Genomic DNA, 55,354 nt, shown 5'->3' with positions numbered 1-55,354 from the left:
CTCTGGAAGGTCGATCTTGCCCACGCGCGAGCCGATCACAATCGTGCGTCGCCGGCGCTGGGACACGCCGTAGTCGGCCGCATTCAACACGCCGTACGAGATCTCATAGTCCTTCAGAAGGCCTTGCTCGACCTCCCCGACAAGCATCTGGAACTCGGGCGACTTTGCGAAGCGATCGACATTCTCGATCACGAATACCTGGGGCCGGGCAGTTCGGATGAATCGCATGTACTCACGCCAGAGCTGATTTCTCGGGTCGTCGAGCGCCTTTAGACCCAGGTTTGAAAATCCTTGGCACGGAGGGCCACCGATCACCAGATCCGCGGGAGGGATCTGGCTCTCCTTCACCTCTGCGATGTCACCAGAGATGACGTGGTCCTCACCCCAGTTGGCCGCATAGGTTGCGGCAGCGAAGCGATCCCACTCGACGGCGAGCACCGGCTCGAAGCCCTCGCTGGCAAAGCCGACCGTCATGCCACCGCAGCCGGCGAAGAGATCGATCACGGTGGGCTTGGTCATGGCATCAGATGGTAGGTCTCGGCACCGACAATTCTCGCAACCTCGCCGCCGCGTTGCGCGTGTGGCGGGTGTGGCGTATGTGACTGACAGCCGACGGCGTCCCCGCGAGGTAGGTTCGTGGTCGACTGCGACGAAGGGATCCGCCCGTGCCCGCCACATTCGCCAGGGACCTGTGCGTCTTCCGTTCGTCGAACGGCAAGCCGAACACATCCGACGCGAGTGAGGCCTTCTCCGTCGAGCTTGGCGAGGCGCTCTTTCGAGCCCTGGGCGTCGCCCCAGACGCACGTGGGGGCGAACCCACTGGAGATCCGTTCTCCCGGGAGGTCGCTGCTGCGCTGAAGTCCGAGTTGCAGGCACGCGCCAGCGGCTTGACCGTCGCACCAGAGCGAGCGCTGAATGCGTTCGAGCAGTTTCGTCACGTCGGCGCGTTGAGCGACATGCGGGCGGAGCCATCGCGCGAGTACGAGAAGGCATGGCGCGCTGTCGGCCGATTCGTGCGCGGAAAGCTCAGCAATCCGAAGGACCTGGCACGCTTCGACCTGCTCGCCGAGGCTGTCGGGGTGGCGACGACCAATGAGACCGAGACGCGGCGCCTTCTCCTCGAAGAGGTGGGTCAGGAGTCGCTCCTGAATCTCGACGTGACGGCCTCTCAGCAGAGGCCTGGCCCCCGCTCCCCAAGTCTGGAGATCGGACTCTCTCTCAAGTGGTCGCTCCGGACGGACCGAGCGCAGGATTGTCGGTCGCAGGGAGCGAAGATGGCCGCGCTGAGACGTGGCCGTATGCCCCATTTCGCCGTCGTCACGATGGAGCCCCGGCCCTACATGCTGAATCTGCTCGGCGGGGGCTCCGGCGAGGTCGACTGCATCTACCACCTGGACCTCCCCGCTCTCAGTGCCGCAGTCGAGGAGACGTGCGTCGGGAATGCACGGCGACAGGTGACGCTCGAGACCTTCAACCGCCTCGTCGCCCAGCGGCGACTGCGCGACTGGGACGAGCTGGTGGAGTACGCCGCCACACTGTGAGTGTGAATGACTCATGGGCATCCTCTCCCGGAGTGAGGCGGGGAATGCAGGCGAACCGGGGACGCGACACTAAGCCCGAACTTGCTGTCAGGCGAGCAGCCCACGCTGCGGGCCTTCGCTATCGCGTTGACCATCGGCCGATTCCGACCCTCAATCGTCGCGCAGACCTCGTGTTCACCCGTGCAAAGCTCGCGGTCTTCGTCGACGGCTGCTTCTGGCACGGGTGCCCTGAGCACCACACTGTCGCGAAGTCGAGTGCTTTGTTCTGGTCCGAGAAGGTGACCCGTAACCGCGAACGCGACGCTGAGACGAACCGCCTCCTTTCCGACGACGGCTGGACCGTCATCCGCGCATGGGAGCACGAGCCGGTCACGGCAGTCCTTTCGCGCATCGTTGAGGCCCTTCAACGCAGCACCTGACGCCTGGACGAGAACGCGACCGCCATCCGCGAGAAGCCACAGCCAAAAAGCCTTAACACCTTCCGGACCGTCGTATGGACGGCGAGCAACGCGAACTTGATGGTGTCCCAGGCGAGAACCATGGCGACCAAACTGAGCCAGCCGGGAGCGCCAGCGGCCACAGCCTCGTCCAGCATGTGCATCGTGGTGAGTGTTGCGGCCGCGAGTGCAGTCAAGAGCGGCACGTAGCGCCAACGCGGGGGCGACGATCGAATCCACGTGATCAGCCTGTTGGAGGGTGCGTACAGCTGTAAGTAGCCGTGCGCAGCACTCACCAGGAAGAACACCGGAACCATCAGCAAGAGGAACATCGTGACCACCTCGATCTCGCGGTTGCTCCAGTCGTACGATCTGGCGCGGGCGATGGCGACCGATGCGATGAGGTCCTGTGGACAGAGTCCCTCGGCATGGCCTATGGACGCACAACGGCTCGCGATTCGACGTTGACCGAACGCGCACCGGTGTCCGCCATCGAAGCGATGCGAGCTGCCTCACGGGCGGCCCCGAGTGCCCGGACTCGGTCTGCCCGCTGCGCGTCAGTCAGCGGAGTCCCACCCACGATGAGGTCGGAAGTGATCTGGTAGCGATCGCGGTACGCCGCCACGGTCGACGCTGACGCCAACCAGCGTTCGCGCTCCACGAAGTCAGCGGGCGGCTGCCCAAGCCGACGTACCCATCCCTGACGAGACGCCAAGACCTCCTCGACGAGCGCCCGGGCGCGGGACTGGATCAAAGCCTTACGCTCGCCAATCGCCTGATGGTTCTCAGGTGACATCTTCCCCAACGGCTCCGGGATCAACCCAGCGATCAGTCTCGGCCGCTGACGGCAGCCCCGAGGTGGCGACGTGGCGACCCGGTCGACTCGGTACAGGAGGACCGCAGCGATGTCATCCGCGTCGTCGAGGCTGTGCTGACTCACGATCCGGGGCACCAGGCGCTCAAGATCACGGTGGAACGCCTCGGCGCGGCGAAGCGATGCCGTCAGCGGTCCGAAGGCGGTCGACTCAACCACGGTGGCATGTTGATCGACTGTTAGCCCCGAGCGAGCCAGCAGGTCGACGAAGCGCTCCCGCTGAGCGCCGGCCGCGATCGTCTCGAGTTCGGCAGCCAGTCGGTCGATCCCTCCGTGGAGTTCGTACTCGGCCTCGATGGTCGCGTGGGCCGACCAGCTGGCACCGCTGTGCTGAAGCACGCCGTACAGGACGGTTCGGGCGCTGACGTCCTCGGGCTCCGGAGTCGCGTGAGTGTCGTCAGGTTGGTCGAGGGCGACGTACGCGATGTTGGAGTCGCGGCCTCGGGTCATCGAGACGTACAGGTTCTCCCGCGTCGTCGACGGCGTGACCACCACGTGCGACGTTTCGACGGTGATGCCCTGCGCCCGGTGTGCGGTGACGGCGTAGCCCAGGTCGACGTGCTCGCGCACGTACTCGGCTGGGAGGACAGCGGTTCCAGACCGACGCGCGTCGAGGCGGCGCACGACAACGGACCCGTCCTTGCTGATGTCGGCGATGCGCCAGCGGTCACCGTTCTTGACCCAACCCCGACTCGTCCGCAGGGTCCGGTCGTTGCGGCGCGTGATCACCACGTCGCCCACCGAGGCACGCATGCCGTCGCCGAGATCGATCTCGCGGCCGTCGTCGGCACCCTCGATCAAGAGCCGCTCCGCTCGCGCTCGCTCGTTCAGCGCCCGAACCGCATGCGAGGACTCCGTGACGAGGACGCTCGCCTTCCCTGCCAGTACGTCCGCGCGCCAGGCCTCGTAGGCAGTGTCGAGCATTTCGTCCGTAGTGCCCTCGCGTATCCGCTCTTGCCGGGCGTACGTCGGGATCACCTCCACATCTCCGGCTCGGAGACCGAGTGACGCGGCCTTCTCCCACTCGTTGCGGAACCGGTGGATGTCCCGCAACTGAGGCGCATCGGGCCTCCGGTCGACCATCAGCGCGAAGACCCCACCCGCGTCGACCGACTGAAGCTGGAAGGGATCGCCCACCAGGAGCACCTTCGCCCCGGCCTGGGCTGCGAGGCCGGTGATCCGATCAAGCGTGGTGGTGCCTGCGAGCGTCGCCTCGTCGACGATCACGAGTTGGCCGGGGCGCAGGTCGGCGCGGCCCTGGTCGTACTCATGAAGCCACTTCGCGGTGTTGTCGCAGGCGACACCCAGGTCGTCCGCGAGCGCCTGGGCTGCCGCTGCCGAAGGGGCCAGCCCGATGACACTCCCTCGCCCGTGCTCGACGATCCATGCCGCACGAAGCGCCTGCATTGTCGTCGTCTTTCCAGTTCCTGCCGGCCCCACCAACAGATCGACCTGACGACCGGACATCGTGACGCTCTCGATTGCTGCCGCCTGCTGCTGGCTGAGGCGCTGTCTGGACCGGCGCAGGACCCGGGTCACCACATCGGAGCGAACCGTCGGAGCCGACATGGACTCCGCACGTTCGAGCATGCGGGCCTCCGCTTCGAGGACCCCGACCGAGGAGTACTTCACCGAATGCCTCGGCCGGAAGACACTGGTGCCGTCGTCGCGCCGGAAGGCCGCCGGGCTGACGGCCAGTTCGGGTGGAGTAAGCGAGACCGACTGCTGCTGCGCCTCGTCGATGATCATGCCGACGACGATCTCGCGATCCGCCGTACTCGCGAAGCGCAGGTCCATTGTCTGGCGCGAGGCTTCGGCGAGCAGGTTCCAGTGGGTCCAGGTCGCCCGCTTCACGCTGACCGCCCGTACGACGTCCGCGCCGAGCACCTCGACCGCGTCCGGGGGCACATCGTCGACCGAGAGTGGGGCCAAGGTGCTGCGGTCGACGAGCGCGGTCGCCCAGGCCGTGGGCTGACCGTGCACGCGCGAAGCAGCGCGGGAACGCCACTCGGCAGTGAGATCCGCGAGCGAATGAGTCTCCTTGGGCGGACGGGTGGCGAGCGTGGCCTGAGCCCGCAGTTCCACGATCGTCTTCTCCGACGGCATCCGCCCGTGCGCCGCGACGTACTCACCAATCAGCCGATTCTTCTCCAGTTCGATCTCGCGCGTGCGACTCGAGAACTCCTTGATCAGGTCCTCACCGACGCCCGCGATCTCCCACTGCGGGTTGCGGTCCGCTCCCCTCCCACGCTGCTCCCACTCGATGCCGAGCTCGCGGGTCAGGCGGTCGGCGAGAAGCGCGTTGTAGTGCGCGGACAGCCCAGTCACGGAGGCGAAGACCGGGCGGCCGTCGAGGCTGCGCCAGCGTCCGTCCAGCGGGGTGTTGACCTTGTTGGAGATGACCAAGTGCGTGTGCAACTGGGGATCACCGGCACGCGAGTCGTAGTGGTCGTACGCCACTGCCGCGACGCCCGCGACCTCGACCTGAGCCACCGCGCCGTCGCGATCCGCTACCCCGGCCCGTGTAGCAGCCACCTCGCGCTCGAAGAAGTCGAGAACGTCGGCGACGGCCGCGTGGTGCGCCTCGACGATCCGCTCCTGGGTTGGGGCATCCGCGACACCCCAGAGCACTGACACCGACTTGGGAACGCTGAAGGTGAGGTCGAAGCCGGCGACTGCGTGGCGCATCCCGGCCGCGGTCTCCTCGGCCTCGATGCGCGCGGTCTCTGCGGCGCAATCGTCTGCCGTCATCTCGGGATCGAGCGCGTCGACGCGGACGGAGATCCGATCGGCAAGTCGTTTGTACGTCGGGTACGCCCGGCCCAGTTGGTCGCCCGTCACCGGGTCACGGCCCATCCCGGTGAGCAGTGCGAGTTGTGCCTCGGTCACCTCCATCCCCGGTGCCAACTGCCCGCCGCCGAGACGTCGCACTCCCGAACCCATCCACCTCCCGGGCGGCGTGCCGACCTCGGAGTAGTAGCGCGTCAGCGGTGTCGACAGCGCGCGGTTGCCGTCGCCCGCGACGACGCTGCGCAGCAGGTACTTATAGCCCGCGCCCGCGCTCATACGCCGCATCGAGACCGTCATGACCAGATTCCTTCCACAGGCCACAGGTGTGCCGGGTTATCCACTTCCCCTCGATCTGCAATGCGTGTGAAGACGAGAAGAGAGGTATCGAGGAGGACGAGGTCGGTGGATGAGGTGGCGTACCTGACGAGCGGAATCGAGCTGCGAAGGAGAGGTGATCTGGATGCTGGGCATTGCGCGAATGCGGCAGAGGTGTCGTAATGGAGGGTGGACGGTGGCCGTCCTTGGTCGTCGTCCGGGTTGTTCACGTGACACTCGGATCAGGACGGAGCACGTCTCGGGCATGACAAACGCACGGGGGCTCTCGACGCTGGCGGCCGCGGCGCTCGTCGTCAGCGCCCTCGCTGGCTGCAGCGAGGACCCCGCGAGTACGACGACTCCAACCGAGTCGCCGTCGAGCTTGACGCCGTCCTCCGGTGCAACGACGGAGCCCCCAAGCGACTCGGAGCTCGCCGAGGAGGCGGCCAGCCAAGTCGTCACTGACTACATCGCGACCGTCGACCGTCTCCGAAAGGATCGAAAGGAGCCCCTCGGCGAGTTGAAGGCCGTCGCGATCGGCGGCGAACTGGCTGCCCAGGAGATCTTCACCCGCAACCAGCGCAAGGCCGGCAACCGCCAGACCGGCGACACCGACGTCGTCGATGTAGTCGTGCAGTCGGTCAACCTCGACAACTCTGACCCGCAGGCGGGCAAGCTCCCCACCGTCCAACTGGACGTCTGCTGGGACGTCAGCGGAGGTGACGTACTCGATCGTGACGGCAATTCGATCGTCAGCGCAGACCGGCCCGAAAGGGGTTGGACTCGCTACACGGTGGTGAACCACACCTGGAAGAAGCACCCGGACGACGGGTGGCGCGTGGCTACCAGCCAAGACCTCGAGAAGGCACCATGCTCAGCCGCGTGACCGCCCTACTCGCGGTCGTAGTCGCCCTCACGGTCCTCGCACCCTTGTCTTCGTACGCCGACACCGAGTGCGGCAAGACCGACGCGATGACCGGCATCTGCCTCGTCTGGGTGGAGATCCCCGGGGAGCCTGGAACCCCAGGCACGCCAGGTGAGGAGGGACCGAAAGGCACAGGTTCTGGCGAGGCCTGCTACTGGGATCCGTCCAAGCAGGGCCTCACGCAGCCACCGGCCGGACCTGTGCCCTGCGAATCGGACAGCGGCTACTGGTCCAACACTTTGAACTGCTACGTCCGGTTGATGGACCCGCAGCCGCCGGCCGGAGACCCCGCCTGGCAGGGCCACGAGCCTGCCGACGGGGCCGTCTATCTCTGCTACCAGCCGCAGACCGAAATCGTGCTCTACCTCTGGTCGGCGAACCCGCCAGATCGTGCCGGCACTGGACCGACGCCACGTGTGGTCGCCCAACAGGCAATCGCGACCATGGGGTTGAAGGCGGTTCGGATCGGGATCACCCCCGAGCCCGGCGACGACAGCATCGGCATCGTCGGGATGCCGGTGTGGATGTGGGCGAAGGAGCCGGACGCCGAGACGGTCGGGCCGACGACGGCCTCAGCGAGCACGGGCGGCATCACGGTCACCGCGACGGCCACGCTGCACAAGGTGACGTGGTCGATGGGCGACGGCACCAAGGTCGTCTGCACGACCGCGGGCACGCCGTACGAGCCCGAGTTCGGCATGCAGGCGTCCCCGGACTGCGGGCACACCTATGGGACATCGAGCGCCGGGCAGGACGACGACAAGTTCACGGTCACCGCGACCTCGGACTGGGTCGTGTCGTGGTCGGGAGCGGGACAGACCGGGACCATCCGGCTGAACGGATTGACCCGTTCGGCGCGGATCACGGTCGGAGAAGCGCAGGTGCTCGTGCAGTAGCGGGCGACGAGACGTGAGAGGCGAGAAGATGACGCACACCATCACGCGAGACGACAGGTTGACCGGACCCGAGCCGGCCCCCGCCGCCCCTCCCCTCGCGCCGCCACCAAAACTTCGACGCCGACCCGCCCTGATCGCCGTTGCCGTCGCCTCCATCTGCCTCGGCGCTCTACTCGCCGCCTGGGCATGGACCTCGACCACGAACACGCAAGAGGTGCTGGCCGCACGCGACACGATCTCCCGTGGCGCAGTCATCACCAGCGACGACATCACGCGGGTTCGGATCAATGCCGATCCAGCGCTGGCACCGTTGCCGGCTTCGTCGTACGACGACGTCATCGGGCAGCGGGCCGCCCTCGACATCGGGGCGGGGAGCCTGCTCACCGAGTCAGCCACGACGTCCGAACTCCTGCCTCCTGATGGCATGTCGGTGGTGGGCGTGGCTCTGTCTCCTGCACAGGCCCCAGGTCTGTCGCTCGAGTACGGCGACAAGGTTCGAGTCGTTGTGACCCCTGGAGAAGGAGCTGCCCCTCCGTCAGGATCGCCGCCCTTCAGCGACGCCGAAGTGGTGGGGACGCGGGTCGACGAAATGACCGGGGAACTGGTGGTTGATCTGTTGGTCCCGCATGGGGACGCGACGCTGCTGGCCTCGCGCGTCTCGACCGGCAACGTGGCGTTGATCCTGGACTCGGGAGAGAAGTGATGGCCGTCATCGCACTCACCTCCGCCTCCGGATCCCCCGGTGTCACGACCACGTGCGTCGGGTTCGCGTTGTCCTGGCCACGGCCGGTGCTTCTGGTGGAGGCCGATCCCACCGGAGCGTCTGGCGTGTTGGCCGGCTACTTCCGAGGCACCCGTGAGTACAACGTCGGGCTGATCGAGTTGGCGCTCTCCCCCGCGGCGCCGGCTGACGCGCTGCGCGACGTCGTACGACCGCTCAATGGCAGCGACGCGTGGTTCATCGCTGGGACTCGATCCCCCGCACAGTCGGGCGCGCTCACCCGACTCTGGGCGCCGCTCGCGGAGGCATTGGCCGACCTCGATGAATCTGGACAGGACGTGATCGTCGACGCCGGGCGGCTCGGTCTCGCTGGGTCACCGGAGCCACTGCTCGCCGCAGCGGACCTCACCCTGCTGGTCTCGCGCTCGACTCTCCCCGCCTTGGCTGCGGCACGGGCGTGGGCCAGCGTCGTTCGACGTGACAGTGCGTGGCGGCAGACCGGCGTCCTGCTGATCGGCGACGGCCAGCCCTATGGGCACGGTGAGGTGGGGAAGGTTCTCGATCTGCCGGTGATCGCGTCTGTCGCCGAAGCACCGGAGGCGGCTGCGGTGTTCCACCGCGGCGCGCCTGCGCCGCGGAACTTCGAGTCGGGCCCGTTGGTGCGCTCCCTGCGAGCCGCGACCGCGTCGGTGCAGGCGTACGTGGCACGCAGTCACTTCGAACTGGTCGGTCAGCCATGACCAACGGAGCCCGCGTCGAGTACGCCGACCTGACGGCACTGCCGTTGTTCGCCCAGCCTCCGGATCCCGTTCCTGACGTGTCTGCGCGTCTGGGCGATCCAACGACGACGGCCTTCGACACGGCCACGGAGTCGGTCGACTGGACATTGGTCTCGGCCCTGCGCTCGCAAGCCTCGGAACGTCTGAGCCAGGCGCTCGGCGCCGAGCGCGATCGGCTGGACAAGACCTCTCAGGAGGAGCTGGGCAGGGCGATCGTCCTCGACCTCATCGAGTCCGCGATGGCGGAGGCCGTGAACGAGGGGACCGCAGCCTGGTCCTTGGCCGAACAGTCTTCGTTGGCCAGAGCGGTCTTCGACTCGCTCTTCCGACTCGGACGCCTCCAGCCGCTGGTGGACGACGACCGGGTCGAGAACATCATCATCGCCGGCCACGACAAGGTGCGGCTCGAGCTCGTCGACGGCACCATCCTCCACGGCCTCCCCGTCGCGGACTCCGACGAGGAGCTGATCGACTTCCTCGTCTTCCTCGCGTCTCGCAGCGAGGTCAACGCTCGTTCGTTCTCAGAAGCGCAACCGCGCCTCCATCTGCGACTGGACGGCGGTGCCAGACTTGCGGCAGCAGCCTGGGTCACGCCGCGGCCTTCGGTGGTGATCCGCCGTCACCGACTGATGCAGGTCACCCTCGACGACCTGGTCGCTCGCGACATGCTCACCCCCGTCGCCGCTTCGTTCCTCCGGGCCGCGGTCAGAGCACGCAAGTCGATCGTGGTCTCCGGCTGTCAGGGCGCCGGGAAGACCACCCTGGTCCGAGCGCTGTGCGCGGAGATCGACCCTCTTGAGGCACTGGGCACGTTCGAGACCGAGTATGAGTTGCACCTCCACCAACTGCCTCACCACGACATGGTCCACGCGTGGGAGGCCCGCCCTGGCTCCGGCGAACGCGGCGTCGACGGCAAGTTGGCTGGCGAGTTCACCCTCGACGAGGCGCTTACCGACTCCTTCCGGTTCAACCTCTCCCGACAGATCGTGGGTGAGGTCCGCGGCCGAGAGATCTGGGCGATGATCAAGGCGATGGAGTCCGGCACCGGGTCCATCTCCACCACCCACGCCTCGGACGCGGTTGCTGCGGTCCGCAAGCTCGTCACCTGCGCCATGGAGGCTGGCTCCCACATCACGCAGACCCTGGCCACCGGCAAGCTCGCAGCCACGCTCGATCTGATCGTCCACCTCGACCTGCGTACGACGCGCCACGTCGGCACTTCGAACAGGATGCGACGGGTCGCCGAGATCGTCGCGATCGACCCCGGCGAACGAGAGACCGGCTACGCCACCACGCATGTCTTCGCGGCCGGACTGGATGGCGTCGCCATACCGGGCGTCCTGCCGGACACCTACCAAGCGCTGGTCGAGCACGGCTTCGACCTATCCGGCTATCTGGCAGCACAAGGAGTGCGGTCATGATCATCGTCGTCCCCGCTCTCGCCGGCGCCTTGATCGTCGCCGGGCTGCTGGCGCTCGCGGTCGGCGGAAGACGCGTGCCGATCGCGCCGCGGGTACCTCGACCGGGACGTCTAACTCGGGCCCGCGGGATCTCCCGACGAGCCAGGATCCTGGTTGCCGCCGGCCTCGCCGCGGGAGTGCTCGGATGGTTGGTCACCGGGTGGGTCCTGGCTCTTGTCCTCGGGCCTATCGCTGCTGTGGGCCTGCCGTTGCTACTCACTGCACCCGACGCGGCGGACCGCATTCAGCGGCTCGAAGCGATGGAGGAGTGGACGCGCTCGCTGGCCGGTGTCCTCACCGTGGGTGTCGGACTCGAGCAGGCCCTGGTGGCAACGCTGCGCTCCACGCCCGCACCGATCGCCGGCGAGGTGCACCGTCTGGTCGCTCGGCTACGGGCACGCTGGGTCACCGAGGACGCGTTGCGGGCGTTCGCCGACGAACTCGACGACTCCACCGGCGACCTGATCGCGGCGAATCTGGTCTTGGGCGCCCGCCGTCGCGGGGGAGGCTTGGCTAGCGTTCTGGAGGGTCTGGCCGAGTCCGTGTCGGCAGATGTCCGTGCCCGACGACAGGTCGAGGCGGACCGGGCCAAGCCCCGTGCCACGGCTCGCTGGGTGACGCTGATCAGTGCGTCGGCGCTGGTGATCCTCGCCGTGTCCGGCGACTACGTCGAGCCCTATTCATCCCCGCTGGGGCAGGTGATCCTGATGCTGCTGCTGACGGCGTATATCGCCACGCTGGTCTGGATGAAGCGGATGGCCATCGGGCCACCACTCCCCCGGTTCCTCGATTCTCGGACGGCCACACCATGACGACTGGACTGCAAGTCGTTCTTCTGGCTGGCGCGTTGATGGGCCTGGGCGTCGGCCTCGTCGTCGTACGGCTGGTTCCCGCTCAGCCGGACCTGGCTGACGCGCTTGGGCGGCTTGCACCAGCGCGCTTCTCCGCCACCCGCGCCACTCCCGTGCCCACGACGCGGAAGGAGCGCATGGGCGTGTGGGCGATGCGTGCGCTGCCTCCCGGGCTGTGGATCCGAACCCCGCACCGCGAGTTGGCTCTCTTGCGGATCCCCCTCGCACGCTTCTACGGAGAGAAGCTCACGTTCGCCGCGCTGGGGCTCGTGTTGGTGCCACTCCTCGCGTTCTTCCTCGAATTCCTGGGCCTCGGGCTGCCGCTCGCTGTGCCGACCATGGCCTCGGTGGGCTTGGCAGCGGTGATGTTCTTCGTGCCCAACTACAACGCCGTCGATGACGCCAAGAAGGCGAGGCTGGAGTTCCAGCGAGCGCTCGGCGCCTACATCGACCTCGTTGCCCTGGAACGCAGCAGCGGTTCAGGTGCCCGGCAGGCGATGGAGGCATCGGCCGAGATCGGCGACTCCTGGGTTTTCATGCGGCTCAGTGAGGAGCTCACCCGGTCGCGCTGGTCCGGCCTTCCTCCGTGGGATGCCCTCCACGCGCTGGCCGAGGAGCTCGGCCTCCCAGAACTCAACGACTTCGCCGACATCATGCGGCTCTCCGGCGAAGAAGGTGCATCGGTGTACGCCACCCTGCGCGCCCGATCTGGTGCCATGCGCGCCGCAATGCTCAACGACGAGCTCGCCGAGGCCAACGCCGTCGGCGAGCGCATGTCCATTCCCGGCTCCCTGCTGGGCGTGGTCTTCATGGCGCTTCTCGTGGCGCCATCGCTGCTTCGGATGTTCGGCAACACCTGAAGGACAACAACAAGGAGAGGAGGCACCGATGAATCGGATTCTGACGCTGCTGATAGCTGCGCGTCTGACGCTCAACGTAAGACGTGAGCGGCCGGAGCGCGGTTCGGTCACCATCGAGCACGTGATCTGGGCGGTCGCCGTGATCGCGATCGTCGCGATCGTCGTGGCCGCGGTACGGGCCTATGTCACCACGCAGGCCGGCAACATCCAGTAGGCGCAGCGATCGAGGCTCGGTGACCATCGAGCTGGTGATCCTGCTCCCTGCACTGTTCGCGGTCCTCTTCCTGGGAATGCAGGCCGCGCTCTATCACCATGCCCGCACCGTGGCGATCGCCGCCGCTCAGGAGGGCGCGCGCGTCGCTGGTGCCGAGCACGGACGCGAATCCGCCGGGATCGCGGCCGCGACCGGCTTCGTTGAGGTCGCTGGTGGAGACGACGTACTGGCCTCTGCTTCGGCAACCGCGCAACGTACGTCGGCCCGGGCGACCGTTGTCGTGACCGGGTACGCGCTCAGTGTGATCCCCGGCTGGCGACCCGAGATCCGACAGAGCGCGAGCATGCCAGTCGAACGGCTGTCATGAATCGCCGCAACGAGCGCGGCTCTGCCTCGCTGGAGGCAGCGGTGGGCGTGCCCGCCTTTGCCCTGTTCGTCGCCCTGATCATCTTCGGCGGTCGCACGGCGACTGCGCACCAAGCACTCGAATCCGCCGCTGCCGACGCGGCCCGCTCCGCCTCCCTGGCCCGCACCGCTGGCGCCGCGACCGAAGCCGCCCGGCAAGCAGCCCAAACGAGCATCGCGAACCAGGACCTGTCCTGCACGAAGGTCGAGGTGAGCGTTGATACCGATGCCTTCACCCACGCGGTCGGTAGCGACTCGGCCGTCGGTGTGACGGTCTCGTGCCTCCTGGACCTGTCAGACCTCAGCATTCCGGGCATCCCAGGCAGCCACGTCGTGCGAGCGACCATGTCCAGCCCCCTTGATACGTGGCGAGGACGATCCTCATGACCCGCCTCGAGGAGCGCGGCTCCATCACCATCTGGATGGCCACGACCAGCGTTGCGATGACGCTCATGGTCGGCCTCGCCGTCGACTTGGGTGGTCAGGTTCATGCTCAGCAGCGCGCACACGACCTCGCCGCTCAGGCCGCTCGCGCCGGCGGAGAACGGGTGCAGGCCGCGCCGGCCATCGAGGGCGACTACGTGCGCATCGACGCCCTCGAGGCCCGAAACGCAGCGACTGAATACCTGAGCGCCGCGCACGTCTCCGGCACGGTCACAGTCACCGACGGCACCACCCTGACCGTGCACGTCACGGACAGCTACAACCCGCGGTTCCTCGGCGTCCTCGGAATCAACCACCTGCCAGTCAGCGGCAACGCATCAGCCCGACTCGTCCGCAGTCTCGGAGGAAACGAACGATGAACTCACTGAAGACCCGCCTCGTCGGCCTCGCCGGATGCGTCGGGATCCTGCTGATCGTCGCCGGCATGCCGATCGTGCTGCTCGCCATTGACGCGGTACCGACTCTCGATGATGTGAGCTGGGCCCGTCTCTCAGCACCGGATGACGGAACCCTCGCCCTCGTCTTCATCAGCGCCGTCGCCTGGGTCGCGTGGGCGGTCTTGGCGCTGTCTCTCGTCGCGGAGGTGCTGGCACGCCTGCGCGGTGTCCGTTCGTTTCGGATCCCCGGACTTGGGATGCCGCAATTGGCCGCGGGACGCCTCGTGGCCGTCGCTGCCCTGCTGTTCGTCACCGCGCCGATCGCCTCATCCGCTCTCAGCCCTGCTCCCGCCGCGGCAGTGCCGCCTCCTGCTGCGACCTTCGTTGCTGCCCCGCCCGAATACGTTGCTCCTACTCCCGTCGCGGCGCCTCATGTGGCACCAACGGATCGTGGTTCGACGATGCCGTACACGGTCAAACGAGGCGACAGCCTCTGGAGGATCGCCCAGGAGCACCTCGGCGACGGCACTCGGTTCCGCGAGATCGTCGCCCTCAACAAGGCCGCGCTCAACGGGCAGCCCGACTTCATCACCCCCGGCCTCGTGCTCCATCTCCCCGACGAACGGCCCGTTGAGCAGTCAGATGCGTACGTCGTCCAGCCGGGCGACACGCTCTCCGAGATCGCCGAGCGGGAGCTCGGAGACGCCGATGCGTACCCGTCGATCTTCCAGGCATCTCGAGACGCGGTGCAGGCCAACGGCGCCCACCTCACAGACCCCGACCTGATCCGACCGGGCTGGAACCTGACGATCCCGGGGCGCGGCTCCCCCACGACGCAGAGGCAGCGCCCCAACCCGCCCGACGCAACGTCCAAGACCGATCCACCCGTCGACGTCGCACCTCAAACTTCCACCGAGGATCTGACTGAGCACCCAAAGGAAGGGGTGGTCGACCCCGCTGACGGGGCCGTCCCTGGCTGGCTACTGCCCGGTTTCGCTGGGGCAGGTGCCGTACTCGCCGGCTGCCTCTGGCTGGCGCTGCGGCAGCGACGTCGTACACAACTGCGGTATCGACGACCCGGAACAATCATTGCTCCGCCTCCGGAAGAGCTCCTGTCTCTGGAGAAGACCGCTCAAGTCGTCGGGTCGGTGATCGCGCCACGGATCAAGGACCTGGATGCTGCGCTGAGGTCCCTCTCGCCTGCGCTGCGAGTTGTTTCGGCGTCGCTGTCCTCCGAACTGATCACTGTGGTCTTGGCGGAGGACTGCAGCCTGCCGTTCCCCTGGTCGGGCTTTGCGAAGTCCTGGGAGATCGAGCTCGACGATGTGCCTGAGCCTTCAGAGAACTCACTCGCGCCTTGCCCGCTGCTTGTCAGCATCGGTCAGGCGACAGATGGCGCACTGGTTCTGGTGAATCTCGAAGAACTGCGGACGGTCGCTGTCAGGGGCGACGCCGAACGCGGACTGGCGTTCGCACGACACCTGATCGCAGAACTCGCCCTCAACCCGTGGGCGACCCTCGTCCACGTCGACGCCCTCGGAGTGGGTGCGGAACTCATCACGGTCGACCCCGGCTTCGTCCGGATCCACGACCCGGAGGACGTGGGGTTCATCGCCAATCTGACCCGCGACCTGACCGATGCGAGCGCGGCCGTCGAGCCTGACGAGTTCTACGCCGCGATCATCGCTGGCTCGGAACGTCCTGCCGCAGACCTCGAGGCCCTTGCGAACGCGATCGTCGGCTTCCCAGGGCGGTCCGCAACCGCGTTGATCGATCTTCACGCCGAGCCCTCGGCCGCATGTTTCGAGATTGCGCTCTCAGCCGATGGCCGGATGCGCGTGCCGTCTCTTGGACTCGAACTCGCAGCCGCCGGCATCACCCCGGACGAGGCTGCGGCCTGCGCCACCCTCGTGGATCTGACTCGCACGGCCTCTGTAGTTCGCATTCCCCAGCCGCGAGATGACGCCTCTGTCTCCGACGCTGCCGGCGCGCTGGTCGACCGCCTGACCGCACCACGCCCTGACGGCCCCGCCGGACCAGGGTCGCTGCTGCCCCTTGAGGCACGGGAGTACGCCGACTCGGCAGCGACGACGGTTGAGGACATCGAGGTCTTGGCTCCCTCCGCTGCCACAGAGGCCGGCCCGGCGGTTCGTGCCACCGACCCCGGGTTGGATGAGGATCTGGCGCGATGGGAGTCGCCTGTTCCAGTCGCCCCCAAACTCACCTTGCTCGGGCCTATCACGGTCAGAACCTTGGGCGACGCCACAGCGACCGCGCATAGGCGGCCCTACTACATCGAGTTCCTCGCCTACCTCACGCTTAGCCCGAACGGAGTCACCGCCGAGAAGTTGGCCGAGGACCTCTGCATCCGCCCCCAGAAAGCGCGATCAGACCTGAGCATCACTCGAAAGTGGCTCGGAGAAAGTCGTGCAGGCATGCCCTACCTTCCGCGCGCGCAGCAAACCCACAAGGACGGCGTACCCGCGAGGTACGCCCTCGACGGCGTCCTTTGCGACCTCGACCTCTTCAGACGCCTCCGCGCTCGCGGCCAGAGCCGGGGCGCGGCGGGCATGTCCGACCTCATATCCGCGCTTCACCTCGTCAGCGGCGAGCCCTTCACCGACCTTCGCAAGGACGGCTGGGGCTGGCTCCTCGAGGGTGACCGACTCGATCACATCATGACCGCCGCGATCGTCGACGTTGGGCACATCGTCACCACCCACGCCCTCACAATCGGCGACCTCGACCTCGCCGACTTCACGTCGAACGTCGCTCTCGCCGCGTCGCCGTACGACGAGATCGCCACCCTCGACCGCGCGGCGGTCGAGCGAGCAACCGGCGACCAAGGAGCCGACGCTCGGCTGCGTAATGGCGTCTTCAACCGCAGCGACAACGGCTACGGCCCGATCGAACTCCCGCCCCGAACCACGGAAGTCGCCGCGAGTACGCGTTCGCCGCAATCTGGCCAACACCGAACCGGATGATTCCGCCCGCGGCGTACTCCATCTCGACCGCAGCCAGCCAACTGTTCCGACGCCTCTCTGCCCCTTCCTACGTCGTTGCCTCGACGTGCGGCGCCACGATGCTCAGTAGTTCGTGATGCGTCGGGGCGTCGGCTGCGATAACCAGGCCGCGCCCCATGCCAACCTCGGCTCCGCTGAGATCGGTGACGATGCATCCTGCGGCGCGGCAGAGCTCGATTCCGGCGGCGAAGTGCACGTTGTCGACGAAATGGCCGTCGCTGATGTAGCCCGCGCGCCGCCCGGCCGCTACCCACGCGACGGCGAGCGTGGTCGACATGACCCGAGGACCAAACGCTGCGCGGAACGCAGCGTCGATCACCTGTGCGCCAAGGAACGGGCGATCGAGCGGGCCGTCGCAGTTGACGTCGACCAGCCGAGAGCCCGGAGATGGAGATATCGCGACGTCCGCCCCGCCCGCAGCCCTGACCATGGCTTGCTCGCCGTCGGTCCAGAACACCTCGCCGGCGATCGGTTCGGCCACCGCCGCGGCAACGGTGCGTGAGCCGTCGACCAGTGCGACGTTGACGGCCACCAACGGCGTCTGCGCCGCGAAGTTGAGGGTCCCGCAGAGTGGGTCGATAAGCCACCGGCGTGAGGTTGCGGTCCCACCGCTGCGGCCAGTCTCCTCGCCCTCGACGGCATCGTCGGGGAGGGCGGCGGTGATCACATCGAGGATCGCGCGTTCTGCCTCGATGTCCGCGTTCGTCGCGAAGTCGATGCCGGACTTCGCATGGATGCTTAGCGCTCGGCCGTATGCAGCCCGCACGGTTGCCGCCCCTGCTCCTACCGCCGCCAAGGCGATCTCAACGTCGCGCGACAACGCTGTCACGTCGGCTCGTCTTGCGCGGTGAGGTCAGCCCCAAAGACCAGTGCTGGGCCACCGTGAGCGTGGACCTCGCGCTTGAGTGCGAGTCCGATCTTTGTCGCAACCCCCTGCGAGGCGATGTTGTTCGGCCGGATGATCGCGACCAGATGACCAACGCCGGCGTCCCGTGCGGCGTCGCGCACACACCTCGCCGCTTCGGATGCGTAGCCCTGGCGCCGAAGAGGCGTGCGCACGTGCCAGCCGACTTCGACCAACTGCTCTCCCTCAACGTCCTGCATCGTCAGACCGCAGTCGCCCACGAAATCCCCCGCGTGGGTCTCGATCACCCAGAGGCCGAACCCGTACTGCTCATAGTTGCGGAGGGTCCACTCGATCCAGCCCTCAGGGCCGCGCGATCCGCCGATCTCCAGAGTCGCGATCCCGGCCAGGTCGCCCGCGGTCATCTCGCGAAAACGCAGACGCGGCGTTGGTGCTGGAAGCATGTTCGAACTCTACGGCGGGTGCATGCGGAGGGAGGCAACCGATCTCTTCGCCTTCGTCAGCCCGGATTCGCGAACGACTTAGGGATACCTGTTGACCTGCGCAAACGCAGGTATCCCCCTCCCGAATCCGGTCAGGTATCCCGAAATCATGGATACCTGGCGGCGCATCGTTGCGGGCATGTTCGACCCCAACAACCCGGTCCCGAGGTGGTCGGTCTCGACGATGCAACGAGTCGCTGCGGAACCCACGCTCGCCGCCGCCGCGCTGCGCTACGCCAACCTTGGCATCCCGGTCTTCCCCTGCGTACCCGGCGCCAAGCAACCGCTGACACCGAACGGTTTCCACGACGCCGCTACTGACCCGAAGGCCGTCCAGCAGTGGTGGCACCGCACCCCCGAGGCGAACATCGGCCTCCCGACCGGCGCGGCCACCGGCGTACTCGTCGTCGATGTTGACGTCCACGAGGCTGGCAGCGGCTACGGGGCCTTCGAACAGGCCCGGACCCGAGGCCTCGCCGAAAGCTGGGCGTGGCTCGTCCGCACCCCCTCTGGCGGACTGCACGCCTACTACCCCCCGACGAGTGACAAGCAGCCTTGCTGGCAGTCCCCCAGGTCGCACATCGACTTCCGCGGCGACGGCGGGTACGTCATCGCCCCGCCGTCGCGAATCGAGATCGGTGGCGCGCCGACGGCGTACGAGGTCATCGCCGTCGCGAACCACGCCCCCACCCCACTGGACGCCGCGAGGCTGAGGCGGTTCCTCGACCCGCCCCGTCGAATGCCTCAGCCTCACGGGCCGGCCACCGAGATCGGGACCAGTCCTGCCCGCCTCGCGGCCTGGGTCGCGCGACTGCCTGAAGGCAACCGCAATGGCGGCCTGTTCTGGGCAGCCTGCGAAGCAGCCAAGGGCAGGCACCCGATCGAGGTCGCCATGGCCACCATCGGCACCGGTGCGAAACAAGCGGGGTTGCCTGAGAGTGAGATCGAGTCCACCATCTGCTCGGCCTACCGGATCGCATCGAGGACCCCCGCCGTGAGCCGCCCAGGCTCTGCCCGACGCAGTGAGGTGATCGGGCTGTGAACAGCCACGCCGAGTACCGCCGCCACAGCTACCAGCCACCTGCGCAGGTGCCCTCCGCCGAGGCCGGCGAGGCCGTCAGCCAACTGGCCCACCGCGCCGATCCCTCGCTGCCCACGACGCAGCAGCCCCCGCAGTCGTCCAGGCGCGTCGCTTGGGTGCGCCCCACCGAGCTCGCGGCCTTCACCGGCCCGCTCGTCGGCCGGGGCATCGATCTCCAGGCCGAGCTGATCCGCCGCACACGCCGCGCTCCCGTGCAGGCCACACGAGCCGTACGTCGCCACATCCACCACTCCACACAGGAGCGACCTGCTCCACGAGAGGAAGGCATCGGACTATGAGAGAGCACTTCGTCACCGGTGAGGGCCTGCGGCAGGTCCTCTACCGCCTCCACGACCTGGACCTGGTCGGCTACTGGGCCTGGCGCGAGGACCCCGAGGCCGAACGGCTGATGAGGTTCGCGATCCGCAAGTACCGCTGGCTCGCGACCAATCATGGCTGCGATCCCGACGACTCGGGGTACGCCGCGTTCGACGCGATGCGCACCCGCGCCGTCCGGACAGCCGATGATCCCTGGGCGGTGGTCACTCGCGCCGTGCAGGTCAGCCTGATCGCCGAGGAGCGCGCGGCCGGGCTGCTGTGCTCGAATCCGCAGGCGCGCCGTCACGTCATGTGGAGCAACCACGACGCTCGCCGGTTCTGCGAGTACGAGAACGACGTGTTGGAGTACCACCCCGCGATGCGTGCACCGGCAATGCTGAAGCGAGAGCAGGATCCACACTTTCGGCGTGGGATGGAGCGCAACACCTCCCCTGCCGAAGCCGCCGACATGATCATCGCCCTGCTCACCTCGCTGGGCTGGCCCAACAACACCGCCACCTGCGCGGTGGACTACGTCGCCACGCGGCTCACCGAGTCCAAGAACCGGTCCGCAGCCCACTCGCTGCTGCGCCGCGACGAGATGGGGCGCGCCGCCCTCGACCTCAACCGCGAGGCCTGGGGTACCTTGCTGCGACTAGTCCTCGGGGACCCCGAACCGGAGTTCCAAAGCAGCCTCGCCGGCCACGGCCTGCTCACCCTGTTCCTGTGCGGCTACGAGCCGGCCGAGTTCATGGCCGACGACGCCCTCGTGGCCGAGATCAGCCAGACCGCCCCCAAGAAGGCCAGGCGAATCGATGCCTGACACCAGAGGTCACATCGAACTCGAGCGCACCATCGACTCGATCACCGTCGGCATCCGTCACCGCAAGGAGCTCGGCGACATCGACGCGCTCGCACGCTCGATCGAAGAGGTCGGCCTCCTGCAGCCGATCACGGTCACTCCCGACGGGGTGCTCGTGTGCGGCAAACGTCGTCTGGAGGCAGTACGCCGGCTCGGCTGGAGCACCTTGAAGGTATGGGTCCGTTCTGGCATCTCCGACGAACTCTCTCAGGTCCTCGCCCAGCAGGATGAGAACGAGCAGCGCAAGCCATTCACGCAGTTGGAGCTGTCGCACCTGTACGACGAGGTGAAGCGACTCACCGACGAAGAGGCAGCGCATCGTCAGGCGGCCACGCGGTTCGGAGCCGATGGTGATTCGGGCGGAGTGAACGGTGCCGCCGGATCAACGGGACCGCGCGGGAGCGGCGACAGCCGCGTGCAGGCGGCGTTGCTGCTCACGGGCACCAGGTCTTACTCGCGGCTCGAACAGGTGGGTTGGATCGAGAGGGTCAGCAAGGATCCGGAACGGCCAGCCACAGTGCGGCAGTACGCCCGCAACATGCTGACCGAGATCGAGAAGGGCGGACCAGTGGAACCGGCGTACAAGCGCGTCAAGGCCGCCGACGAGCTGGCCCGGAAGCCCGACCCGCAGCAGAGCACCGAGCAGCAGGAGCTCACCCGCCTGGCAGCAGAGGCCCTCGAACGCGTGCGGCAACGCGACGCCCGCAAAGGGATGCGCGGCCTGAAGCGGAAACCCACCGAGCCGCGCTATCGCAGCCTTCGCTCATTCATCCTGACCTGGACCGAGCTCGACGGCTGGTCCCAGTTGTACGACGTCAAGGCGCTCGCCGAGCAGCTCACCGACGACGAGGTCGCACTCTTCGCGCGGGTGGTCGCTGAGACCAACGACTTCGCCGACCGGCTCCGCGAAACGCGGCACGCCCTCGCCTCGGCGTAGCCCGTACACCTCAACGACGCCACCCTCCCCCTGACGATCGGAGACGTCATGCTCGAACTCACCCGCCGCCAACTGCTCCTCATCGCGGTTGGCGTCCTCGCCTTCGTGACACTGGCCGTCGGGGTCTACGGCCTCGTCCGATCACCAGGTGAGCGACCCACAAGCGGCGTTACGGAGGCCCGGCCCGTGGCGGACAGCTCGATCACGGTCACGTCCACTCCGGTGGCTTCATTGGAGGATCGCTCGCTCCCCCGGACGGACGACCCCATCGCGTACTCCCGCGCCGTCGCAATCTCTCTCTTCGACTGGGACACCACCACGGGCTTCCTCCCCACCGACTACACCGCCGCCGTGCTCGCCGACGCAGATCCCTCCGGTGAGGAAACTCCCGGTCTCCTCACCGACGTTGCCACCTACCTGCCCACCATCGACCAGTGGCTCGACCTGGCCACGATGGACGTCACGCAGTCCCTGACGATTGATGAAGCCGTCGTGCCCGACACCTGGGCGGCCGCAGTCGAACAAGCTCATGGCCAACTCCGTCCTGGCACCACCGCCGTCACCATCATCGGCACCCGCCACCGCCACGGGGTGTGGGACGACGAGCCGGCCCAAACGTCGTACGACGTCTCGTTCACCGTGTTCGTCGCGTGCCCACCGGCCTTCGAACGCTGCCACGTGCTGCGCCTCTCCCAACTCGACAACCCGCTGAGGTGAACGACCCATGGGCATGAAGATGTTCGTGGCCGGAGCAGCGGCTGTCGTCCTCCTGGCCCCAGGCGCCGCCGTCGTCGGTGTGGCCACACTCATCAGCCCCGCCGCGGCCGGTTCGGGCTCATGCATGTGGGACGACCAGGGTGCAGGGAGCCTCGCAGTTGCCAGCCCCGTCCCGACCACACTAAGCGCGGTCAACACCAACGGCGAGACCGTCACCCTCAGCAACCAGCAACTCACCCGAGCCGCGACCATCATCGCCACCGGCAAGAACCAGGACATCCCGGCACGGGGCCAACTCATCGCCCTCATGACAGCCCTCACGGAATCGTCGCTACGGGTCCTCTCGAACACCGGCGCCTACCCCGGCTCTGCGAACATCCCCAACGATGGCAACGGCAGCGACCACGACTCCGTCGGGCTGTTCCAACAACGGCCCGCCGCCGGGTGGGGCACGGTCGACAACCTCATGGACCCCGTGTGGTCCTCGCGAGCCTTCTACGGCGGACACACCGGCCCGAACCACGGCTCACCCCGTGGGCTGCTCGACATCCCCGACTGGCAGACCCTCGAACCCGGAGCTGCCGCTCAGGCAGTGCAGGTCTCCGCCTATCCAGATCGGTACGCCGTGAACCAGCCGGTCGCGGAGGCCATCCTCGCCACCCTCAGCGGCGTCGCCTTCACTGTCGGCCTGTCATGCGCGGACGGCGGCGGCGAGGTGCCGATCGATCTCCCCGAGGGGTTCGCCGGCGCGTTGATCGCCGCAGCGGCCACTCAACTCGGCCACCCCTACGTTTGGGGCGGCGGCAACTTCGAAGGACCCACCGGCGGCGGCTTCGACTGCTCCGGACTCGTCCTGTACGCCGCTTACCAAGCCTCAGGCGGCAAGATCCGCCTCCCCCACTACTCCGGATCCCAGATCCACGCTGGGCGCGGCATCGCCTGGGCGGACAAACTGCCCGGCGACCTGATCTTCTTCAGTTACCCCGGCGCCAGCGGTCCGCACCACGTCGCGATCTACGTCGGCGGCGATCGCATCCTTCACGCACCAAGGACTGGGGACGTCGTGCGCTACGGCACGATCGGCGAGTTCGCAGGCGAAATCATGACCGTTCGCCGTCTCGGCTAGCAGACGCAACCACGACCACCGTTCCTGCGACCCTAAGCAAGCCCCCCGGCGCCGAACCCCGGCGCCGCGAGAACCTGCCCGCAGCGTTGGGGAATCAGCACATACAGGTGCCGGACGGCGTCCGCTCGGTGAAGCAGTTGGGGCACATGTCAAGGACGCCGCCTTCGGGCTCACGGACTGCTCCGTAGTACGCAAAGCACTCGTTCTGGCGGTCTGCCTTCTCCTTGTCCGTGTGCTCGCGCCAGAAGTCGGCGGGCATGCCCGTGGCCGCGCGGACGAGCAGAGTCCACAGCGGTGGGAGACCCTGAGTGATGCAGAGCGCTGCAATGGCGTTGATCGTCCCGCCGTTCACTCGGCGCTTGTTGCCACGCCCGAGGAAATCCACGTACTCGGTGAAGGTGATCGTCTGTCCGAGGCTGGCCCTGCGGATCAACTCGGGCAGCACCTGTTCGGCGTCCTGAACGAGATGCGGGTAGAGCGGATCGTCGAGGTCGAACTCCCTGAAGTAGCGCACCCGTAAGTCCGGATCGTCAGCAAGCGCCAACGCCAGGTCTGCAGGCGGGTTGCCGATCAAGCCTTGTACGAAAGCCTTGACGTTCTCGTTCATGGAAGTCTCTCTCGGGACGAAGATGGGAACCGGTCCGGGCGCGCCGCGGTCGCTTCGGACATCCTGACGCAAACAACCGACAATTCAGCGGCTGCGGCCACGCACCTCCCTGATATGACAACCCCAACCGCAGAACCCGCAGCCGTCGGACCAGACTTCGGTGCCGTCGGCGGCGCGGGCGATCTCCGCGCCATCGTCGGCGCCCTGCTGACCTACGGCCTGATCGTCGCTGTGCTCGTGCTCATCGTCTCCGCGACGACCTGGGCGTTGGCCGCCAGCGGAGGTAGTTGGCATACCGCACAGAAGGCCAAGACCGGAGTCCTGGTCGCCATCGCCGGTGCCACCCTGACCGGTGGCGCGCTGGCGTGGGCCAACTGGCTGTTGGACGTGGGCGCTCACCTGTAGGACGTCCCACCCAGACGTCCCAGGAGACTCCCATGCGCCACCTGCTGCTGCTGCCGCTCGACATCACGATCAGCCCGAACTCCGACGGCCTGCCCGGCATCGGCGAGCTCCGCAAGATCGTCGGCGCCTCGATGACTATCGGCCTGATCCTCGCCGTGCTCGCTCTGATCATCGCCGCCATCGTGTGGGCACTCGGGTCGAACTCCTCCAACCCCCACCTCGCCGGCCGCGGCAAACTCGGCGTACTCGTCGCCCTCGGAGCCGCCATCGCCTGCGGTGCCTCGGTGACCCTGGTGAACTTCTTCTGGAACGTCGGCCAGAGGGTCTGACGAGCCATGGGAGTCTGCGATATCCCTCAACTACGCCCGGTGTGCAACATTGCCGGCGAGGCAGCCGGCGCGGTCGTCACCGCCCCCTTCGAGTGGCTGGCCCAGGCCATGGGCGCCACCGCGGAGTGGTTGTTCGTGAACGTCTGGAAGGCCATCGACACCACCACGTACGTCGACGTGACCAGCGGGCACTACACCAAGGTCTACAACATCATGTTCGGCATCGCGGTCTTCGTGATGCTCGGGTTCTTCATGCTTCAAGTCATCGGCGGCATGATCCGCCGCGAACCCGCTGCGCTGTCCCGCGCCGCCCTCGGACTGGCGAAATCGATCCTCGGCTCCTTCGTCGCCCTCACCCTTTTGGCCACGGCTCTCCAGGTCACCGACCAACTCTGCATCGGGATCGTCAACGCAGCTGGCACGAACATGGACGAGATGGGCGAGCGAATCGCGGTCCTGGCCGCCGGACTCGGTGGCATCACGCTCGCCTCCCCCGGTGCCGGGGTGATCCTCACGATCTTCCTGTCCAGCCTCGCGATCATCGGCGCCTTCACCGTCTGGTTCAGCCTCCTCATCCGCAAGGCACTGCTCCTCATCGCCATCGTCTTCGCCCCCATCGCGCTGGCCGGCGCGAGCTGGGACCACACCCGAGGCTGGGTCGCCCGCTGGGCGTCCTTCGTGATCGCGATGATCCTGTCTAAGGTCGTCCTGGTCGTGATCTTCCTGATCGCAACTGCACAGGTCTCTGCACCGATTGACTCCGACCTGCAGTCGGTCAGCCAACCGATCGCCGGCGTCGTACTCATGCTGATGGCCGGGTTCGCCCCCTACCTGACCTACAAGGCGATCGCCTTCATGGGTTTCGACATGTACCACGCGATGTCGGCCGAGCAGGAAGCCAAGTCCGCCCTCAACCGACCCATGCCCGTACCGCTGGGCGGCCGCTCAGGAAGCGAGCCAGCCAAGGTCCTTGGCGACAGCGGTGGGTCAGGTGGCGGGGGCGGAGGTACGGCGGGTGGCGGGCCGGCACCGGCACCGTCTGCCCCCTCCGGTGGCGGTGCTCCTGCGGCTGGTGGAGCCGGCAGTAGTGGTGGCTCTTCCGGAGGCGGAGCAGCCGCGGGCGCGGGTACGTCCGGCGGCGCGGCCGCGGCCGGCGGACTCGTCGGCGCAGGAGCAATGCTCGCCAAGGAGGCAGCTTCGGCAGGCCCTCGATTCGGTGGGTACGTCGCCGCGATGGCCGCCGGCCACACCAACGGAGCCCAACCCGCCCCATCGAACTCGGTGCCGCCGCACGTTGCTGACACGACCCTGCCCGAACACCCAGAGCGGAAGGACCGCACGTGACCACCCCGGCCACCGCGTCGGAGCCCGCCCTGACGCCGATCAAGTTCTCCCGCCTCGTACGCCGCGGCGTACTGCTGGGCCTGTCCGGACCACAGCTCGTCATGACTGGCCTGGCTGCCGGATCTCTGGTTCTGGGGCTGTACGTCGGCGTCGTCGTCCTCGCCGTACCCGTCATTACCGCCTGCCTCACGGTGGCCTTCGTCCGCGTTGGCGGCCGCACTCTCGTCGAGTGGGCACCGATCGGACTGGTGTGGGTGTGGCGCTCCACCGGCGGACAACTCACCTACAGGAAGCGCATCCTCAAACCCCGGCCCGCGGGAACTCTCGCTCTCCCCGGGGACGCAGCCCGGCTACGGCAATGGGTCGACACCGAGACAGGCGCGGTCATGGTGCACGACCCCCACGCCGCCACTCTGACCGCGATCGTCGGCGTCACCCACCCAGCGTTCGTACTCCTCGACCCCGCCGAACAGGAACGCCGCGTCGTGTCCTGGGGACGCGTCCTCGCGACTGCCTGCCGCTCCGGACGGCTCGCCTCACTGCAGCTCATGGAACGCACCCTCCCCGACTCCGGCAAGGGCCTGGCCGACTGGTGGCAACGCCACGGCACCCACGACGACTCCTGGGCATCGCAGACGTACGCCGACCTCGTCGACCGCGCCGGACCAGCGGGTGAACGCCACGCCACCACCATCTCGATCGCCCTCGACATGAAGACCGCAGCACGGGGCATCCGCGCCGCAGGCGGCGGCAAGCGGGGCGCGGCCGCAGTGCTGCGGCAGGAGATGGCGACCGTCACCGCCGCCCTGAAATCAGCCGACCTCTCCCCCAGCGCCTGGCTCACCCCCGGCGACCTCGCCCTCATCCTCCGCTCGGCCTACGACCCCGCCGTCGCCGGCGCCCTCGAACGCCACGGCAACCTCGGCCGCGACCTCGCCACCGCCGGCCCCGTCGCCGTGACCGAATCCTGGGGAAGCCTCCGCAGCGACTCGGCCCGCCACTGCGTCCTCTGGATCAGCGAATGGCCACGCCAGCTCGTCTTCCCCGGCTTCCTCGCCCCACTCCTGCTCTCATCCGGCGTTCGGCGCACGTTCACGCTGCTCTACACACCCATGCGCACCGACCGAGCCGCTCGCGACATCCGCAAGAAGAAGACCGAGCACATCTCCGACGCCGCCCAGCGCCAGAAGATCGGCCAGATCGAGGACGCTCAACAGAGCGCCGAGTACCAAGACGTCCTCCAACAGGAAGCCGACCTCACCGCCGGCCACGGCGTCCTCCGGGCGACTGGCCTTGTCGCGGTCAGCGCGAACGATCCTGACGAACTCGAGCGGGCTGTGGCCGCAGTCGAGCAGGCAGCCATTCAGGCATCATGCGAGACACGTCGGCTGTGGGGCCAGCAGGCTCAGGGCTTTGCGACAGCAGCTTTGCCTCTGGCTCGGAGCATGTGAGCGACCCGTTCACGCCTGCTCGTGGCTTGAATCTGCGTCAGCCTGGTTGTCCTCGGCTGCCTCCATGTCGTCAATCCTTCGACGGTGTACTCGCGCAGAGACACGGCTGGAGACCTTGTCGCCGGTCGACTTGGCCTTCCCGATCGTTTGGGAGCCGAATCGTTTGGCGGCGTCGACGCCGTCCGCTCCCGTGTCGAAGGCTCGGTCCTTCACGTCGGTGGCCGCGTCGGTCCAGCGCCGAGCATCCAAGGATGCTCGGCTTCCTTCGATGCCGAGTCGCCCGTGAAAATCGGTCACAGCGCTTCCGACGTTATTGCTCGAGTGCACCACCGCACGCGACTTGGTGGGGTGCAACAGCACCTTGGCATTGGCCGTGCCCGCAGCTGCGTCCATGCGTGCCATCAGACGATCGGTGCAGCGCGAGATGAGGTCCAAGCGGTCGTTCCTGGCCGCCTTCAGACCCAGACGATGCCCGTCCAACTCACCCGGGGACGCATCGAGCACGCGGTCGAGCTCGAGCACCGCGATCGCGTCCTGCAACTGAAAACAGCGCGCCAAAACGGCCAGCCACTCCTGCACCTTCGACTCCGACTCCTTGGCCACATCCGCCAGGTCGCCGACCTTCGACTTGCGTTCCAGCTTCTCCGCGAGGGCATCGAGCTGACGCAACGCGTACGCCTGCGTCTCCGCGATGGTCGCCGGCGCCCCCTGCACCTTCGACCACGTGACCTCGTCGACCCTGCCCCGGCTCTCCCGCAGAGTCATGGCCTCCTCAATCACGAAGCCCACACCGATCATGCGCGCCAACACCGCGTCCTTCTGGGCGCGCAGCACATCGTCAACCTTCTCGTCGATTACGGCGAGGTAGTTGGTGATCTCATCCATGGTCTGCTGCATCGCCAGCTGCGCCATCAGCCCGGCAACCCCAGCCAGCATGGCCGGGTTCGACAAGGCGGTGCCAGGACCCTTTACGAACTCGACAAAGCCCTTGACCTGACCCTTGTCCCCCTTCAACACACCTGTCTCGAGACCAGTCTTCTTGCTTTTTCTGAGCCCGTACTTCTTCATCGCCTGCGCGGACTCCTCAGACAACTTGACCCAACGCCCCGAATTGGCAGTGATCTCGGAACCGACCTGCGCCGCACCCGCTCCGGTACTCAGGACAGATGCGAGCCGCGGCAAGGCGAGGTCCTTTGATGCCATCCCCTCGGACGCGAGAAAGAGTTCCACCGCGGTGGGATCACCGATGACAGCCAAGCCGCCGCCGTCGCTGATGAGTTGGATCTCGTGGTCCATGTCCTGGTCCTGAAGGTGGGTGAGTTGAAGCACCTTTTCGGGCGCTGCGCGATCCTTGCACGGACCTCCGACACCACGCGGAGGATCGCCCAACCGACAAACTGTGAGATTCCGGAGACAACGCAATCTCACCCGGTGCAGAATCATTCCAGAGCCCGCAGGAGACCCGAGACTCCTGCGGGTTCTTCACGCCCCGAGCCACCCTCAACCCGTCAGCGGCAGGGCGCCCCTTCGCAACATGGGCGGATGTAGCCGCCGCCATCACAGCGCTCTGAGAGGTCTCCCCCAGCGCATCAAAGTTTCGCAATTCAGGCAAGGTCCGTCAGGTCAGCCACCCCGCCAGCGTAGGACGGCACAGCGACTGGTCGAGGTAGGCACCACGGACACCCCCTGCGCACCTCCTCGATGACAGCCCATCGATGAGGAGCCTGCAATGCCCACCTTCAACGACCCGACCGCCGAGGCCGAGGAACTCCGTGAAGCAGCCCGCGGACTCGCGCACACCACCAGATCCGTCAACGACCCCACCGCTGTCTACCCCGTCCTGGGTGCCCTCAGTTCGTCGCTCGCGTCGATGTCGCAGTCCCTTCATCAACTCGGGGATCTCGGCGACCAACCGGCCGAGCGCGGGGTGAGCGTGGGTGGTGACGCACATGCTGGGCGGGCGGCGTCGTACCGCGTCGCATGGGAACTCCACCGAGCGGCGGAGATGCTCCACCAGGTCGCCGAGTGCGTCGACCGGGCCCACGAGATCGAGTCGAGCATCACCTACGCCGCCAACGCACCGGATCGTCCACGCCGGCGTCCCGCCCCGAACGCCGGGCTGTCCCTGTGACCAACGACGAGCGGCTGCACACGTCGGTCCTGGTGTCGCCGACCAAGGAGCGACGCAAGGACCGCAAGCTCCGCGTGGCCACGGCCCGGTCGATGGTGACCGCTGATCGCAACGCACGCCGTAAATCGGAGAAGCGGAGGTACGACGACCTCAAGGCCGAACGGCGCGAGACCGCCGTACTCCCCAAAGCCGGCGAACCCGGCCCCGCAGCGCTCCGCACACCCGGTCGGTTTCGTCTCCCTCGCCATCAGGACACCTCCGCCACCCTCGCAGGTGCCTACCCGTTCCTCGCCGAAGGCGGCCTGGGCAGCGAGGGCGTCTTCGTCGGCCAGGACCTCTACTCCGGCAGCTCTTTCGTCTACGACCCCTGGGTCCTCTACGCCAACGGGCTGATCACCGCACCGAACCTCGTCCTCGCCGGCATCGTCGGCTCCGGCAAGTCCTGCCTGGCCAAAAGCCTCTACACCCGATCCATCCCCTTCGGCCGCCGCGTCTACGTCCCCGGCGACCCCAAGGGCGAACACACCGCAGTCGCCGAAGCCGTCGGCGGCCGAGCCATCGCCCTGGGCCACGGGATGCCGAACCGGCTCAACCCACTCGACGAAGGCCACCGGCCTTCCGGCGTCGACGACATCCAATGGAGTAGCCAGGTCGCCTCGCGTCGACGGGATCTCGTCGGAGCGCTCGCGGAGACCGTCCTCGACCGCAGGCTCACGCCGCTCGAACACACCGCGGTCGACGTCGCGATTGACCGCACCGTCCGCGGAGCCGAAGTGCCCGTCCTCCCGATGGTCGTCGACCGGCTCCTCACCCCCGATCCGGACGACGACCACGAGGGACGGCTCGCCGAGGACGGACGACTCGTCGGGCACGCGCTACGCCGCCTTGTCGCGGGTGACCTCGCCGGCCTGTTCGACGGACCATCGACCGTCAGGTTCGACCCGGAGCTGCCGATGATCTCCCTCGACCTGTCCCGCGTCGCCGAGAACGCCACCCTCACCTCGGTCCTGATGACCTGCGCCTCAGCCTGGATGGAGTCTGCGCTCATGGACCCCGCCGGCGGTCAACGCTGGGTCGTGTACGACGAAGCGTGGCGCCTGATGTCGCACCCGGCGTTGCTGCGCAGGATGGACGCGCAGTGGCGCATGGCTCGGCATTACGGGATCGCGAACATGCTGATCTTCCACAAGCTCACCGACCTCGACAACGTTGGCGACCAGGGTTCCGCGATGCGCGCGCTGGCCTCCTCGCTGCTCGCCAACGCCGAGACCCGGATCGTCTACCGCCAAGAGTCCGACCAACTCGGCGCGACCGCAGCCGCGCTCGGACTCACCCGTACTGAGCAGTCTCTGATCCCCACGCTGGGTACCGGGCAGGGGCTCTGGCGCATAAAGGATCGCTCCTTCGTTTGCCAGCATCAGATGCATCCCGCCGAACTCGAGTTGTTCGACACGTCAGCCCGGATGACTGGAGGGCAGGCGCGATGAGCACTCAAGTTCGCTCTCGTGCCGCCCGGGAGGCACACCTGGAACGGGTCCAAGGGATGCTCACCGACGCCGTCTCCGCGCTCGTCACCGGCGAAGACTGGAATCGCGCGCTGACCTTCGCCGCGCGCTTCAGATCACGGTCATTTCGCAACACCATGCTGATCTATACCGCCCACGCTGCGGCGTACGAGGCAGGGCGCGTACCCGAACCGACACCGACGTACGTCGCGGGCTTCCGCCAATGGCTCACGCTCGGCCGTCACGTGGTCAAGGGCCAGACCGGGTACCCGATCCTCGCGCCCGTCACCGCCCGGTTCGCCTCGACCACCCCGTCCGACCCCACCTCGTGGCGCCGGTTGGCGAGCGGAGAGAAGCCCCCCCGCGGCGAGACCGTGAAGGCCCGACTCATCGGTCTCAAACCAGCGCACGTGTGGGACGTCTCGCAAACCGCCGGGGATCCGATCGACGAGTTACCGCGACCCGTCCTCCTGCAGGGCGAAGCACCCGCAGGGCTGTGGGACGGACTCGCCGATCAGATCACCGCGCACGGCTACGAACTGCGGTTGGTCTCCTCGGCCGCGGCACTCGGCGGCGCGAACGGGCTGACCGACTTCCTCACCCGCGAGGTGTCGGTGCGCATGGACATGGACGACTCAGCACAATCAAAATCGCTGTGCCACGAACTTGGCCATGTCCTGCTCCACGCACCCTCGACCGCCAACGACGACGTGGCTCCCAGTGCCAATGCGGCGATGCATCGGGGTATTGCCGAGGTGGAAGCCGAGTCCATCTCGCTCGTGGTTCACGCGGCGCACGGAGTCGATACTTCCGCCTACACGATCCCCTACGTTTCCACCTGGGCTGCGAGGGTGCCAGGGAAGACAGCGGTCGAGGTCGTGCAAGCCACCGCCGAACGCGTCCGGACGACAGCACTGGGGATCCTCGACCAACTCGACACCCCCCAGATCGGCAACGGTGACCCTCCCGGCCTCGAACGGGGCATCCCCGCCCCACGCAGGTCCACCCCAACCGTCGACCACGCCGTACGACACGAGACGGGGCTCGGCCTATGAAGATCCCCGTCTTCCTGCCGACCGTGCATGTCCAGGTCACCGAGAGCGGGGTACTTCACGTGGATGTCGACGGCGAACCCCACGACACCGAAGGCCCGCTCTCACGCGGCAAGCTCAGCGACGTTCTCGACCAGATCACCACGGCACTCGACTCCCCCGTCCGCGTTGAAGTCACCGAGTCCGACAAGACGACGTACGCCGACATCGCAACGCCACCGGTACGCGAACCCGTCTTGGCTCAGCGGCACGCCACCCGCGTCGATGCTCCTGGCATCAACGGCACCGGCTTCCAGCCCGGCGAAGAGATTGCCATCGCGTACGTCATCGCACACCAGACCGCTGATGGCGACGGGAGCACGGCCCTGCACCTCCCACCGGCACTGCTTGCTGTGAAACGCGAAGGCTTCGTCCTGCTCGGAATGACCTCACAAGTGATCGCGAGCGTCGACTGATGACCATGCAGACGCGGGCCCGAGGAATCGACGACGAACTCGTCAACCTCGCCCTTGTCGGGCTCCTAGCCGCGATGGGCCTTTCCATGCTCCTGCACGGTGCCGGCACTCTCGCCGCCGTCCTGTCGGGCGTTGGACGACCACGCGAAGGAGTCGCTGCCGGGTTTCGCGTCATCGCCCACCCGACAGACCCCTCCACCGCACTCAACGCGCCAGGGCTTCCCGCGTCGGTCTACTGGCTCGTCGTCGCCGCCCTGATCTGCCTCTGCTCTGCGCTGGCGTGGATCGTCTGGCTCGTGATCGCGGGGAACCGACATCGCCATGCCCGCGACCCCCACCGCATCGCCGGAACCGCGACCCGCCGCGATATCGACACAGCCGCCTCCAAGAAGGCACTCCTACACCGCGGACGAACCCTGCGCCCCTCACTCGCACACCCCAACGCCGACGAGGTCGGCTACCTCCTCGGTCACAGCCGTGGCCGCGAGATCTGGGCCTCGGTCGAAGACTCGATCCTGGTGATCGGACCACCCCGCTCCGGCAAAGGCCTGCACCTGGTCATCAACGCGATCCTCGACGCACCCGGCGCCGTCGTCACGACCTCCACCCGCCCCGACAACATCACGGCCACCCTCCACGCCAGGCAGGCACGCGGACCGGTCGCCGTGTTCGACCCACAGCAACTCACCGCCGGCCTGGACGACGTACAAGCCACCGGTGTCCGCTGGTCACCGGTTCGCGGCTGCGAGGACCCCCTGACCGCGATGATCCGCGCCGCCGGGCTCGCCGCGTCCACTGGATTGTCGTCCGGTGGCGTGGACTCGGGTGGGTTCTGGGAAGGCAAGACCCGCACCGCGCTCCAAGCTCTGCTCCACGCAGCAGCGCTCGAGCGCCTAACCACGAGGACCTTGTTCGAGTGGTCCCTGACTCCCTCCGCGGCAGCCGACGCCGTCGGGATCCTCACCGGTCACCGGACCGCAGCGACCGGCTGGGGCGACGCACTCGGCACCATGATCAACGCCGACCCCCGCACCCGCGACTCCATCTGGATGGGCGTCGCCCAATCGCTCGCTTCCCTGGCAGACCCCCGCGTCCTCGACGCGGTGAACCCCGACCCCGGCGAGCACTTCGACCCGGAGGAGTTCCTCACCAACAACGGGACTCTCTACCTGCTCGCCACCGGCGCCGGCTCAAGCGCCTCCTGGCCCCTGGTCGCCGCCCTCATCGAAGACCTCACCGAAACCGCACGCCGCCTCGCCGCAGCCTCTGCTGGTGCGCGACTCGACCCGCCCGTCCTGCTCGCCCTCGACGAAATCGGCAACCTCGCCCCCCTCCCCTCACTGCCGATGCTGATGGCCGAAGGCGGCGGCACCGGCATCACCACCATGCCCGTCCTGCAATCCCTGGCCCAAGCACGCAGCAGGTGGGGCGAGCACGCCGCCAGCACCATCTGGGACGCCAGCATCGTCAAAGTCATCCTCGGCGGCGCCTCAGCCTCGAAAGACCTCCAGGAGCTCTCAACTCTCATCGGCGAGCGGGACGAGCGTACGGACAGCATCACCATCAGCGAGCACGGCGCCCGCTCGACGCAACGCTCCACCCGACGCGTCCAGGTCATGCCGCCAGAGCGAATCCGAACGCTGCCGTTCGGCGCGGGGCTCATTGTGCTCCGCAGCGCGCCACCGATTGTGACAAGCCTGCGTCCGTGGGCAGCTCGATAGCCCCCCGCTGGTTGCCGACGCCGGTAAGCCCACTTCGGCCCAATATGACGCGACCCGAACCGCTACCTCCCACCGTTACTTCAGGTCCGAGGCCTCAGAAGGCGGCAGCCATCGCCGATGTGCCTGCGACGTCGGCGGCGTCGGCGAATGCTTGTTGAAGACGCTTCTGCTCCCTCCGTCACGTCAGTGTCTGGGCATGCGACTTTCAGACTCGTGAGACAGGAGAAGTCCCTGCGCCCTTGGTCGTCGTCCTGGCTGAACCAATTGAGGAACCCCGACACGGGGTTGCTCTTCCTCCTGGTGAGCAGGTTCATGTTGTTGAGCTGTCGCACGTCGCCTCGTTGCCTGCAGGGCGGTGAGGTCCTTCTTGGCTTGGCCCGGGACCAGCTCAGACAGCAGTCGTTGGAGCCGGTTCACGGTCTGGACTCGGAGCCGGGTGAGTTCCTCGCGGCGATCGCACCGCATCCGTAGTGCTTCGAGCTCACCGTCGGGTCGCAGCACCCGCAGCGTGGTGGTGCGGACGCGACGATTGCGATCGAGTGGGCGTCGCGGGCGTCGGTCTTGCGGTTGTGGCCGGTGTCGAATAGCTGGACCCGGGCGGCGAGCTTGGCCGGCACGTCCACGACGTGTTCGCCCGCCTCGAGCAGACGGTGCGCCAGCGGCGGCCGGCGCCGTTGGATCCCTCGATCGCCAAGACCCGGTCGGGCCAGGTCTTCGCATAGGTCCGCATCGCTGTGAAGCTGGCCTGGTCGGTGGTAAACCGGCCAGTTCCGAGGGGCTTCTCGTGTCGGTCGACGACCTCGATGGTGGCCGACAGCTTGTGGGGATCGACCCCGATGATCACCTTGCCCATTGCGGTTCTCCTGCTTGTCCTTGTGCCGATAGGGACGGCGAGGTGGGCAGTGCTGCTATGAGCTGGGCAGTCCCCTTCGGAGCCACGCCTCGTCACGGTGCCCGACGGAATGCAGACCGGAGGAGAGCCACACCCGAGCTGGGTGGGCAGCCGCGTGGAGAGACTCCCGCCGGACAACTGGACCGAGTCTGGCCAGATGCCGATCCTGTCGACAAACGTCTAACAGCCGCGTCGCGCGTCGCCCGCGGATGTTAGTGGAACGGCCCATTCTGGACGGATGAATGACATCAAGCCTGACCGCCTCGACTTCCTCGCCTACTGGTGGCTTCCTGAGCACCCGAAGCGCCGTGTTCCCGGACGTCTCACTTGGGATCCTGACGAGGGGGGCGACCTTCAGCTCATGGGTGAACTACGCGAGCTGGAAATCTTGGACAACCATCTCCCTGACGGCAACGTGCAGAAGTACCGCGCACGACCGTCCAAGCTCGACCGGCATTACCCAGTCATTCACGGGAGCCACACAACGAGCACGGGACAGCAGGAGGCATACACCGTCCTTCACTCGCTGAGCCTCAACAACGTCGGCTTCAACGGACTTGAGGAGTACCCCGAACACATCACGGCCGGCGCCGTCCTCCACGGCGCTTGGTACACCGACCCGGCCGACATCGAGGCCGACCGTGCCATCTTCGACCTCAGCCACCTCGCCAGCTGGGTGGACACGTCAGGTCTCGAGACCGTGTACCCCCGACTGCATGGAGACGCCGACGGGCCCTATGCCGTCATCAAGGGGCACCGGTTGCCGGCATTCTCAGCCGCTCATGGCGGCGCGGCGGTGGATATCCGCCAAGCGTTGGAGCACACCGGTGACCACGAACACACCAGCGGGGTCGAGCAGTCTTGGCGACTCGTCATCAAGATCGAGCCGATGGGTGAACTGGAGCGATTCACCGACATCGCAACCGACATCCGGGCCCTGGTCACCATCGGCGTGGGCAAGACCGCAGACATCACACGTGCCGTACTCCAACACCCGAAATTGCACCAGTACAAACTCGACGGCACACCCGCGCCTGGGTTCCGCGACGACATCACCTACCTGAACCGATGGGCACACCGCGGAAACGACGCCGCGACAGTTCGCAGCCACGAGCTGTACTTCAGCCTCGACCAGTTCGGCGGCCCCGACAGCATCCAACGCTGGCTCCAAACCGCCACGACGTACCGCACTGAACTCCGCCGCGTCATGGCAACCAGATATACCGACGCGATGTACCTGGAAGACCGCATCATGAACACCTGTGCCGCGCTTGAACGCTTCGACAAGGTACGCCGCCCGGACGCCCCGAAGGTGCTGCACAATAAGAAGCTGGTCGACCCCTGGTTCGCCGACCGCATCTTCGAAGGCGCCGCCTACGCAGGCTCTGGCTTCGAGAGCTTGATCGGCGAAGATGCCCAGGCTTGGGCGAAGAAGGTCAGTCGGGTGCGGAACCAGCTCGCACACCATGACGACCCCTTCCGCACCACTGGCCAAGCGGGCGAACACGTTCTCGCTGAACAGACGTACTGGCTCTTTGCGATGTGCATGCTTCGTGCTTGCGAGGCGCCAGAATCCACCTTCGAAGCGATCCTGAAGCATCCGCAGATCAACTGGCTTCGAAGCCAAGCCGAGGAACGTCTCATGATGACCACCACAGACTAATCCCGATCCCAAGAAGTCCTGGAGTGCTCCCGGCGGATCGCAGCCGCTCAGATGCAATGTGCGACAGACCGCCGCGATCGCCCTCTCGCAGTGCTGCGGCTACGCGCTGCGCCCGTCTCCGGACGCGGCGATGTTCCCCGGAGCCTCGCTCATGGAGAAGCTGGCCACCTTGCGCGGCAGCACACCCTCCAGCCGAACTTCGGCGACGGCCTCGTCCTGCTCTGCCTTCTCGCGTCGGCTCGTCACGATCCACAGCACATACGTCTTGCCCATGACAACGACACGCATTTTGCGGGCGATCGAACTTCCTGCCTCAGAGGCCGTCCGGTGGGCGCAACGGCATCGTCGGTGAGCCGTCGGTAGGGTCGCACGAGAACTACGATCGTCGCGTGAACGATGACGCCTCCGAGATCGAGCGTGAGCTCGCGGCCCCGGTCGAACAGGACCCCGCGCAAGACCAGGCCGAGCCGGGGACCTCCAGCGATGCTCTTTCGGTGCCCGGCGCCCAGGGCGGTTTGGAGAAGCGGGCCACCCGAGGCGCGCTGGGCCGACCCCACGGGATCGTCGCAGCGCTGGACGCCCAGTCGCGGTTGACGAAGATGCTCGCCGGACCTCAGTTCAACAGCTCGCTCATGAGTCAGGTGGCCGGGGCCGAGAAGCTCCTAGAGCGGTTCGCAAAGATGAATCGCCCCTGGCCCGATCAAACCCTGATCGCGAAGATCACCGCCCTGCAGACTGCCCGCACCCTGGGGATCAGCTCACAGTTCTCAGACGTGATGCGAGCCCACGAGCTCGTTGTCGGGGCGTCGTACGCGAAGTCCTTCACCGGGTTGCAGAAGCAGGCGCTGATCACCGACCGTCTGCTGGCCGGATTCCAGGTCGAGCCGTTGATGGCCGCCCTGATGATCTCGGCCAAGCCCGTGATCCGCTTCGACTCCTGGCTGAAGGTGATCGATGTGCAGTCCCCCGTGGGGTGGGCCGCCGCAGAGACACACAGCTTCGCCATCAACGGGCTGGTCGCCCGCGACTCGCTCCTCGTGGAGGAGGACGACCAGGATGAGTTCGACGTGGTCGTCGAGATTATCGAGACCGAGATCATCGCGCCGTGGCGGGCAGCTCGCGACGCCAGCGGTCACGCGCTCTACATCCGGGTGGGCAAGCACGACACGACCGCGGTCGCGCTATTGCAAGAGGGCTGGCACAACATCGGGCAGCCCGGACCTGCGGCGTTGTCATCGGCCAGCAACGCCTCCCTCGAGGCGCTGAGTCGGACCCTGCGTGCCGTGGCACCCGACGACGCGGTCCGCCTGTGGGCGGCCGGAGACGGTGGCCTGGCAGTGGAGGAGATCGAGCAGGACGGTCGCATCACGCGCAGTGCACGGGTCCGCTTCCTGATGCGAGGCCGCAAGAAGGAGCGGAAGCTCGTGCTGTCTCAGATCCAGGCCCTGGATGCGTCGGTGGGGGAGCTCATCAGCCGGCTCAACGCTGGCAAGCACGCATCGGTGGGGGACATGCACACGGCTCAGACGAACCTGATGGTCACCGAGGCGGTGCTGTCCGCGTTGTTGCCCAACGTCGACTAGCTGGACGCGGCCTCGCGGCGTCGAAGCTCGTCTTGGTTCCGGTCGGGCCGTTCCTCCATCTGCCGCATCACAGGGGCGTCCCCGGATGCCGACTGCCCGGCCCGGATCTAATGGCTTCTACCGAGCCGGTTTGACAGGCTTGGTTCTGGTAGCGGCTAGCAGGTCAGCACTCTTCGGATCTGACTTTTGAGGTCTTGCGGCAGACCGTGCGCCTGCTGGTCGTGAGGAGGCGAAACCGCTGCTGGGATGTTGTGCCCCGTGAGGTCTGCGGTGAGCACTTGACCATTAGATCGCTGGCTGCCTCTTCCGCGCTGCCGAGGGTGTCTGCACCGTGCAGACCCGAGAGGGGAGCGCTGATGTTGTTCGTGGGAGATGACTGGGCAGAGGGCCATCACGACATCGAGATCGTCGATGACGACGGAAAGATGTTGGCCCGGCGACGGTTGCCCGAGGGCCTCGAGGGAATCACGAGGCTGCACTCGCTGATCGCGGCGCAGATGCCTGATGACTGGGTCGATCGCGATCCCGCTGAGGCCGCTGGGTTGGTGAAGGTCGGCATCGAGACCGACCGCGGGTCCTGGGTCGCTGCGCTGGTCGCGGCCGGCTACGAGGTCTTCGCGGTCAACCCGCTCTCGGTGGCCCGCTATCGCGAGCGGCACTCCACCTCGGGAGCGAAGTCTGATGCTGCTGATGCGCACCTGTTGGCCGAGATGGTCCGCCTGGACCGTGCCCACCATCGACCGGTCGCTGAGGACACCGACCTGGGTGAGGCGATCAAGCTGACCGCTCGCACCCACCAGTCGCTGATCTGGGACCGGAGCCGTCACGTGGCCCGGCTGCGCTCGACGTTGCGGGAGTACTTTCCCGCAGCCCTGTTGGCCTTTGAGGACCTGGACGCACCCGATGCCCTGGAGCTGCTGGCCAGGGCACCGGAGCCCGACCAGGCCGCCCGGCTCAGCGCGACGGTGATCACCGCGGCTCTCAAGCGCGCCCGCCGGCGTCGCGTCGATGAGAGGGCACAACGGCTGAGGAAGATCTTTGCCGCACCCGAGCTGCGCCAGCCGCTGGTGCTGCAGGCCGCCTACGCCGCGGTCGTGGCCAGCGAGGTCGCGGTCATCACCGCGCTCAACACCCAGATCGACCGGCTCGGGGCGGTGGTGGGCGAACATTTTGGCGGGCACCGGGACGCTGAGATCTATCTCAGCCTGCCCGGCCTCGGTGTGATCCTCGGCGCCCGGATCCTGGGAGAGTTCGGCGACGACCCGGACCGCTACGCCGATGCGAAATCGCGTAAGAACTACGCCGGCACCTCACCAGTGACCAAGGCTTCTGGCACCAAGAAAGTCGTCATCGCCCGCTACGCCCGCAACCGCAGGCTCGGCGACGCCCTCCAGCAGTGGGCGTTCTGCTCACTGCGCGGATCACCGGGAGCAACGGCCTACTACCACCAGCTCCGCGACCGCAAGATTGGCCACGAGGCCGCGCTCCGCCAGCTCGCCAACCGCTTCGTCGGCATCCTCCACGGCTGCCTGAAGACCCACACGGCCTACGACGAACACACTGCCTGGGCACACCACTCCACGACCGCTGCTTGACTTCTAAGAACCTGGGATGTCTGCCGCGATGAGTGCGTCTTTCCGCCGCCTTTGGGGTATCCCCGACTCGACGTCTCGCGGGCGGTGCCGCCCTGCCCGTCGGCGCACGGTGCGCACCTGACTCCTGAGCCCGGCGTCGTCTGGGAGGCAATCCTCAGGAGTCAGCATGTCAATTCCCACCCAGATGAGTCTGGTCGGCTTCATCGTGTCCCCACCGGAACTGCACTTCACCTCCGCTGGCAAGGAACATACCCGCGTCCGGGTCGGGGTCGAGCAGTGGCGCCACGAAGCAGACGGCGAGCCCACCAAACTCGACCCGAGCTACCACGACATGGTCGCGTTCGAGCGCACAGCACGCGAGACGTACGCCCGGTTCCGGCCCGGTGACTGCTTCGTGGCCAGCGGGTACGTCCACGAGTATGAGGTCGACAAGCCCGGCGGCAGCGTGATCAAGGAAGAGTTCGTGGCCCGCAAGATCGGCCACAACGCCAACCGCACCAACTACACCGTCGAACGCACCCGCCGCGTCGCTCCCCCGCAGCCCGCCGCCGTACCGGCGCCCCATCCCCCGGCAGTCGGATTCTGACGGAGCCCTTCATGGAGTACTACGACTCCGAGCCGAGCGTCGAGGGTGGCAACTACCCGAACGTGGCCCGTTTGTTCGGCGAACCGCCGACGCCGATCAACTGGAACATCCTCACCGCCGACGAGGCCGACTTCGCCTGGCACGACCTCGACCACTACCTCAAGTGGCTCAAGGCCGCCTACGGACTCGCGCCGGCCATCCTGCCGCCGTACTGGCACGCCCACGACGAACTCGTCTGGGAACTCTCCGCCCTGCACACCGACTGGCTCGCCTGCTACCACGAGACCGCCTCACCCTCGGCGCCGATCGGTTGGATGCGCGACTTCGGCGAATCTAAGCACCGGCTCCGCGAGTGGGTCTCCACGAGTGGCACGCGCCTCGACCGCGACCGACCCACCAGGCAGACCCCCTGGCCCGGCGAACCCGACGAGCCCACCCGGGGTGAGGTGGTGATCATCGACCGCGACCTGGAGTTCGAGGAGTTCGTCCGCCAAGACGTCCTGCGCCGACGCCGGATCGAAGCCCAGGTCGCCCAGACCCTCAGCGCCTGACCACGAAGCGGCCCAACACCCCCACAGGCGACTGCCTCTCCACAGGTTCCACCCTGACCACCTTCAAGCCCGGCAAGGCAGGACGACGATCGAACCACTCCACTGAAAGGAGCCAGGCAATGCTTCTCTCCCACGCCCGCACCCTGTGCGACGCACGCTCCGCACTCGCCGTGCTGGCCGACCGCGCCATCAGCAGCGACGCGTCATCGGCGTACGAGCAGGTCTTGATCACCCTCGATGTCATCCACGGCGACGAGGCGCCCGCGATCGACACCTACGGCCTGCCCGAGGAGCACGACCGGCTCCTCGCCATCGCCTCCACCGCGTTGGAGCGGTTGAAGTCTCACGGCGTCGACGACCTGCACGTCGAACTACTCCTCGCCATGCTCGATGACGCGACCGAGTTGGACGTCATCTGATGTACGGCGAGACCGGAGCCGCCATGCGCACCGAGCTCGCCGGGCTGCTCGAGCAGCATCGCATCCAGCACCGCCTCGGAGAGGCCCTCGGGCAACGCACACACGCCGGTGAGGTCATCCAGCAGTACCGCCACAGCGTGCTCGTGTGGTGCACCCAGGCCATGCAGGTTGCGACACCGATGGTCTTCTCCAACGTGCGGCCTCGGGTGCATGATCCCTTCCGGACCACCGAGCAGAACGGCGCGGCCCGCGAACTCGCCCGCGCCCTTGAACATGCCACGGCCTCCTCGACCGTCGGCCCGGCGCCGCTCCCCCTGATCACCGCACCGCAGGAGAACCCGGTGGTCGAGCATTGGCGCCAAGCCGCACGCGCCGCCGTCCTCGCCGAGCACGACACCAACCCAACCGTCACGGGCCAGATCACCGCAGCCCAAGCCCAAGCACTGGTCGCCGACGTCGCCGCCACCACCCAGGCCCTCGTGGTCCTGGACAAGCGCTACCGCAAACTGCCGGGCTGGACCACCCTGCCCAACCCCGCCCAACTCGGCTGGTCCGCGCTCGCGGCCGCGATCGACGCCAACCTCAAGACACCTGACTACAGCATCGACGCCGAAGGGTGGCGCCCAAGGGTCAAACTGCTCCGCGGGCCGACCCGTCCCGGGATCCTCGGCGTCCTCCAGGCCGAGCACAACCTGCTGATCCGACTCCAAGCGTTCCCCCACGTCGCGAACCTACGCCTGGTTGCCGACTCCCAACGCCACATCTCCCGCCAACTGACCCCCCAGGCCGCCCGGGTCGACGAAACCCTTGCCGCACGTTGGGAGCAACGCGCCGACAACTACGAGCTCATCCGCCAACAACTACGCGACATCGGCTCACTGCTCGGCACCGGAGACCTCGCCGCTGTCGAAGCCGCCAAGATCGTCAGCCGGCTCAAGAACGTCCCAGCCGACAGGATCATCGAGCCCCGAACCCTGGCCGCGTTCCAGACCCTCTACGACAAGATCGACCAACGCATCGCCGACATCGTCGAGGAAGGCCTCGAACGCCGCGTCTTCACCCAGCGCGTGACCCTGCCGCGCCTCGACACTGGGAGAGGAGCCCTCGCCGCGCCCGTCCGCGAACGACACCGCACCATCACGAACGCCGACGACCTCGACGTCGTACGCACCGTCAGGGAGCAACTGCGACCCCCGACAGACACACAACTCACCGGACCCGGCGACTCCCGAGCGGACCTGCACGCAGCCGTCGCCCGCCCACTTGCGTCCAGTCGCAGGGTCGAGGCACGCGAGCTCTGACCGAGCAGTTACGCCGGCGGGGGTGCGGGTCAACCGATCCGCCGACAACCGCTCGACCACCGCCGCCCTCGAACGACTTCGCCGGTGCCCGCTGCACACCTCAGCAGTGACCACAGCCAACAAGGAAGCCTCAATGACTACCAAGCGCACGCCATCAATCCCCGAGCAGCGGACCACGTCCGCGTTCCTCACCATCGAGGAGGCCGCCGAGTTCATGTCGATGTCCTGCATCACCATTCGCCGCCACATCGGCCAGGGCTCGATCCCGGCCTACAAGTGCGGTAAGCGGCTCATCCGGATCCGCCGCGAAGACCTCGAAGCCGCCATGAAGCGCATCCCGACGACCGGCCAATGACCTCGCGATAGGACACGTATAGGACACGGAGCCGAAATGACAACCGCCTCCGACCCGGCGTTTTCGCAGGTCAGAGGCGGTTTTAGTCTCGGTGGGCGATACTGGGTTCGAACCAGTGACCTCTTCGGTGTGAACGAAGCGCGCTACCACTGCGCCAATCGCCCGTGTGGTGCCGCGCAGACTCTACAGGTCGACGCCGGCCGTCATGAAACCGGCTTGCTGCGGGACTCGTCGGAGGCCTCGTCGTGCGCTTTGTCGGCCGAGCGGGACAGCGCTGCGACTGCCTCGGGATGACCGTGGAAGCGTCGGTAGCTGTAGATGATCAGGGCGAGCGCGATCACGGCGGACGCGATTTGCGTGATGGCCGTCCAGATGCCGCCGGGCAGCCACCACGACTCGGCGAAGGGCCACCAGCCGGGTGCGGGCGGGCTCAGCATCCACAGGACCCCGAAGCCGAGGAGGGAGATGACACCCATCAGGGAGAGCACGATGCGCGGCCAGGTCTCGACGCTCTCAGCCGCGCCCTGCAGCGCCTTGAGCCGGACCGGCTCGACGCGGCGTTCGGCCCAGTCGTACTGCTGGGACAGCAGCGCGAGTCCGGCGAAGATCCCCAGCAGTCCCGGTCCGGGAAGGAAGATCGCCGCCACCCCGGCCAGGAGCAGCACCCAGCCGAGCGTCTCGAGCACCACACGCTTCGCAGCGCCGGTCCCTGGGACGCCCATCAGACTGCCTCTACGCCTGCGCGGACCCGATTGTCGGGCTTGGTGATCACCCGATGACCCTACCGGGGAGTGCTAAACGACCCATATTTCCTCAAAAGCACAACCAATCTGTGTACGAGCCGTCACCATTACGAGTGGAAGCAGTTGAGAAGACCACAAACCCCCCTCTCGGAATCACCCGGCCCCCGCCGGAGTCCTAGGAGTCCCGATGAGCCATCCCCTCGTTGCAGATGTTGCGTTGGACGTCAGGCTGGAGTGCCTGGATGAGACCGGCCGTGGTCACCACCTCCAGAGCGTGATGGCCTACCACCGTCAGGACCCGTTCGCGATCACGATGACGTTCCTGACACCTGATGAGTCGTTGACCTGGACATTCGGTCGCGAGCTGCTCATCGACGGCCTGCGGAGGACCTCGGGAGACGGAGATGTCAGCATCGCGCCCGCCGTCAGCCCGACCGGACAGCGAGTCGTCCTCATCACCCTCAGCTCCCCGGACGGCCGCCTCATCCTCCAGGCCCGACAGAGCCAGATCGCCGAGTTCGTCGAGCGGTCCCTGGTCGTGGTGCCGCTCGGGGCAGAGGTCGAGAACCTCGACATCGACGCACTGGTCAGCCAGCTCCTCAGCTGAGTCGCCAGCCCAAGGCGGACTCACGAGTGGTGCTGTGCCTCCCAGGAGGCGTGAAGTCCGGCGTACACACTGCCGGCCTGCTTGACCAGCTCCGCGTGCGGACCGCGCTGGACGACGCGCCCCCGATCGACGACGACGACCTCGTCGGCATTCTCGGCCGTCGAGAGCCTGTGCGCGATGGTCACCGAGGTGCGTGACTGCATCAACCGCTCCAGTGCGCGCCCGATCCGCATCTCCAGATGCGGGTCCACCGCGCTCGTCGCCTCGTCCAGGACGAGCAGGTCGGGGTCGGCAAGGTGGGCCCGCAGCAGGGCCACGAGCTGCCGCTCGCCGGCGGAGAGCGAGTCGCCTCGCTGGCCGACCATGGTGTCGAGGCCGCGAGGGAGGCCATCGATCCAGTCCCGAAGACCCAGCTCGTCGGCAGACTCCAGGATCTCCTGCCTGCTCGCGTCGAGCTTGCCGTAGCGGACGTTGGCCGCGATGGAGTCGTCGAACAGGAAGCCCTCCTGCGGGACGAGCACGACGCTCTTGCGCAGCGAGTGCGCCGCGATGGTTCGCACGTCCATGCCGTCCAGCAGCACCGCGCCCGACCGGGGGTCCATCAAGCGGGTGAGCAGCTTGGCGAAGGTGGACTTCCCCGACCCCGTCTCCCCCACGATGGCGACGCGCGTCCCGGCGTCGATGTGCATCGACACCTCCCGCAACACGTCGGGTCCGTCGGGGTAGGCGAAGCTCACGTCGTCGAAGGTGACGTCGATCGGCCCGCGCGGCAGCTGCTGCGCATCGGGACCGGGGTCGGTGAGGTCGGCGGGCGTCTCGAGGATGCCGATCACGCGGCGCCAGCTGACGATCGCGTTCTGTGCATCGGTGAGGATCTGGGTGCCCATCTGGACCGGCCCGACGAACAACGTCACGAGGAACGCGAACGCCAAGACCTTGCCCGCGGTCATGTCCGTGGTGAAGCCGAGCAGGACCCCGACGATCAGCACTCCGGCGTTGGCGACTCCGGCCGAGATGCCGCCCAGGGAGAACGAGACGACCGTGAAGCGCTGCGCGCGTGTGCTGGCGGACTTGAACTCGTCGATGGCGGAGTCGATCCGAGCCTGTGTGCGGTCCTCGACGGCGTACGAGCGAACGGTTGCCGCACCGACGACCGGCTCGCTGATCGCACCCAGGAGCACGCCGACCTGGTGCCGGACGACCGTGTAGGCCTGCGAAAGCTTCCGCTGGAAGTAGCGGATCGACAGGAACAGCGGCGCGAAGCTCAGCCACACGACCAGGGCCAGCTCCCAGCTGTAGATGGCCATGATGATCGTGGCCACCAGCATCTGGCCCACGCTGACCACCAGGATCAGCCCCCCGAACACGAGGAACTGGCTCACCTGGTCGACGTCACTCGTCACCCTCGACACCAGGGCACCGCGACGCTCGGTGTTCTGCGTCAGCAACGGCAGGTCGTGGACATGGCGGAAGGCCTTGACCCGCAGCGTGGCCAGGCCCCGCTCCGAGGTGGTGAACAGGCGCTTGGTCATGAGGTACGACGCCACGCTTGTCACCGCGATCGCGACTGCTGCCGCCAGCCCGAGCCAGACGACGAACGCCACGCGCGGGCCATCGGGGCCGTTGAGGCCCCGGTCCAGCGTCTGCTGGACGGCGATGGGCACCACCACCTGGCCGCACGACGCGATCACGGCGAGCAGCAGGGTGACACCGATGCCCTCGCGCAACTCGGGCGAGATCGCCACGCCGCGGCGCAGGGTCTCCATGGCGCCGATGCCCTCCCCGGAGTCCATCTGGGTGTTGCTGGCAGCCAGGTCGTCTGCGTCGGTCGCGGGAGTCGTGATGGTGCTCATGGGCGTTCCTCGTGGGCTGCCTGCTCGTAGGCGTTGACCAGACGGGCGTAGGCGGGGCTGCGGTCCAGGAGCTCAGCGTGGGTGCCGCGGTCAGCGATCTGGCCGTCGGCGAGGTGGATCACCTCGTCAGCCAGACCGATCGTCGCCTTCCGGTAGGCAACGACGACCAGCGTGCTGTCCTTCTCGCTCTGGCGCAGCGTGGCCAGGATCCGAGCCTCCACCTCGGGGTCGACCGCGGAGGTCGCGTCATCGAGGATCAGCAGCCGCGGGTGCCGGACCAGCGCCCGCGCCAAGGACAACCGCTGACACTGTCCGCCGGACAGAGACGTCCCACGCTCTCCGAGCTGGGTGTCCAGGCCGGAGCCCAGGGCAGCGACGAAGCCGTCGGCCTGTGCGGCTCGCAAGGCGGCCCAGACCTCGTCGTCACCGATGTCGTCACCCAGGGTCACGTTGCCCCGGACGGTGTCGTCGAAGAGGAACGCCGTCTGCGGCACGAGGGCGACCGATCCGGCTAGTGCACCCTTGGCCAGATCGCGGAGGTCGTTGCCGTCGATCCGGATCCGGCCGGCGTCCGGGTCGACCAACCGCGTCATCAGACCGGTCAGGGTGCTCTTGCCGGATGCGGTCTGGCCCACGACGGCGACCGTGCGGCCGGGCTCGACGTCGAAGCTCACGCCCTGGAGCAGCGGGTTGTCCGGGTCGTAGGCGTAGTGGAGGTCGTCGACCTCCAGGCGAGCACCTCGCGAGGCGTCGCTCATGCGCTCGTCGCCGTACGTCATGGAACCGGTCGCCGCCAGCACGGCCTCCGTCCGACGGAAGCCGACCACGCTGCGAGGGAACTCGCCGAGCAGCCACCCGATGGCGCGGATCGGGAAGGAGACGATGGTGAGGAGGTAAGCCACGGTCACCACGTCGCCGGCATCGGTGGCGCCGCTCATGACCCGGCTGACACCGACCGCGAGCACGACCAGGACCCCGACATTGGGCAGCGAGGCCAGCGTGGGGTCGAAGGCGGCACGGATGGCGCCCGCCCGGATGTTGACGTCGCGCAGCTCGTGGGCCTTCACCCGGAACCGGTCGGTCTCCTCCGTCTCCCGGCCCAGGGTCTTGACCACCATCGCCCCGTCGAACGACTCGTGGGCGATCTCGCTGACTTCGGCCCGGAGTCCCTGGGCGTGGGTCATGAGCGGTGAGGCGAGGCGCTGGTAGGCCAGGTTGGCGACCACGACGGCGGGAAAGACCAGGAGGCCGACGATGGCCAGGACGAGGTCTGCCAGCAGCATCTGGACCACCGCGATCACCATCATCACGACCGTCCCCAGCGCCATGGGGAGCGGCGCGATGGGCGCCCAGGCAGCCTCGACGTCGGAGTAGGCGTTGGAGAGCAGCTGCCCGGTCGGGTGGCGTTGGTGCCACTCCATCGGCAGGGTCAGGTATTGCCGCGTCACGGCCCGTCGGGTGTGCGCCTGCATGCGGTATTGCATGATCCCGGCGCCCAGACGGCGGGCGACGATCCCGACGGCACGCAGGATGGCGACGCCGACGAAGAGGCCCAGCACGGCCCAGAGCAGGCCGGCGCCGATCTCGCCGTCCCTGAAGGCAGGGATGACCACGTTGTCGGTGGCCCAGCCCAGCACCCACGCGTCGGCGACGGTGAGGACCGCGAACAACACCGAACCGATCGTGGACAGGACGAAGATGCCTGGTTCGCGTCGGATGGCGTGACCCAGCACGGCGAAGCCTTCGCGGGTGGTCGAGCCCTGGAGCACCGCCTGGTCGTCACTCACCCGTGGTTGCCTCGCTCCTCGTCGCGTCGTGGGGCTCGCCTCTGGGAACCCGCCTCCGAGGTGCCCAACACCCCGCCTTCGCAGGTTATGCCGGGCCACCGACAGCGGCCCAATTCGATGCGCGCCCGATCCCGTGCTTCAGGCGCGGATGCGGGACAGGAAGGCGCGCGTGCGCTCCTGCTGGGGTGCGCCGATGACCTGAGCGGGCGTCCCCGTCTCGTGGACCACACCGTCGTGCAGGAAGCAGACGGTGTCGGCGACGTCACGGGCGAACCCCATCTCGTGGGTGTTGAGCACCATGGTCACTCCCTCCGCCTTGAGGTCGGACAGCAGGTCGAGCACCTCACCGACGAGCTCCGGGTCGAGCGCCGAGGTCACCTCGTCCAACAGCATCAGCTGCGGGTTCGCCACCAGGGCCCGGGCGATCGCAACCCGTTGCTGCTGGCCGCCCGAGAGGTCGTCGGGCCGCGCCCTGGCCTTCTCAGCCAGGCCCACCCGGTCGAGCATCGCGAGGCCGCGCGACTCGGCCTCCGCGGTGGCGATGCCGTGCACCTTGCGCAGAGCGAGCGTCACGTTGCCGAGCACGCTCAGGTGCGGGAACAAGTTGTAGGCCTGGAACACCAGGCCCATCCGCGAACGCACCCGATCGCCGTCGACCCGGGGGTCGGTGATGTCCTCGCCCTCGAAGGTGATGACCCCGTCATCCACGGTCTCGAGCAGGTTGGCGCAGCGCAGAAGAGTGGACTTGCCCGAGCCCGAGGCCCCGATGAGCACGACGCACTCGCCGCGGCCCACCCTCAGGTCGACGCCGCTCAGCACCACGTTGGAGCCGAACGCCTTCCGGACTCCGCTCATCTCGAGCACGGTGTCGCTCAGGCTCACAGCATCCTTTGATGAGCTCGGTCGCTCGCTCGTTCCTCGCTCGTCTCCGTCACTCACAACATCCCCCCCGCCCCGTGGAAGCCCTGCTTGCGCGCGAACCAGTCCGTCAGCCGCGCCATCGGCACGGTCAGACAGATGAACAGGAAGCCCGCAACAACGTACGGCGTGTAGTTGAAGTCACGGGCCGTCTCGATCTGCGCGGCCCGGATGGCGTCGATGACGGTGCCGAGCACAGCGATCAGCCCGGAGTCCTTCTGCAGGGACGCGAGGTCGTTCATCAGCGCGGGCAGCACCCGTCGCCACGCCTGCGGCAGGACGACGTGGCGCAAGGTCTGCGCATAGGTCAGCCCCAGCGCCCGCCCCGCCAGCCGCTGCGACTGGTGGACCGACTCGATGCCGGCGCGAAAGACCTCGGCGACGTAGGCCGAGTACGACAAGACCAAGGACGCGCAGCCCCAGAAGAGCGCGCTGCGCGGCATCCCGGTGAGGTCGAGCGCCGGCCCGCCGAAGCCGAGCAGAAAGATGACGAGCAGCAGGGGCAGGCCACGGAACACATCGACGTACACCGTGCCGAGGAGGCGCAGCGGGAACGCGAGCGGACCCCGGGTCGTGCGCATCACCGCGACGGTCAGGCTGACGATCACGATCGCGACCGCCGAGATCGCCATGATCTTGACGTTCATCCAGAGGCCGGCTGCCACTGCGGGGAAGGAGTCGACCGCCTTGTCCCAGTTGAAGTAGGTCTCGTGGACCCGCTCCCACCCGGGCGAGGTGATCACCAGCGTGCCGACCACGCCGAAGACCAGGAGCGTGCTGGCCGCCGCGATCGCCGTGCTCCGCGCGGCCTGGCGACGCCGCCAGCTCTCACGTTCGAGCTGGATCGTGGACGGCTGCCAGTCGTCGACAGCCACCGACCTGGTCATCAACGCTGGGCCATCAGGAGAGCTCGGGAGCGCCCTGCTGCTCCAGCCACTCAGAAGCGATCTCGTCGAGCGTGCCGTCCTCCCGGAGTGCGTCCACCGCCTGGGTGACGCAGTCGGTCAGTGGGCTGTCCTTGTCGAGCACCGCGCCGAACTGCTCGACCTCGCCGTCGGGCAGCGGAAGCTGGCCGACGATGGTGCCCTTGTCCAGCTGGACGGCGGTCATGAAGTAGGCGGTCGGGAGGTCGACGACGATGCCGTCGATCTGGCCGTTGTTCAGCGCCTGCACGGCCTGGTCGTTGGTGTCGAAGGCGGCCGCCTGCTCGGTGGAACCGATGACCTCGCTGATCGCGTTGTAGCTGGTCGTGCCCACCTGCCCGCCGAGCTTGGCGTCGGCCAGCTCGGCCAGCGAGGTGGCTCCCTCGATGGGGCTGCCCTCGTTGGTGATGACCGTCTGCCGCACGTCGTAGTAGCCGCTCGAGAAGTCGACGGCCTTCTTGCGCTGCTCGGTGATCGAGACCTGGTTGACGTCGAAGTCGAACTTCTTCTCCCCGGGGCTCACGACCGCGTTGAACGGCACCGTCACCCACTCGACCTCGTCCTCGGCGTATCCGAGCTGCTCGGCGATGGCGTAGGCCACCGCGGACTCGTAGCCCTGGCCGTTGGTGGGGTCGTCGTCGATGAACCACGGCTCGTACGCCGGGGAGTCGGTGCCGACCGTCAGGGTGTCGGCTGCGAGGGTCTCGAGGTTGTCCTTCGTGCAGTCCTCGGCCGCGGCGCTCTCCGAGCTGTCAGAGGACGGGTCACTCGCCGCATCGTCGGCCTCGTCGCGCGGCGCACCACACGATGTCAGCGCCAGGAGCAGGGCGAGGGGGGCAGTGGCGGCGAGGGTGCTGGCGATGGTGCGCATGGACCGAATCGTAGGCTCCACCCGTCCCGGAAACACGCAGCATCTCAACGGACGGTGTGACCAGCCCCGGCGAGACCCGCCTTGACGTCACTGATGCGCAACGTCCCGAAGTGGAAGACCGTCGCTGCCAGCACCGCGTCGGCACCGGCATCGACGGCCGGCGCGAAGTGCTCGACCCGACCCGCTCCCCCACTGGCGATGACGGGAATGGACACCTCGCGGCGTACGGCGCGGATCAGCTCGAGGTCGAACCCGTCCTGGGTGCCGTCGGCGTCCATCGCGTTGAGCAGGATCTCACCGGCGCCGAGCTCCGCGGCGCGCGCCGCCCACTCGATCGCGTCCAGCCCGGCGCTCTTGCGGCCACCGTGGGTGGTGACCTCGAACCCGGAGTCCGTGGGGGCGCGTCGTGCATCGACCGACAGCACCAGCACCTGGTTGCCGAAGCGGTCCGCGACCTCCGCGATCAGCTCGGGCCGGTGGATCGCCGCGGTGTTCATCGCGACCTTGTCCGCCCCCGCGCGGAGCAGCCGGTCGACGTCGGCCACGCTGCTCACTCCCCCGCCCACGGTCAGTGGGATGAAGACCTCCTCGGCGCAGCGTGACACGACCTCCATGGTGGTCGCGCGGCCCTCGTGGGAGGCGGAGATGTCGAGGAAGGTCAGCTCGTCGGCACCCTCGGCGTCGTAGGCCCGCGCCAGCTCGACCGGGTCCCCGGCGTCGCGGACATCGACGAAGTTGATGCCCTTGACCACTCGACCGTCATCGACGTCGAGGCAGGGAATGACGCGGATGGCGAGGGTCATGCGAGGCCCTTCGGCAACGTCAGCGCCAAGGCGTCCTCGAGGGTGAAACGACCTTCGTAGAGTGCCGTCCCGGCGATCGCGCCCTCCACACCGACCGGCACCAGCTCCATCAACGCACGGATGTCGTCGAGCGTGGTGACTCCCCCGCTCGCGACGACGGGCCGCTCGGTCATCGCGCAGACGTCCCTGAGCAGCTCGAGGTTGGGGCCCTGGAGCATGCCGTCCTTGTTGACGTCGGTCACGACGTAGCGCGCGCAGCCCTCGGAGTCGAGGCGGGCCAGCACGTCGTAGAGGTCGCCGCCCTCCCGGGTCCACCCGCGCGCGGCCAGCGTGCGGCCACGGACGTCGAGGCCGACGGCCACCCGGTCGCCGTACTCGGCGATCGCCCGGGCGCACCACTCCGGCTGCTCGAGGGCGGCGGTGCCGATGTTGACCCGGCGACATCCCGTCGCCATCGCGGCCTGCAGCGACTCGTCGTCGCGTATGCCCCCACTCATCTCGACCTGGATGTCGAGCGCCCCGACGATCTTCGCCTGGAGCTCGCGGTTGTGCCCGTGGCCGAACGCAGCGTCGAGGTCGACGAGGTGGATCCACTCCGCTCCCGCCTCCTGCCAGCGCAGGGCCGCCTCGACCGGGTCGCCGAAACGCTTCTCCGAACCGTCGACGCCCTGGACCAGCTGGACGGCCTGGCCGCCCTTGATGTCCACGGCAGGGAGGAGTTCGAGGTAGTCGCTCATGACACGATCCTAGGAGTCGTGTGTGTCGTCTTCCCTGACAGGGACCGCCAGGCAAGCCACGAGCTCTTCTCCGGCCGGATCGAGGAACAGCTGGAAGAAGTGGCCGCCGGGCCCACCGTCGACCGCCCCGATCCTGAGGCTGGCGTGGCTGGTCCGATCCAACCTGTCGGCTGCGTCGTCGGCACCAACGGCGGCGATCTCGTGGTCGCGCAGGTGCTCGGCCCGACTTCGATAGATGTCGCGGAGTGCCGCCGTGGGGACGCTGCCGGGGTGCAGGTCCAGTGCAGCACCTTCGAGAAGTGCGTGGCGACAGAGCGCCGCCGCTTCGCCAGCATCCTCCAACGCGGCGAGGAGGTGTTCGCGATCCATGCCGTCAGTCTGGCGCAGGGACCGGCAGCGCGGTAACAGGGGAGCCACGCTCTCGCGTGCGGGTTGCCCCAGACGAGCTGGTCGTTGCCACGACCTCCCCGACAGAGTCGTCTTCGGCGACCTGTCGAGCCTCCCCGCGGGCGGGGACAGCCCCTTCGAACCGGAGTCGTTCAACCTCGAGTTCGGGAGCCACTGGACCCCGCCACGGCGCTACCGCTGATCGGCGGAGCCGCCCGCCCGCCCGCCGGACCGACCGGACGTCCGACGATCAGGTTGTCTCGAGAGGCGCTTCGTCGGACGTCCCGCCTGACGTCCGACACGCTGGCTGTCAAGGTGACCACCGCCGCCTTGCACGTCACGCTCAGACGCTCGTGCGCGCACCGTCTGTCCCGAGAACCTCAGCACAGGGGCAGGAGGGTATGGCAGGCGTCGAGGTTCGCGATTCGGATGTCGTCCCTCCGTCGCGGTTCCCAGGCTTCCCGGGTCAGCCTCCACCGCTGAGACAGGGCGGGCTCGCCGCGCCGAGTCGACCAGTCCGTCCCGTTCGGCTCGTAGCCGAGGCGCCGCGAGACTGCGTTGGAGCCGGGGTTGTCCACGAAGGCGTCGCTCCCGGCCTCGCGAGCACCCAGCCCGTCGAAGGCGAGGTGGAGAACGGCTTCGCGCATCTCCCCGCCGAGCCCCTGCCCGCGGAGGTCCGACGACAGCCAGGAGAAGGTCGTGACCGTGCCGAGGGCGGCGAAGTCGACGCCGTCCAACGACTGCTCGCCGACGGCCCGACCGTCCACCATGACCACGAAGTAGAGCCGCCAGGCATCGGGCTCCGCGCTGCCACGACGACGCCAGATGGCGCGCAGCCATCTGGCGACGCGGAGGTCAGGGTCCGTCTCGTAGAAGGACATCGGGTCGTCGTACGGCGCAGGCTCGGCCTCGGTCTTCCCGGCTCGGACGAGATCGGCGAGCTCGTCGAGGAGCTCGTCCGTGGCGCCACGGAGCTCCAGCCGAGGCGTCTCCACCCGCACGTCGAGCAATGGGTAGTTCCTCACGGCACGCTCATTGCGGCGAGCTCCAGGTTCGAGCCCCACACCCCGTCGGCCACCTCGGTCGGCATCCGGCAGACTCTGTCAGGTGCGGCCAACCAGCGCAATCACGTTAGGCCGGAGCCAGGGCTCAGCTGTCGACCACGAGCCCGGTTAAGCCCAACGTGAACACAATCCAGATGCCGAAGGAGGAACCCACATCACCTTGGTCACCCTCTAGGGCCAGCCACGTAGCACACGCGACAAGAGTGATCGGCAAGAACGTTGAAGCAGTCGCAACGACAGTCACGCGGGGCGAACGGCCATCACAAGGTCGGCAACAGCGCTCATGTCCTGATGGCTCCGCATGGCACCGTCCGCCGCCACCACGGCACGCACATCGGCTACTTGTTCTATTGACCCACGACCGGTGCCTGGCGAGGCTCGGTCCAGGTACCCGGGTCGTCGCTCTCACATCGGCTGCCCTCGACTCGTCGTGTGGCTCTCATTTGGCCTGCGTGACCCGGGTGCCGACCTATGAGCGGGAGAGGCTCGAGAGGGGTTTGCCTAGCTCGAAGTAGCGGTGCCCTCCCGGCTCGACAACCACATCGGATCGAGTGTCGGGAGGAACGCAATGGAGCAGGACGCACAGCGGGTCGTGATCGGGATGGATCCGCACAAGAGGTCGGTGACGATCGAAGTCATGACGGCAGACGAGACCGTGGTCGGTGGCGGCCGGTTCGGCACCGACATCGCTGGCTACCGGTCGATGCTCGAAGTCGTGCGGCGGTGGCCAGACCGGGTCTGGGCGATCGAGGGCTGCCGCGGCATTGGGCGCCACGTTGCATTGCGGCTGCTAGCCGATGGCCAGGAGGTTGTCGACGTCCCGCCGAAGCTGTCGGCACGAGCCAGGGTGTTCTCGACCGGTCAGGGCCGCAAGACCGACGCCACCGACGCGCACTCGGTTGCGTTGGTCGGGACCCGCATGGCCGGACTTCGACCGGTGGTCGACGACCAGCAACTGGCCGTGCTCAGGGTCCTGGGCGACCGTCGTCGGTCACTGGGCGAGGACCACACCCGGATGATCAGCCAGTTGCACCAGCTCTTGCTCGAGCTGATCCCGGGCGGGGCAAAGAAGGACCTCTCCGCAGCACAGGCCAAGGCGCTGCTCGCCAAGGTCCGACCGCGCGACGCCGCAGGCAAGGCGCGCCGCCGGGTCGCCGCGGAGCTCATCGCCGACCTCGAGCGGATCTACGCCCGGAAGAAGGCGGCCGACAAGGAACTCAAAGAGCTGGTCGCGGCCACCGGGACCAGCCTGATGGACCTCAACGGCATCGGCCCGGACAGAGCCCCGCAGGGTGGTGGGCTTTGAGGTGGTCCTCGGTGCCCTACTCGCCGCTCTCGATGGCGGCGTGATCACCAGTATCCACGGTCTCGTTGAGCATCGCCATGGACTCTTCTGAGAGGTAGCGGCGGTCGCCG

General features: G+C 67.5%; 57 protein-coding genes and 1 tRNA gene (1 of these 58 cut by a window edge). 39 read left to right on the top strand and 19 right to left on the bottom strand.

Annotation, left to right across the window (positions count from 1 at the left end):
• Positions 1-519 carry the start of a DNA cytosine methyltransferase gene (locus VNJ48_RS07935; RefSeq protein ID WP_325600837.1) on the bottom strand. 615 nt of this gene lie to the left of the window's left edge, so the window shows 519 of its 1,134 coding nt (coding positions 1-519); the start codon lies at positions 517-519; its stop codon lies off the left edge, out of view.
• Between the two features lie 146 nt (positions 520-665).
• Between VNJ48_RS07935 and VNJ48_RS07930 the strand changes: the two genes are divergently transcribed.
• Both VNJ48_RS07930 and VNJ48_RS07925 read left to right on the top strand, forming a co-directional pair.
• The gene (locus VNJ48_RS07930; protein WP_325600835.1) at positions 666-1,541 is read left to right on the top strand and encodes an NgoMIV family type II restriction endonuclease; all 876 of its coding nucleotides are present in this window, start codon (positions 666-668) and stop codon (positions 1,539-1,541) included.
• Between the two features lie 44 nt (positions 1,542-1,585).
• Entirely contained in the window at positions 1,586-1,960 is a 375-nt protein-coding gene (locus tag VNJ48_RS07925; protein WP_325600833.1) for a very short patch repair endonuclease, read from the top strand.
• Here VNJ48_RS07925 and VNJ48_RS07920 read toward each other — a convergent pair.
• Complete coding sequence (locus tag VNJ48_RS07920) at positions 1,945-2,310, bottom strand: hypothetical protein (RefSeq protein ID WP_325600831.1); 366 nt, start codon at positions 2,308-2,310, stop codon at positions 1,945-1,947. The genes VNJ48_RS07925 and VNJ48_RS07920 overlap by 16 nt on opposite strands.
• Positions 2,311-2,411: 101 nt before the next feature.
• The gene (gene mobF, locus VNJ48_RS07915) at positions 2,412-5,939 is read right to left on the bottom strand and encodes a MobF family relaxase (protein WP_325600829.1); all 3,528 of its coding nucleotides are present in this window, start codon (positions 5,937-5,939) and stop codon (positions 2,412-2,414) included.
• Between the two features lie 283 nt (positions 5,940-6,222).
• Here mobF and VNJ48_RS07910 point away from each other — a divergent pair, with 283 nt between their 5' ends.
• Genes VNJ48_RS07910 through VNJ48_RS07855 form a run of 12 tightly spaced genes read left to right on the top strand, consistent with a single transcriptional unit; the run spans position 6,223 to position 16,873 of the window.
• The gene (locus VNJ48_RS07910) at positions 6,223-6,843 is read left to right on the top strand and encodes a hypothetical protein (RefSeq protein WP_325600827.1); all 621 of its coding nucleotides are present in this window, start codon (positions 6,223-6,225) and stop codon (positions 6,841-6,843) included.
• Positions 6,840-7,778 (top strand): hypothetical protein, encoded by a 939-nt coding sequence (locus VNJ48_RS07905; protein WP_325600825.1) that lies wholly within the window; start codon positions 6,840-6,842, stop codon positions 7,776-7,778. Before VNJ48_RS07910 ends, VNJ48_RS07905 begins: the two co-directional genes overlap by 4 nt.
• 28 nt (positions 7,779-7,806) lie before the next feature.
• Positions 7,807-8,481, top strand: a complete 675-nt coding sequence (locus VNJ48_RS07900; protein ID WP_325600823.1) for an SAF domain-containing protein — start codon at positions 7,807-7,809, stop codon at positions 8,479-8,481.
• Positions 8,481-9,239, top strand: a complete 759-nt coding sequence (locus VNJ48_RS07895) for a hypothetical protein (RefSeq protein WP_325600821.1) — start codon at positions 8,481-8,483, stop codon at positions 9,237-9,239. The genes VNJ48_RS07900 and VNJ48_RS07895 overlap by 1 nt, the downstream gene beginning before the upstream one ends.
• On the top strand, positions 9,236-10,699 hold the full coding sequence (locus tag VNJ48_RS07890; protein WP_325600819.1) for a CpaF family protein: 1,464 nt from the start codon (positions 9,236-9,238) through the stop codon (positions 10,697-10,699). Before VNJ48_RS07895 ends, VNJ48_RS07890 begins: the two co-directional genes overlap by 4 nt.
• On the top strand, positions 10,696-11,550 hold the full coding sequence (locus VNJ48_RS07885; RefSeq protein WP_325600817.1) for a type II secretion system F family protein: 855 nt from the start codon (positions 10,696-10,698) through the stop codon (positions 11,548-11,550). The genes VNJ48_RS07890 and VNJ48_RS07885 overlap by 4 nt, the downstream gene beginning before the upstream one ends.
• Complete coding sequence (locus VNJ48_RS07880; RefSeq protein WP_325600815.1) at positions 11,547-12,449, top strand: type II secretion system F family protein; 903 nt, start codon at positions 11,547-11,549, stop codon at positions 12,447-12,449. Before VNJ48_RS07885 ends, VNJ48_RS07880 begins: the two co-directional genes overlap by 4 nt.
• A gap of 28 nt (positions 12,450-12,477) precedes the next feature.
• Positions 12,478-12,663, top strand: coding sequence for a hypothetical protein (locus VNJ48_RS07875; RefSeq protein ID WP_325600813.1), 186 nt, complete (start codon positions 12,478-12,480; stop codon positions 12,661-12,663).
• A 19-nt stretch (positions 12,664-12,682) separates the two neighbouring features.
• Positions 12,683-13,030, top strand: coding sequence for a TadE family protein (locus VNJ48_RS07870; protein WP_325600811.1), 348 nt, complete (start codon positions 12,683-12,685; stop codon positions 13,028-13,030).
• On the top strand, positions 13,027-13,455 hold the full coding sequence (locus VNJ48_RS07865; RefSeq protein ID WP_325600809.1) for a TadE/TadG family type IV pilus assembly protein: 429 nt from the start codon (positions 13,027-13,029) through the stop codon (positions 13,453-13,455). Before VNJ48_RS07870 ends, VNJ48_RS07865 begins: the two co-directional genes overlap by 4 nt.
• A complete protein-coding gene (locus VNJ48_RS07860; RefSeq protein WP_325600807.1) occupies positions 13,452-13,871 on the top strand; it encodes a TadE family protein in 420 nt (139 codons plus the stop codon). The genes VNJ48_RS07865 and VNJ48_RS07860 overlap by 4 nt, the downstream gene beginning before the upstream one ends.
• Entirely contained in the window at positions 13,868-16,873 is a 3,006-nt protein-coding gene (locus VNJ48_RS07855) for a LysM peptidoglycan-binding domain-containing protein (protein WP_325600805.1), read from the top strand. The genes VNJ48_RS07860 and VNJ48_RS07855 overlap by 4 nt, the downstream gene beginning before the upstream one ends.
• Before the next feature lie 67 nt (positions 16,874-16,940).
• On the opposite strand, the gene VNJ48_RS07850 is transcribed toward VNJ48_RS07855, so the two are convergent.
• On the bottom strand, positions 16,941-17,741 hold the full coding sequence (locus VNJ48_RS07850) for an inositol monophosphatase family protein (protein ID WP_325600803.1): 801 nt from the start codon (positions 17,739-17,741) through the stop codon (positions 16,941-16,943).
• A complete protein-coding gene (locus VNJ48_RS07845; RefSeq protein WP_325600802.1) occupies positions 17,738-18,181 on the bottom strand; it encodes a GNAT family N-acetyltransferase in 444 nt (147 codons plus the stop codon). The genes VNJ48_RS07850 and VNJ48_RS07845 overlap by 4 nt, the downstream gene beginning before the upstream one ends.
• Positions 18,182-18,368: 187 nt before the next feature.
• Between VNJ48_RS07845 and VNJ48_RS07840 the strand changes: the two genes are divergently transcribed.
• Genes VNJ48_RS07840 through VNJ48_RS07815 form a run of 6 tightly spaced genes read left to right on the top strand, consistent with a single transcriptional unit; the run spans position 18,369 to position 23,300 of the window.
• Positions 18,369-19,301, top strand: a complete 933-nt coding sequence (locus VNJ48_RS07840) for a bifunctional DNA primase/polymerase (protein WP_325600800.1) — start codon at positions 18,369-18,371, stop codon at positions 19,299-19,301.
• On the top strand, positions 19,298-19,639 hold the full coding sequence (locus tag VNJ48_RS07835) for a hypothetical protein (protein ID WP_325600798.1): 342 nt from the start codon (positions 19,298-19,300) through the stop codon (positions 19,637-19,639). The genes VNJ48_RS07840 and VNJ48_RS07835 overlap by 4 nt, the downstream gene beginning before the upstream one ends.
• Positions 19,636-20,481, top strand: coding sequence for a serine/arginine repetitive matrix protein 2 (locus tag VNJ48_RS07830; protein ID WP_325600796.1), 846 nt, complete (start codon positions 19,636-19,638; stop codon positions 20,479-20,481). The genes VNJ48_RS07835 and VNJ48_RS07830 overlap by 4 nt, the downstream gene beginning before the upstream one ends.
• Entirely contained in the window at positions 20,474-21,457 is a 984-nt protein-coding gene (locus VNJ48_RS07825; RefSeq protein WP_325600794.1) for a ParB N-terminal domain-containing protein, read from the top strand. Before VNJ48_RS07830 ends, VNJ48_RS07825 begins: the two co-directional genes overlap by 8 nt.
• A 48-nt stretch (positions 21,458-21,505) precedes the next feature.
• Entirely contained in the window at positions 21,506-22,174 is a 669-nt protein-coding gene (locus tag VNJ48_RS07820) for a hypothetical protein (RefSeq protein WP_325600792.1), read from the top strand.
• A gap of 7 nt (positions 22,175-22,181) precedes the next feature.
• On the top strand, positions 22,182-23,300 hold the full coding sequence (locus tag VNJ48_RS07815) for a C40 family peptidase (RefSeq protein WP_325600790.1): 1,119 nt from the start codon (positions 22,182-22,184) through the stop codon (positions 23,298-23,300).
• 94 nt (positions 23,301-23,394) lie between these two features.
• Here the strand turns inward: VNJ48_RS07815 and VNJ48_RS07810 are convergent, their stop codons facing one another.
• Positions 23,395-23,907, bottom strand: coding sequence for a hypothetical protein (locus tag VNJ48_RS07810; RefSeq protein WP_325600789.1), 513 nt, complete (start codon positions 23,905-23,907; stop codon positions 23,395-23,397).
• Positions 23,908-24,021: 114 nt separating this feature from the next.
• Between VNJ48_RS07810 and VNJ48_RS07805 the strand changes: the two genes are divergently transcribed.
• The 4 genes from VNJ48_RS07805 to VNJ48_RS07790 are packed head-to-tail and all read left to right on the top strand — an operon-like array spanning position 24,022 to position 27,436.
• Positions 24,022-24,312 (top strand): DUF6112 family protein, encoded by a 291-nt coding sequence (locus tag VNJ48_RS07805; protein ID WP_325600787.1) that lies wholly within the window; start codon positions 24,022-24,024, stop codon positions 24,310-24,312.
• Between the two features lie 32 nt (positions 24,313-24,344).
• Positions 24,345-24,641: a DUF6112 family protein gene (locus tag VNJ48_RS07800; protein ID WP_325600785.1), complete on the top strand. Its 297-nt coding sequence runs from the start codon at positions 24,345-24,347 to the stop codon at positions 24,639-24,641.
• Between the two features lie 39 nt (positions 24,642-24,680).
• Complete coding sequence (locus tag VNJ48_RS07795) at positions 24,681-25,985, top strand: conjugal transfer protein TrbL (protein WP_325600783.1); 1,305 nt, start codon at positions 24,681-24,683, stop codon at positions 25,983-25,985.
• Positions 25,982-27,436: an SCO6880 family protein gene (locus VNJ48_RS07790; RefSeq protein WP_325600781.1), complete on the top strand. Its 1,455-nt coding sequence runs from the start codon at positions 25,982-25,984 to the stop codon at positions 27,434-27,436. The genes VNJ48_RS07795 and VNJ48_RS07790 overlap by 4 nt, the downstream gene beginning before the upstream one ends.
• A gap of 9 nt (positions 27,437-27,445) precedes the next feature.
• Here VNJ48_RS07790 and VNJ48_RS07785 read toward each other — a convergent pair whose 3' ends face one another.
• Complete coding sequence (locus VNJ48_RS07785; protein WP_325600779.1) at positions 27,446-28,732, bottom strand: hypothetical protein; 1,287 nt, start codon at positions 28,730-28,732, stop codon at positions 27,446-27,448.
• A 433-nt stretch (positions 28,733-29,165) separates the two neighbouring features.
• On the opposite strand from VNJ48_RS07785, the gene VNJ48_RS07780 reads away from it, so the two are divergent.
• From VNJ48_RS07780 to VNJ48_RS07755, 6 genes are all read left to right on the top strand, one after another.
• Positions 29,166-29,567, top strand: coding sequence for a hypothetical protein (locus tag VNJ48_RS07780; protein ID WP_325600777.1), 402 nt, complete (start codon positions 29,166-29,168; stop codon positions 29,565-29,567).
• A gap of 92 nt (positions 29,568-29,659) precedes the next feature.
• Positions 29,660-31,054 carry a VirB4 family type IV secretion system protein gene (locus VNJ48_RS07775; protein ID WP_414689927.1) on the top strand — a complete coding sequence of 465 codons (1,395 nt, stop codon included), beginning with the start codon at positions 29,660-29,662 and terminating at the stop codon, positions 31,052-31,054.
• Complete coding sequence (locus tag VNJ48_RS07770) at positions 31,051-32,127, top strand: ArdC family protein (RefSeq protein ID WP_325600773.1); 1,077 nt, start codon at positions 31,051-31,053, stop codon at positions 32,125-32,127. Before VNJ48_RS07775 ends, VNJ48_RS07770 begins: the two co-directional genes overlap by 4 nt.
• On the top strand, positions 32,124-32,579 hold the full coding sequence (locus VNJ48_RS07765; protein ID WP_325600771.1) for a hypothetical protein: 456 nt from the start codon (positions 32,124-32,126) through the stop codon (positions 32,577-32,579). The genes VNJ48_RS07770 and VNJ48_RS07765 overlap by 4 nt, the downstream gene beginning before the upstream one ends.
• Positions 32,579-34,300, top strand: coding sequence for a TraM recognition domain-containing protein (locus tag VNJ48_RS07760; protein WP_325600770.1), 1,722 nt, complete (start codon positions 32,579-32,581; stop codon positions 34,298-34,300). The genes VNJ48_RS07765 and VNJ48_RS07760 overlap by 1 nt, the downstream gene beginning before the upstream one ends.
• Positions 34,301-35,430: 1,130 nt before the next feature.
• Positions 35,431-36,855: a hypothetical protein gene (locus tag VNJ48_RS07755; protein WP_325600768.1), complete on the top strand. Its 1,425-nt coding sequence runs from the start codon at positions 35,431-35,433 to the stop codon at positions 36,853-36,855.
• A gap of 99 nt (positions 36,856-36,954) precedes the next feature.
• Here the strand turns inward: VNJ48_RS07755 and VNJ48_RS07750 are convergent, their stop codons facing one another.
• Positions 36,955-37,143 carry a hypothetical protein gene (locus VNJ48_RS07750; RefSeq protein WP_325600766.1) on the bottom strand — a complete coding sequence of 63 codons (189 nt, stop codon included), beginning with the start codon at positions 37,141-37,143 and terminating at the stop codon, positions 36,955-36,957.
• A 101-nt stretch (positions 37,144-37,244) separates the two neighbouring features.
• Between VNJ48_RS07750 and VNJ48_RS07745 the strand changes: the two genes are divergently transcribed.
• From VNJ48_RS07745 to VNJ48_RS07715, 7 genes are all read left to right on the top strand, one after another.
• The gene (locus tag VNJ48_RS07745; RefSeq protein WP_325600764.1) at positions 37,245-38,438 is read left to right on the top strand and encodes a hypothetical protein; all 1,194 of its coding nucleotides are present in this window, start codon (positions 37,245-37,247) and stop codon (positions 38,436-38,438) included.
• A gap of 356 nt (positions 38,439-38,794) precedes the next feature.
• Positions 38,795-40,033, top strand: a complete 1,239-nt coding sequence (locus VNJ48_RS07740; RefSeq protein WP_325600762.1) for an IS110 family transposase — start codon at positions 38,795-38,797, stop codon at positions 40,031-40,033.
• 166 nt (positions 40,034-40,199) lie between these two features.
• The gene (locus VNJ48_RS07735) at positions 40,200-40,619 is read left to right on the top strand and encodes a single-stranded DNA-binding protein (protein ID WP_325600760.1); all 420 of its coding nucleotides are present in this window, start codon (positions 40,200-40,202) and stop codon (positions 40,617-40,619) included.
• 11 nt (positions 40,620-40,630) lie between these two features.
• Positions 40,631-41,170, top strand: a complete 540-nt coding sequence (locus VNJ48_RS07730; protein ID WP_325600758.1) for a hypothetical protein — start codon at positions 40,631-40,633, stop codon at positions 41,168-41,170.
• A gap of 119 nt (positions 41,171-41,289) precedes the next feature.
• Complete coding sequence (locus tag VNJ48_RS07725; RefSeq protein WP_325600756.1) at positions 41,290-41,589, top strand: hypothetical protein; 300 nt, start codon at positions 41,290-41,292, stop codon at positions 41,587-41,589.
• Positions 41,589-42,890 carry a hypothetical protein gene (locus tag VNJ48_RS07720; protein ID WP_325600754.1) on the top strand — a complete coding sequence of 434 codons (1,302 nt, stop codon included), beginning with the start codon at positions 41,589-41,591 and terminating at the stop codon, positions 42,888-42,890. Before VNJ48_RS07725 ends, VNJ48_RS07720 begins: the two co-directional genes overlap by 1 nt.
• A gap of 133 nt (positions 42,891-43,023) precedes the next feature.
• Positions 43,024-43,245, top strand: a complete 222-nt coding sequence (locus tag VNJ48_RS07715; protein WP_325600752.1) for an excisionase family DNA-binding protein — start codon at positions 43,024-43,026, stop codon at positions 43,243-43,245.
• 92 nt (positions 43,246-43,337) lie between these two features.
• Here the strand turns inward: VNJ48_RS07715 and VNJ48_RS07710 are convergent.
• A tRNA-Val gene (locus VNJ48_RS07710) sits at positions 43,338-43,409 on the bottom strand.
• A 39-nt stretch (positions 43,410-43,448) separates the two neighbouring features.
• Positions 43,449-43,967, bottom strand: a complete 519-nt coding sequence (locus tag VNJ48_RS07705) for a PGPGW domain-containing protein (RefSeq protein WP_325600750.1) — start codon at positions 43,965-43,967, stop codon at positions 43,449-43,451.
• A 208-nt stretch (positions 43,968-44,175) separates the two neighbouring features.
• Between VNJ48_RS07705 and VNJ48_RS07700 the strand changes: the two genes are divergently transcribed.
• Entirely contained in the window at positions 44,176-44,595 is a 420-nt protein-coding gene (locus tag VNJ48_RS07700; RefSeq protein ID WP_325600748.1) for an SsgA family sporulation/cell division regulator, read from the top strand.
• A 20-nt stretch (positions 44,596-44,615) separates the two neighbouring features.
• Here VNJ48_RS07700 and VNJ48_RS07695 read toward each other — a convergent pair whose 3' ends face one another.
• The 9 genes from VNJ48_RS07695 to VNJ48_RS07655 all read right to left on the bottom strand — a co-directional run bounded on the left by VNJ48_RS07695 (position 44,616) and on the right by VNJ48_RS07655 (position 53,899).
• On the bottom strand, positions 44,616-46,448 hold the full coding sequence (locus VNJ48_RS07695; RefSeq protein WP_325600746.1) for an ABC transporter ATP-binding protein: 1,833 nt from the start codon (positions 46,446-46,448) through the stop codon (positions 44,616-44,618).
• Entirely contained in the window at positions 46,445-48,235 is a 1,791-nt protein-coding gene (locus VNJ48_RS07690; protein WP_325600744.1) for an ABC transporter ATP-binding protein, read from the bottom strand. The genes VNJ48_RS07695 and VNJ48_RS07690 overlap by 4 nt, the downstream gene beginning before the upstream one ends.
• 138 nt (positions 48,236-48,373) lie before the next feature.
• Positions 48,374-49,090 carry an amino acid ABC transporter ATP-binding protein gene (locus tag VNJ48_RS07685; protein WP_325600742.1) on the bottom strand — a complete coding sequence of 239 codons (717 nt, stop codon included), beginning with the start codon at positions 49,088-49,090 and terminating at the stop codon, positions 48,374-48,376.
• Between the two features lie 80 nt (positions 49,091-49,170).
• Positions 49,171-50,040, bottom strand: a complete 870-nt coding sequence (locus tag VNJ48_RS07680; protein WP_325600740.1) for an amino acid ABC transporter permease — start codon at positions 50,038-50,040, stop codon at positions 49,171-49,173.
• Positions 50,041-50,053: 13 nt separating this feature from the next.
• Positions 50,054-50,947 carry an ABC transporter substrate-binding protein gene (locus tag VNJ48_RS07675; protein WP_325600738.1) on the bottom strand — a complete coding sequence of 298 codons (894 nt, stop codon included), beginning with the start codon at positions 50,945-50,947 and terminating at the stop codon, positions 50,054-50,056.
• Between the two features lie 44 nt (positions 50,948-50,991).
• Positions 50,992-51,750 carry an imidazole glycerol phosphate synthase subunit HisF gene (hisF, locus tag VNJ48_RS07670; RefSeq protein ID WP_325600736.1) on the bottom strand — a complete coding sequence of 253 codons (759 nt, stop codon included), beginning with the start codon at positions 51,748-51,750 and terminating at the stop codon, positions 50,992-50,994.
• Positions 51,747-52,487 carry a bifunctional 1-(5-phosphoribosyl)-5-((5-phosphoribosylamino)methylideneamino)imidazole-4-carboxamide isomerase/phosphoribosylanthranilate isomerase PriA gene (gene priA, locus VNJ48_RS07665; protein ID WP_325600734.1) on the bottom strand — a complete coding sequence of 247 codons (741 nt, stop codon included), beginning with the start codon at positions 52,485-52,487 and terminating at the stop codon, positions 51,747-51,749. Before priA ends, hisF begins: the two co-directional genes overlap by 4 nt.
• Positions 52,488-52,496: 9 nt before the next feature.
• Positions 52,497-52,856, bottom strand: coding sequence for a hypothetical protein (locus tag VNJ48_RS07660; RefSeq protein WP_325600732.1), 360 nt, complete (start codon positions 52,854-52,856; stop codon positions 52,497-52,499).
• 398 nt (positions 52,857-53,254) lie between these two features.
• Entirely contained in the window at positions 53,255-53,899 is a 645-nt protein-coding gene (locus tag VNJ48_RS07655; RefSeq protein ID WP_325600730.1) for a GNAT family protein, read from the bottom strand.
• 607 nt (positions 53,900-54,506) lie between these two features.
• On the opposite strand from VNJ48_RS07655, the gene VNJ48_RS07650 reads away from it, so the two are divergent.
• Positions 54,507-55,244, top strand: a complete 738-nt coding sequence (locus VNJ48_RS07650; protein WP_325600728.1) for an IS110 family transposase — start codon at positions 54,507-54,509, stop codon at positions 55,242-55,244.
• The last annotated feature ends 110 nt before the right edge of the window (positions 55,245-55,354 follow it).

It is taken from the genome of Nocardioides sp., assembly GCF_035576065.1.
Lineage (GTDB): Bacteria > Actinomycetota > Actinomycetes > Propionibacteriales > Nocardioidaceae > Nocardioides.
The sequence above is the reverse complement of the archived record's forward strand: the minus strand, read 5'-3'. Positions and strand labels throughout refer to the sequence as shown.

Excerpts from the sequence above, each read along its gene's own strand:
- VNJ48_RS07865 (WP_325600809.1), top strand. The coding sequence starts at position 13,027 with ATGAATCGCCGCAACGAGCGCGGCTCTGCCTCGCTGGAGGCAGCGGTG.
- hisF (WP_325600736.1), bottom strand. The coding sequence starts at position 51,750 with ATGACCCTCGCCATCCGCGTCATTCCCTGCCTCGACGTCGATGACGGT.
- VNJ48_RS07775 (WP_414689927.1), top strand. The coding sequence starts at position 29,660 with ATGGTGACCGCTGATCGCAACGCACGCCGTAAATCGGAGAAGCGGAGG.
- VNJ48_RS07890 (WP_325600819.1), top strand. The coding sequence starts at position 9,236 with ATGACCAACGGAGCCCGCGTCGAGTACGCCGACCTGACGGCACTGCCG.
- VNJ48_RS07810 (WP_325600789.1), bottom strand. The coding sequence starts at position 23,907 with ATGAACGAGAACGTCAAGGCTTTCGTACAAGGCTTGATCGGCAACCCG.
- VNJ48_RS07720 (WP_325600754.1), top strand. The coding sequence starts at position 41,589 with ATGTACGGCGAGACCGGAGCCGCCATGCGCACCGAGCTCGCCGGGCTG.
- VNJ48_RS07755 (WP_325600768.1), top strand. The coding sequence starts at position 35,431 with ATGAATGACATCAAGCCTGACCGCCTCGACTTCCTCGCCTACTGGTGG.
- VNJ48_RS07840 (WP_325600800.1), top strand. The coding sequence starts at position 18,369 with ATGGATACCTGGCGGCGCATCGTTGCGGGCATGTTCGACCCCAACAAC.
- VNJ48_RS07910 (WP_325600827.1), top strand. The coding sequence starts at position 6,223 with ATGACAAACGCACGGGGGCTCTCGACGCTGGCGGCCGCGGCGCTCGTC.
- VNJ48_RS07805 (WP_325600787.1), top strand. The coding sequence starts at position 24,022 with ATGACAACCCCAACCGCAGAACCCGCAGCCGTCGGACCAGACTTCGGT.
- VNJ48_RS07830 (WP_325600796.1), top strand. The coding sequence starts at position 19,636 with ATGAGAGAGCACTTCGTCACCGGTGAGGGCCTGCGGCAGGTCCTCTAC.
- VNJ48_RS07750 (WP_325600766.1), bottom strand. The coding sequence starts at position 37,143 with ATGCGTGTCGTTGTCATGGGCAAGACGTATGTGCTGTGGATCGTGACG.
- VNJ48_RS07825 (WP_325600794.1), top strand. The coding sequence starts at position 20,474 with ATGCCTGACACCAGAGGTCACATCGAACTCGAGCGCACCATCGACTCG.
- VNJ48_RS07680 (WP_325600740.1), bottom strand. The coding sequence starts at position 50,040 with ATGACCAGGTCGGTGGCTGTCGACGACTGGCAGCCGTCCACGATCCAG.
- VNJ48_RS07760 (WP_325600770.1), top strand. The coding sequence starts at position 32,579 with ATGACCATGCAGACGCGGGCCCGAGGAATCGACGACGAACTCGTCAAC.
- VNJ48_RS07685 (WP_325600742.1), bottom strand. The coding sequence starts at position 49,090 with ATGAGCGGAGTCCGGAAGGCGTTCGGCTCCAACGTGGTGCTGAGCGGC.
- VNJ48_RS07815 (WP_325600790.1), top strand. The coding sequence starts at position 22,182 with ATGGGCATGAAGATGTTCGTGGCCGGAGCAGCGGCTGTCGTCCTCCTG.
- priA (WP_325600734.1), bottom strand. The coding sequence starts at position 52,487 with ATGAGCGACTACCTCGAACTCCTCCCTGCCGTGGACATCAAGGGCGGC.
- VNJ48_RS07730 (WP_325600758.1), top strand. The coding sequence starts at position 40,631 with ATGGAGTACTACGACTCCGAGCCGAGCGTCGAGGGTGGCAACTACCCG.
- VNJ48_RS07855 (WP_325600805.1), top strand. The coding sequence starts at position 13,868 with ATGAACTCACTGAAGACCCGCCTCGTCGGCCTCGCCGGATGCGTCGGG.
- VNJ48_RS07820 (WP_325600792.1), top strand. The coding sequence starts at position 21,506 with ATGCTCGAACTCACCCGCCGCCAACTGCTCCTCATCGCGGTTGGCGTC.
- VNJ48_RS07860 (WP_325600807.1), top strand. The coding sequence starts at position 13,452 with ATGACCCGCCTCGAGGAGCGCGGCTCCATCACCATCTGGATGGCCACG.
- VNJ48_RS07740 (WP_325600762.1), top strand. The coding sequence starts at position 38,795 with ATGTTGTTCGTGGGAGATGACTGGGCAGAGGGCCATCACGACATCGAG.
- VNJ48_RS07705 (WP_325600750.1), bottom strand. The coding sequence starts at position 43,967 with ATGGGCGTCCCAGGGACCGGCGCTGCGAAGCGTGTGGTGCTCGAGACG.
- VNJ48_RS07695 (WP_325600746.1), bottom strand. The coding sequence starts at position 46,448 with ATGAGCACCATCACGACTCCCGCGACCGACGCAGACGACCTGGCTGCC.
- VNJ48_RS07770 (WP_325600773.1), top strand. The coding sequence starts at position 31,051 with ATGAGCACTCAAGTTCGCTCTCGTGCCGCCCGGGAGGCACACCTGGAA.
- VNJ48_RS07715 (WP_325600752.1), top strand. The coding sequence starts at position 43,024 with ATGACTACCAAGCGCACGCCATCAATCCCCGAGCAGCGGACCACGTCC.
- VNJ48_RS07725 (WP_325600756.1), top strand. The coding sequence starts at position 41,290 with ATGCTTCTCTCCCACGCCCGCACCCTGTGCGACGCACGCTCCGCACTC.
- VNJ48_RS07925 (WP_325600833.1), top strand. The coding sequence starts at position 1,586 with ATGCAGGCGAACCGGGGACGCGACACTAAGCCCGAACTTGCTGTCAGG.
- VNJ48_RS07880 (WP_325600815.1), top strand. The coding sequence starts at position 11,547 with ATGACGACTGGACTGCAAGTCGTTCTTCTGGCTGGCGCGTTGATGGGC.
- VNJ48_RS07800 (WP_325600785.1), top strand. The coding sequence starts at position 24,345 with ATGCGCCACCTGCTGCTGCTGCCGCTCGACATCACGATCAGCCCGAAC.
- mobF (WP_325600829.1), bottom strand. The coding sequence starts at position 5,939 with ATGACGGTCTCGATGCGGCGTATGAGCGCGGGCGCGGGCTATAAGTAC.
- VNJ48_RS07845 (WP_325600802.1), bottom strand. The coding sequence starts at position 18,181 with ATGACCGCGGGCGACCTGGCCGGGATCGCGACTCTGGAGATCGGCGGA.
- VNJ48_RS07660 (WP_325600732.1), bottom strand. The coding sequence starts at position 52,856 with ATGGATCGCGAACACCTCCTCGCCGCGTTGGAGGATGCTGGCGAAGCG.
- VNJ48_RS07785 (WP_325600779.1), bottom strand. The coding sequence starts at position 28,732 with ATGGACCACGAGATCCAACTCATCAGCGACGGCGGCGGCTTGGCTGTC.
- VNJ48_RS07675 (WP_325600738.1), bottom strand. The coding sequence starts at position 50,947 with ATGCGCACCATCGCCAGCACCCTCGCCGCCACTGCCCCCCTCGCCCTG.
- VNJ48_RS07895 (WP_325600821.1), top strand. The coding sequence starts at position 8,481 with ATGGCCGTCATCGCACTCACCTCCGCCTCCGGATCCCCCGGTGTCACG.
- VNJ48_RS07650 (WP_325600728.1), top strand. The coding sequence starts at position 54,507 with ATGGAGCAGGACGCACAGCGGGTCGTGATCGGGATGGATCCGCACAAG.
- VNJ48_RS07780 (WP_325600777.1), top strand. The coding sequence starts at position 29,166 with ATGCCCACCTTCAACGACCCGACCGCCGAGGCCGAGGAACTCCGTGAA.
- VNJ48_RS07875 (WP_325600813.1), top strand. The coding sequence starts at position 12,478 with ATGAATCGGATTCTGACGCTGCTGATAGCTGCGCGTCTGACGCTCAAC.
- VNJ48_RS07885 (WP_325600817.1), top strand. The coding sequence starts at position 10,696 with ATGATCATCGTCGTCCCCGCTCTCGCCGGCGCCTTGATCGTCGCCGGG.
- VNJ48_RS07765 (WP_325600771.1), top strand. The coding sequence starts at position 32,124 with ATGAAGATCCCCGTCTTCCTGCCGACCGTGCATGTCCAGGTCACCGAG.
- VNJ48_RS07920 (WP_325600831.1), bottom strand. The coding sequence starts at position 2,310 with ATGTTCCTCTTGCTGATGGTTCCGGTGTTCTTCCTGGTGAGTGCTGCG.
- VNJ48_RS07735 (WP_325600760.1), top strand. The coding sequence starts at position 40,200 with ATGTCAATTCCCACCCAGATGAGTCTGGTCGGCTTCATCGTGTCCCCA.
- VNJ48_RS07900 (WP_325600823.1), top strand. The coding sequence starts at position 7,807 with ATGACGCACACCATCACGCGAGACGACAGGTTGACCGGACCCGAGCCG.
- VNJ48_RS07700 (WP_325600748.1), top strand. The coding sequence starts at position 44,176 with ATGAGCCATCCCCTCGTTGCAGATGTTGCGTTGGACGTCAGGCTGGAG.